Here is a 57671-nt window from a genome sequence, read left to right on the forward strand (position 1 = left end):
TCGACGAGCCGGCGCAAGCGATCCTGCGGCGCTATGTCGAGCTGCGCTACCGGCTGCTGCCCTACATCTACGCGACGTCGTGGAGAGTGACCGACCAGGGCTACACGATGATGCGGCCGCTGGAGATGGACTTCGCCGCCGATCCGTTGGCCCATGGCCTCGCCGACCAATACATGTTCGGGCCCAACCTGCTGATCAGCCCGGTGACCCACCCCAAGGCCGAGACCCGCACGGTCTATCTGCCGGGCAAGGCGCCCTGGTACGACTTCTGGACCGGCCATCGCCTCGCCGGCGGCTCGACAGTGACGGCGGCCGCGCCGCTCGATCGCCTGCCGATCCACGTGCGGGCCGGCGCGATCCTACCGCTGGGGCCAGTCGTTCCGCACGCCGAGGCCGGCGCCAACGCGCCGCTGGAGATCCGCGTCTATCGCGGGGCGGACGGCGCCTTCACCCTCTATGACGACGAGGGCGACGGCCAAGGCTACCGTCAAGGGCGGCGGGCGACCATCGACCTGCGGTGGGACGAGGGTCGGCGGACCCTGACGATCGGCGCACGGAACGGGACCTATCCCGGCATGCCGCGCGAGCGGACCTTCAACATCGTGTGGGTCGGCGACCAGAACGGCGCCGGCGTTGCCGCCGGAGCGCCCGCGAGCGCGGTCCGGTACCTTGGCCAGGAAACGGTGGTGGTCGCGCCCTAGTCGATCTGAGCGACTAGCGGGCGCATCGCTGGCGGTGAAAGCCGCCAGCGATGCTGTCTTCCGGGTGAATCAGAACTTGCGGCTCAGGCTGAGCCCCCATTCGCGGGGACGCCCGAAGCTGGCCTCCTTCAGCCCGAAGCCGCTGGAGGCGTTGCCGGACACCATGTAGCGCTCGTCCGACAGGTTGGAGCCGAACAACGCCGCCTGCCACATCCGGTCGGGCGAGGCATAGGCCAGCCGCGCGCCGAACAGGTCGTAGGCCGACTGGGTCAGGTCCGGATCGTTGGCCACGTCGTTGTAGACGGTGCTGTAGTGCGTCCAGTCGACCCGGGCGGTCAGGCGACCGCCGCCCGCCAGCTCGCGGCCGTACTCGACCCCGCCGTTCAGCGTCCATTTGGGCGCCTTGACGAAGTGTGTGGCCAGGGTGATCGGCAGCACCTGACCCGCCGCCAGGCCGGAGCCGACCTCGGTATATTTGGCGTCCATGTAGCCGCCGCCGAAGTTGAAGCTCCAGTTGGCGGTCGGCTTGGCTTGCAGCTCGACCTCGACGCCCTTGACCTCGCCCGCCGCGGCGTTGGCCACGAAGTTGCGCGGCGTCTGGTTCACCGTGACCTGGATGTCCTGATAGTCGCTGAAATAGCCGGCGACGTTGAGGATCAGGCGCCGGTCCAGCCAGGCGGTCTTGGCGCCCGCCTCATAGGTGAGCAGGGTTTCGGGCTGGTACTCGGTGACCTCGCTGGCGTCGTTGAGCGGCCGGGCGTTGTAGCCGCCGCTCTTGAAGCCCTTTCCGATCGATCCATAGAGCAGGATGTCGGGCGTGGCCTTGAACTCCAGCCCGACCTTGGGCGTGAAGGAGTTCCACGACCCGCTCGGGGCCACCTGGGCGATCACGACGCCGTCGCGGATGCGGCGATGGTCGAGCACATAGTCCTTTTCGTCGCGGTTATAGCGGGCCCCGACCGTGGCGCTCAGCCGGTCGGTCAGGGTCAGGCTGCCTTGGGCGAACAGGGCGTAGGTGGTGCTGGTCACCTTGGTATAGACCGCCGCCGAGGGGCTATAGGGCGGCGGCGAGGCCCCGGGCGCCAGGCCGAGCGCCAGCTTGGCGTAGCCGGAATCGGTGCCCCGCTCGCGGAAGACATAGGCGCCGGTCACCCAAGTCAGGCGATCGCCGAACGACTGGCCGCTCAGCTGGAACTCCTGGCTGTATTGCGCCTGGACGTCGTGGTTGAAGGTCTCGCGGAAGGTGAAGGGCGTGTTGTCGCCGTCGCGGGCGAAGGTCGCCTTCAGGCCGCGCACGGCGCTGATGCTCTTGAAGCTGACCGCGCCCAGGTCCCAGTCCACGGTGGCCGAGCCGCCCCACAGGTCCAGGTCGTTGATGTTGGGGCCCGTGCCATAGGTCGTGAACGGGCTGTCGGTCAGGAACGAGGTGTTTAGCGACTTGGCCCCGTTCGGCGCGGTGATCCCCAGGCCGGGCGCGATATAGGTGTTGAAGTTGCCCATGAACGGCCCGACCGCGAACCCCGGGACCGCGCCGATCACCAGCAGCTTCTGCGGTGCCGAGTGTTCCCGCGCCCGCGTGTAGTCGGCCGACAGGTTGACGGTGACCGCGTCGGAGGCCTCCCAGCGCAGCTGGGCGCGGGCGGCGGTGGCGTTGCGATCGCCCAGGTCGTCTCCGGCCAGCAGGCGCTTGCCGTAGCCGTCGCGGGTAAGCCTGGCGGCCGACAGTCGGGCCGAGACCTTTTCGCTGAGCGGAATGTCGACATGAGCCTTGACGTCCAGCCGGTCGTAGCTGCCGGTCACGCCCTCGATCTTGCCGCCGAATTCGTCCTTCGGCTGGTCGGTGGTGATGATCACCGCGCCGCCGATGGTGTTCTTGCCGAACAGCGTGCCTTGCGGCCCGCGCAGCACCTCGATGCGGCTGACGTCGAAGGCGTCCAGCGTGCCGCCTATCGAGCGCGCGTAGTAGACGCCGTCGACATAGACGCCCACGCCAGGGTCACTGAAGATGGCGAAGTCGTTCTGGCCAACACCACGAATGAAGACGGTGGCGTTGTAGTTGCCGCCGCTCAGCGCCGCCGCGCCATCGAAGCGGATGCTGGGCGCGAACTTGGCGATCTGGTCGACGCTGTCGACGCCCCGGCTTTCCAAGGCTTCACCGGCCAGGGCGGTGACGGCGACGGGGGTGTCCTGCAGTCGCTCCTCGCGGCGGCGAGCCGTGACGACCACTTCCTCGATCTGGACGGTGGGCGCCTCGGATTGTCCGGAGGCGAAGGCGGGGGATGCGATCGTCTGGGCGCCGGCGGCGGCGCAGATCAGCAGGCCTCCGGCGCGCAGCCGGCCGGAGATATTCCCATTCCTGGGCATCTGTTTCCTCCTCGTACGATGTTTTTCTCGACGAACCCCCGAGAGGCTGTCGGCAACACGCATTTTGTTATGAGTACTAATTATTTCAGAGCATGAATGTATGCGAGATTCAATCGGCGATGCGCGGGTTGAGGGCGTTCGGAGAACCTTGTTGCGCGGGGGTCACTAAAACCCGGCTCGTTCGGCTCGACGCGAAACCGCGCGGCGTGGCGCCGGGGCAGGAACAACGCTAGAGAAGCGGGATGATCGACGCGGCCGAACGTAAGGAACCGATGGATGAGGGCGTCTCGCTGGGCGGCCTGGAAACCACGGTCGGATTTGTGCTGCGCCTGGCCCAGGTGGCGGTGTTCAAGGATCTGCTGTCGGCCCTGAAACCGTTCGACCTGCGCGTCACCGACTTGTCGGTGCTGCTCGTCATCGAGGCGACGCCCGGCCTGCAGCAACGCGCGATCGGCGACGTGCTGCGCATCCAGCGTCCCAACCTGGTGACGATTATCGATCAGCTGGAGGCCCGCGGGCTGGTGCGGCGCGGTCCGGTTCCGGCGGACCGCCGAGCCTATGCCCTGTCCCTGACCGTCGAAGGCGAAGCGTTGCTACAGCAGGCGAAGCGCGCGCACGCCCAGCACGACCGCAAGGTCCTGGACGCCCTGGGCGACCTCGACAAGGAGCGGATGTTGGCCGCCCTTGAACGGATCGCCGCGCTCTGATCTGGAACGCCCGGCGCGACCGACGAGGGCGTCGGCCGCGCGCGGAACGTCAGTCTTCCGAAGTGGGGCGCGCCGCCAGCCAGAGGCAGATCAGGCCGCCGACGACGATCACCGGCAACAGGGCCAGAAGCACTTGGTTGGACGAGCGTCCCGCGCCGATCAAGGCGGCGGCCAGCAGCGGGCCCGCGGCGGAACCGAGTCGTCCCATGACCACGGCGGCGCCGACGCCCGTGCCGCGCAGTCGGGCGGGATAGAAGCCCGGGGCCAGGCCGTAGACGGCGGACTGTACGCCCGAGACGGTGGCCCCCAGCGCCGCGCCGACCGCGAGATAGACCAGCAGCGACGCCGGCGCGCCGGCTGCGGCAGCCACCGAGGCCGCCGAAGCGCCGAACACGCCCAGGATGGTCAGCGTCCGTCGGCGACGGTTGTCCATCAGCCAGCCCGTGGCGACGCTGCCCGCCGCCCCGGCAAGGTTGAAGGCGATCTGGACCAGGCCGGCGTCGGGCCGGCTCAGGCCTCGGCCGATCAGCAGCGACGGCAGCCAGCTGAGCAGCAAGTACATGATCAGCAGAGCCAGGAAGAAGGCGGTCCACAGCAACAGGGTGGTCAAGGCCCGCCCTTGGCCGGCGGCCGCTTCAAGGAAGCCTGATTTCTGGCCCTCGGTCAGTGTGGTCGAGGCTTTCGGCCAGTTTGGCAGCAGCGGGATGGCGAGCAGCAGAGCCAGCAGCGGCCCTACGCCGCCGACGTAGAAGATCATCCGCCAGTCCGATGGTTCAGCCCCCGCCAAGCTGACCAGGCTGGCGAACGCGCCGCCGCAGGGCAGACCGGCATAGAGGAAGCCGACAGCGCGACCACGCAGTTTGGGCGTGACGCTCTCGGCCACGATGGCGATCAGGTTCGGCAGCGCCCCGCCCAGTCCGACGCCGGTGAGGAAGCGCGCCAGCAGTAGGCTGTTGAGATCCGTAGCCAGGCCCGTGGCGATCGACAGCAGCCCGAACGCCGTCACGGAAACCAGCAGGGTGACCTTGCGGCCAAAGCGGTCGGAAAGCCGTCCGCCCATCGCCGCGCCGGCCATCAGGCCAAAGGTGCTGACGCTGAAGAACCAGCCCAGGTCCTCGGGCTTCAGGCCCAGATTCGGCGCCAGGCGCGGCGCGGCGACGCCTGCGGCCTGCAGATCGAAGCCCTCGAACAGGGCGAGAAGGCAGCAGATGGCGACGGCGATCAGGCCGCCGCGCTGGGGTATTGCGGTGTCGTCGCCGTCGCGCATGATGTCTCCTGGGATTTCCTCGACGTCGAACGTTCTCGTTCGATCTTGTTGATTGGGGTCAGCCGAGCTCGGACATGACCTCCGCGGCCTCGGCGAAAGCGGTGTTGGCCGCCGGAACCCCGGCATAGATGGCGATCTGCATCAGCACCTCCTTGAGCTCGTCCTGAGTGAAGCCGCCCTGTTCGAGGCCGGCGCGGACGTGAAGGCGGAACTCCTCCCAGCGGGCCAAGCTGGCGCAGATGGCCAGCACCAACAGGCGCCGGGTGCGGTGATCCAGCCCCGGGCGACCCCAGATCTCGTTCCAGGCGTAGCGGGTGATCATCGCCTGGTAGTCGGCGGTGAACGGCGTGCGGCCCGCCAGCGACTTGTCGACCCAGGCGTCGCCCAGGACCTTTCGGCGTGTGACGAGGCCGGCTTCGAACAGCGCGTCCTTGGCGTCCTGGATGGCGGTTCCGTGCAGCACCTCGGCCAAGAAACCGCGCACGGCGCCGGCGAAGGCGGCGGGGGCCTCGAGGCTGGGCAGATGGGCGCCCTCGACCACGGCGTGGCGAGCGCCGGCGATAGCGGCGACGATCCGGTCGCCATGACCCTCGAACGGCGTGGCGATGTCCTTGGCGCCGGTGAGCACCAGGGTCGGGGCGGTGATGGCCGGCAAGCGGTCGAGCAGGGCCATGTCGCGGATCGCGGCGCCGCAGCCGCAATAGCCGTCGGGGCTTTGGGCCAGGATGCCGGCGCGGACGGTGTCGATCACGTCGGGACGCCGCGCGCGGAAGTCGTCGGAGAAGAACCGGCCCAACACCGCTTCGACGATCGCGCCCAAACCCTCGGCGCGGATCACCGCCAGACGCTGGTCCCAGGTCGATGGATCCATCGCCGGGGAGGTGCAGGCCAGGATCAGGGCCTCGACACGTTCCGGCGCCCTCGGCGCGAGCGCCATGGCGATCATGGCCCCCAGCGAGGTGCCGCAGATCGAAGCTTTGGCGACGCCCGCCGCGTCCATGACCGCCAGCACGTCGTCGGCCAGCAGATCCAGGCTGTAGTCACCGGCTGGCGCGTCCGAGGCGCCGTGGCCACGGGTGTCCAGGCGCAAGACGCGGAAGTCGGGCGTCAGGTGCGGGACGGCCAGATCGTAGAGGGAAAGGTCCAGGCCGATCGAGTTCAGCAGCACCAGGACCGGCTTGTCGGCCGCGCCGTCGAGTCGCCAGTATATGCGAGCCCTGTGGGAAGTGGCGAAGGGCATCAGCGGTCCTCATTCCGATGTTCAGTCAGGGCGCGGGCGACCAGAGCCTCGGACTCGCCGAGGTCGATCCCCACCCCGGCGGCGACGAGGTTGGCGGCCATGCGGGCGGGGTCGACCTCCAGCCCTTCGACGACCAGCGCCATGGCGCTGAGGGCGCCGTGGGTCAGCTGAAAGAGTTCGGCCAGCACAGGCGCCTCGACCTGCCAACCGCCCAGGCCGCGTTCGTGGTGCTGGAAGGCGAGGGCGGAAAGGACGGTCGCCGCCAGGTGAGGCGCACGTACGGCCGCCGACAGGGCGACCTGGCAGCCGGTGGGATTGCGCTTGTGCGCCATGGCCGAGGAGCCGCCCCGGCCTTCGACGCGCGGCTCGAAGGCTTCGGCCACTTCAGCCTGGGCCAACAGCGCGATGTCGCCGGCGATCTTGCCGACCGCGCCGACCAGGATGGCCAGGCTGGACGCCAGGCCCGCGAGGCCATCGCGCCGCGCGTGCCAGGGCGTGGCGCTCGCGGGCAGGTTCAGCAGCACCGCCATGCGCTCGGCGACGACCTGGCCCTGACCATCCAGCCCCGCCAGTGTTCCGGCCGCTCCGCCTAGTTGCAGCCGGATGGCGGCGGCCTGCTCGGTCTCGAAGCGGGCGAGGGCGGCGTCGACGCCTTGCAGCCAGCCGGCGACCTTCAGGCCGAAGGTGATCGGCAGGGCGGGTTGCAACAGGGTGCGGCCCAGCATCGGCGTGGCCGCGTGACGTTCGGCGAGGATCGCCAGAGCGTCGGCGAGGCGGACGCCTTCAACCCGGATGAGCGCGGCGCCGGCCTTGGCCTGCAGCATCAGCGCGGTGTCCGCCAAGTCCTGGCTGGTCGCGCCCTTGTGCAGCAGCGGCGCGATGTCGGGCGGCAGCCGATCGCGCAGGGCGCTGACCAGCGGAATGGCCAAGGTCCCGGCGTGGGCGGCCTCACGGGCGAGCGTTTCGATGTCCAGCGGTTGCGCGCAGGCGTCCGCGATCGCGTCGGCAGCTGCCGTCTCGATCAGGCCCGCCTCGGCCTGGGCGCGGGCCAGGGCGACTTCAAAGTCCAACGCGGCGCGCAGCAACGCCTCGTCACCGAAGGCCGCCAGCATGGCGGGGGTCGAGGCGGGAAGATCGCGCAGCAGGGACAAACGGAAACCTTTCGATCAGACGTCGAAGAAGACGGTTTCCCGCTCGCCTTGCAAGACGATGTCGAACCGCCAGACGCCGTCGATCTCGCGGGCGACCAAGGTGTCGCGGCGCTCGGCCGGGACCAGGGCCAGGATCGGGTCGCTGGCGTTCTCGGCCGCGTCCTCGAAATAGATCCGCGTGACGAGGCGCTTGATGACGCCCCGGCCAAAGACGCTGACGGCGATGTGCGGCGCCTGCGCGCTGTCGCCGGGTCCTGGGACCGGGCCGGGCCGTACCGTCTTGAAGCGGTAGAGGCCGCTTTCGTTCGTGGCCGCGCGACCGAAGCCGATGAACCCTTCGTCCAGCGGAAGGTTCGAGCGGTCGTCATCGGGGCTGGCGTAGCGGCCCGCCGCGTTGGCCTGCCAGATCTCGATCATGGCGTCCGGCACGGGCTTGCCATCGGCGTCATAGACGACACCCTCAAGCGTGATCGTCTCGCCGGCGACGGCCCCACGCGGCGGCGACAAGTTGAGGACGTAATGCTCTTCCGGAAACAGCTCCGGCCGAGCGCCCATGTCGGACTGTCCCACCAAGTCGGCGCCGCCCTTCCAGGGCAGACCATAGTGGAAGAACGGGCCGACGGTCTGGGATGGCGTCTGGCCGAACAGGGCCGGATCCTGATTGTCCTGGCGCGGGGCCGGGTTGACCAACTCAGTCGTCATGATCGTCCTCGAAAGGCGTGGCCTCGCGGCCGCGCAGCACCACGTCGAACAGATAGCCCAGCGCCCAGTTGGCCTGGCTCGTGCCGATGTCGAAGCGCGAGACCATGCGCTGGCGGAACGGCATGGGCACGGCGTTGGCGATCGGGTCGATCTCGATCAGCGGGTCGTCGGGGAAGTACATCTGGGTGATCAGGCGCGTGGCGAAGGCCGGGCCTAGCAGGGACAGATGGATGTGCGACGGCCGCCAGGCGTTGTGATGGTTGCCCCACGGATAGGCGCCGGGGCGGACGGTCACATAGCGATAGCGGCCCTCGGCGTCGGTGACCACGCGGCCGGCGCCGGTGAAGTTGGGGTCCAGAGGAGCGTCCCACTGGTCCTTCTTGTGGATGTAGCGGCCGGCGGCGTTGGCCTGCCAGATCTCCATGACGGCGTTGGGCACCGGACGGCCTTGCTCGTCCAGAACCCGGCCGGAGACGATGATCCTCTGGCCCTGCGGCATTCCCGCGTGCTGCGCCGTCAGGTCGGCCAGGGCGCCGCCCATCAGGTTCTCCCAACAGCCGGCCGGACCGGTGGTCTCGGTCAGGGTGTGCGGGATCCTGACCAGCGGCTGGCGCGGCGAGCGGGCCACGGTCGAGGCGTAGCCGGGATGCAACGACGGCGGCTGGCTGGCGTCTTCGCGGGCATAGGGCAGGATCAGCGACATGACGATCTCCTAGACGCGCTCGAAGGCAAGGGCCGCGCCTTGGCCGACGCCGATGCAGAGGGTGGCCAGGCCGCGCTTGCCGCCCGTGGCCTCCAGCTGGCGTAGCGCCGTCAGCACCAGCCGCGCGCCTGACGCGCCCAGCGGGTGGCCCAAGGCGATGGCCCCGCCATTCGGATTCACGTGAGCGCCGTCGTCGGGCAGGCCCAGCTGACGCAGCACCGCCAGGCCCTGGGCGGCAAAGGCCTCGTTCAGCTCGACCGTGTCGAAATCGCCGATCGAGAGGCCGGTCTTGGTCAGAAGCTTGCGAACCGCCGGGACGGGGCCGATCCCCATCACGCGCGGCGGCACGCCAGCGGTTGCGTAGCCCGTGATCCGGGCGCGCGGGGTCAGGCCGTGGCGTTTGACGGCCTCTTCCGAGGCGACGATCAGGGCCACCGCGCCGTCGTTGACGCCCGAGGCGTTGCCGGCTGTCACCGTGCCGCCCTCGCGGACGACGGGCTTCAGCTTGGCCAGCGCTTCGAGGGTCGTCTCGCGCGGGTGCTCGTCGCGCTCGACGAGAGTAGGGCCGGCCTTGCCGGGGATCTCGACGGGCGTGATCTCGCCGGCCAGGAAGCCCGAGGCTTGGGCCGCGGCGGCCCGCTGCTGGCTGCGCAGGGCGAAGGCGTCCTGGTCCTCGCGGCTGATCCCGTGATCGGCGGCGACGTTCTCGGCGGTCTCGGGCATCGAGTCGACGCCGTGGGCCCTGCGCATGGCCGGATTGACGAAGCGCCAGCCGATGGTGGTGTCGAAGATCTCGGCGTTGCGCGAGAAGGCGCTGTCGGCCTTGCCCATCACGAACGGCGCGCGGCTCATGCTTTCGACGCCGCCGGCGACCAGGAGGTCGTTCTGGCCCGACAGGACGGCGCGGGCGGCGTAGCCGATCGCCTCCAAACCCGAGGCGCACAGGCGGTTGACGGTGACACCAGGCACCTCGACCGGCCAGCCGGCCAGCAGCAGGGCCATGCGGGCGACGTTGCGGTTGTCCTCGCCGGCCTGGTTGGCGCAGCCCAGGACAACCTCGTCGATCGCCGCCAGGTCCAGACCGGGATTGCGGGCGGCCAAGGCCCTAAGCGGGATCGCCGCCAGGTCATCGGCCCGCACCTTGGCCAGCGCCCCGCCGTAACGGCCGATAGGCGTGCGGATGCCGTCGCAGATATAGGCCGTGGTCATTGGAAGGCTCCCGGATCGAAGGCGGCGCGGGTCTTCGCGCGCACCTCATCCAAACGAACGTTTGGCGCCAGTTCAATGAGTTTCAGGCTCTTGTCCCCCGAGGGGCTCCGTCGCTCCAGGTCGAAGACGCACAGGTCGGTGATCACCAGGTCGACGCAGCCGGCGCCGGTCAGGGGCAGGGCGCAGCGTTCGAGGATCTTGCTTTCGCCGGCTTTGTTGGCGTGGTCCATGACCACGATCACCCGCTTGACGCCAGCGACCAGGTCCATGGCCCCGCCCATGCCCTTCACCATCTTGCCAGGGATGGTCCAGTTGGCGATGTCGCCGTTCTGGGCCACCTCCATCGCCCCCAGCACCGTCAGGTCGATGTGCCCACCGCGGATCATGGCGAAGCTCTGGGCGCTGTCGAAGAAGCTGGAGGTCGGCAGCTTGGTGATGGTTTGCTTGCCGGCGTTGATCAGATCCGGATCGGCCTCGTCCTCATAGGGGAAGGGGCCCATGCCCAGCATGCCGTTCTCGCTCTGCAAGGTGACGTGCACGCCCTCGGGAATGTGGTTGGCCACCAGGGTCGGGATGCCGATTCCCAGGTTGACGTAGAAGCCGTCCTGCAGCTCGCGGGCGGCGCGGGCCGCCATCTCGTCGCGGGTCCAGGCCATCAGACGATCTCCCCTTGGGCTTCACGTGGGCGGGTCGTCAGCTTCTCGATCCGCTTCTCGTTGATCGTCGACTTGATGATGCGGTCGACATAGATGCCCGGCGTATGGATGGCGTTGGCGTCAAGTTTGCCCGCCTCGACGATTTCCTCGACCTCGACGATGGTGACCTTGCCGGCCGTGGCCATCACCGGGTTGAAGTTCCGCGCCGTCATCCGGAACATCAGGTTGCCTTCCGGATCGGCCTTCCAGGCCTTGATGATCGCCAGGTCGGCGCGCAGCCAGGTCTCGCGGACATAGGTTTCACCCTCGAAGGTCTCGACCGGCTTGCCCTCGGCCACCACCGTGCCGACGCCGGTCTTGGTATAGAAGGCAGGGATGCCCGCGCCGCCGGCCCGGATGCGCTCGGCCAGGGTGCCCTGCGGGTTCAGCTCCAGCTCCAGCTCGCCCGACAAGTAGAGCTGTTCGAACAGCTTGTTCTCGCCGACGTACGAACTGATCATCTTCCGGATTTGGCCGTTGTCGAGCAGCATCCACAGGCCGAAGCCGTCGGCCCCGCAGTTGTTGCTGATCACGGTCAGGTTCCTGACGCCGGTGTCCTTCAGGGCCGGGATCAAGGTTTCGGGATTACCCGACAGGCCAAAGCCGCCCGACATCAGGGTCATGCCGTCGAAGGTGACGCCCTCCAGGGCGGCCGCGGCGCTGTCGTAGATCTTGCTTTTCATGATGTCTCCTGGACGCGGCTAGACCAGCGGAAGGCCGACATAGTTCTCGGCCAGCGTCACCTGGGCGGCGCGCGAGTCCTTGATGTAGGCCAGCTCGGCGACCTGCATCTTGCGGTCGAAGCCGTCGCGGTCGGGGAAGCGATGGGTCAGGCTGGTGAACCACCAGGAAAACCGCTCGGCCTTCCAAACCCGAGCCAGGGCGCGGGCGGAGTAGCCGTCGATGCCGGCCGCCGAACCCTCCTGGAAGTATTCGGCGAGGGCCTCGGAGAGCATGATCACGTCGGAGACCGCCAGGTTCATGCCCTTGGCGCCGGTCGGCGGGACGATGTGGGCGGCGTCGCCCGCCAGGAACAGCCGGCCGTGTCGCATCGGCTCGGTGACGAAGCTGCGCAGCGGCGCGATCGACTTCTCGAACGAGGGCGCGCGAACGATGCGCGAAGCGGCGTCGGGGCCCAGGCGGATCGACACCTCATCCCAGAACCGTTCGTCGGGCCAGTCCTCGAGACGATCGTCCAGCGCGCATTGCACATAGTAACGGCTGCGGGTGGGCGAGCGCATCGACGCCAAGGCGAAGCCTCGCTCGTGGTTGGAGTAGATCAGCTCGTGATCGCAGGGCGGGGCATCGGTCAGGATGCCGAGCCAGCCGAACGGATAGATACGCTCGAAGGTCTTGAGCACACCCTCCGGAATCGCGGCGCGGCTGACTCCGTGATAGCCGTCGCAGCCGGCGATGAAGTCGCAGTCGAGCCGATGCTCGACCCCGTCATCGCGCCAGGTGACATAGGGGCGGTCGCTATCGATGTCGTGAGGCTGGACCTCCTCGGCGTCGAAGATGATCTGGACCCCGCGCTGCTCGGCCGCGTCGAACAGGTCCTTCATCACCTCCTGCTGGCCGTAGACCATGACGGTCGAGCCGCCGGTCAGTTCGGCCATGTCGATACGGAAGATTTCGCCGTCGCTGGCCAGATTGGTGCCGCCGTGGACGAGGCCTTCGCGCCGCATTCGTTCGGCGAGGCCGAGGCGCTCCATCAGATCGACGGTAATCCGCTCCAGCACGCCGGCGCGCACGCGGCCCTCGACATAGGCGCGGTCCTTGCGCTCCAGGATGACGGCGTCGACGCCGGCCTGTCTCAGCAAGTGGCCGAGGAACAGTCCGGCCGGGCCCGCGCCGATGATGGCGACTTGGGTTCGCACGATGGAGCTCTCCGCCCTGATGTCGCCTCCCGCGACTTGCGTCAAACCTGATCCTGACGATCAGCAATTAGGATGGACAGAGCATCACAAAAGTTGGACTTTTCGACCCATAGCGCTAGCTCCCGAACCTCGGCGCGGAGGCCCAGAACTTGTCGAAAAACCCCGCAGTTCCGAGCTTCTTTCTATTCGGAGAGCCCTTGAGAACCGTTGAGGGCAAGTTCATCCACCTCGAAGAATTGGACGATCGGACTCGGCCCAATGATTGGAACATCCGCGCCCACGCGCACGCGGACCTCAATCACGTCTTCCACATCACCGCCGGCGGCGGCGTGATGCATGTGGACGGCGAGACGATCGCCTTTGCCGCACCGTGCCTGTTGCTGGTCCCGTCCGGCCGGGTCCACGGCTTCGCCTATGAGGTCGAGACGGCCGGTTCGGTGCTGACGGTCGCCGATAGCTATCTTCGCGACCTGACCATGCGTGAGCCGGCGTTCGCGGACCTGTTCCAGGCGCCGCGCCAGCTGCCGCTGGATCCACAGTCCCGGATCGCGGCCTCGCTGGAGGCCTTGTCACGCGAGCTCGTCTGGACCGCCCCGGCCGGCGGCGCGGCGGTCGAAGCCCATCTGTTGACGGTCCTGGTGGAGGCGCTGCGGCGGCTGGTTCGAGGCGAGGCCGCCAGTCCGGCCGCTCAGGGCGGGCACGTCACCCTGGTCGCCCGGTTCCGCGAGCTGGTCGAGGCGCACTATCGCCAGGGCCTGCCGATGGAGGCCTATGCCCGGCGGCTTGGCGTCACGGTCGCCCGTCTGCGCGCCGCGTGTCTGAGGGCCGCCGGCGCCTCGCCGCTGCGCCTGGTGCAGGACCGGTTGCTGTTGGAGGCCAAGCGCGCCCTTCTGTACTCGAACATGACGATCGCGGAGGTCGCTTATCATTTGGGCTTCGAGGATCCGGCCTACTTCTCACGCTTCTTCGCCAAGGCCGAAGGGGTTTCGCCCAAACGCTATCGCGCCGAGCGGGCGGACCGTTCGCCCACGATAGCGGCGTAACTTGGCGCGCAACCCAAACGTCGGCTTGCGCATATTGTTTGCTTGGCGTACAAAATGTCGAGCGTACAAATAATCAGCGCCACGATGCGCTTCCGCGCCAAGGGAAGGCGCGCCAAGGGAAGGAACGACCATGAGCTCGACCCAGGCCGTCTTCGAGCGTCTCGACCCCGTCACCGGCGCGATCGCCACCACCTCCGCCGCCATGACCCCGGACCAGGCCCGCGCCGCCGTTGACGCGGCGCAAGCCGCTCTGCCTGCCTGGAGCGCGCTGGGGCCGAATGCCCGCCGCGCCTTGCTGTCGAAGGCCGCCGAGGCGCTGGAGGCGCGCGCCGACGCCTTCGTCGCGGCGATGATGGGCGAGATCGGCGCGACCGAGGGCTGGGCGCGTTTCAACCTGATGCTGGCCGCTTCGATGGTCCGCGAGGCCGCGGCCCTGACCACCCAGATCAACGGCGAGGTGATCCCGTCCGACAAGCCCGGCTGCCTGGCCATGGCGGTGCGCGAGCCGGTCGGCGTGATCCTGGGCATCGCGCCCTGGAATGCGCCGATCATCCTGGGCGTCCGCGCGGTGGCCACGCCGCTGGCCTGTGGCAACACCGTGGTGCTGAAGGCCTCCGAGAGCTGCCCGCGCACCCACGAGCTGATCGCCGAGGCCTTCGCCGCGGCGGGCCTGCCGAAGGGCGCGCTGTCGATCGTCACCAATGCTCCGAAGGATGCGGCCGAGGTGGTCGGCGCCCTGATCGACCATCCGGCCGTGCGGCGGATCAATTTCACCGGCTCGACCGCCGTGGGCAAGATCATCGCCAAGCGGGCGGCCGAGCATCTCAAGCCGGTGCTGCTGGAACTGGGTGGCAAGGCGCCGTTGGTCGTACTGGAGGACGCCGACCTCGACGAGGCCGTCAAGGCCGCCGCCTTCGGCGCCTTCATGAACCAGGGCCAGATCTGCATGTCGACCGAGCGCATCATCGTCGTCGACGCCGTGGCCGACGCCTTCGTCGAGAAGTTCGCCGCCAAGGCCTCGAGCCTGACGGTCGGCGATCCGCGCGAAGGCAAGACGCCGCTCGGCGCCGTGGTCGACCTGAAGACGGTCACCCACGTCCAGGGCCTGGTGGCCGACGCCGTCGCCGCCGGGGCCGTGCAGGTCAGCGGCGGCCCGGCCCGGGGCGTGCTGATGCCCGCCACCGTGGTCGACAAGGTCACGCCGGCCATGCGCCTGTTCCGCGAGGAGAGCTTCGGCCCGGTCGTGGGCGTGATCCGCGCGCGCGACGAAGAGCACGCCATCGCCCTGGCCAACGACACCGAATACGGTCTCTCGGCCTCGATCTTCACCCGTGACATCGCGCGGGGCCTGAAGGTCGCGCGGCGGATCCAGTCCGGCATCTGCCACGTCAACGGACCGACCGTGCACGACGAGGCCCAGATGCCGTTCGGCGGCGTCAAGGCCTCGGGCTACGGCCGCTTCGGCGGCAAGGCCGGGATCGACGCCTTCACCGAGCTACGCTGGATCACGGTCGAGACCCAAGCCGGCCACTTCCCGATCTGACATCCCCCGATCTGACATCCCGTGGGGCGCCTCGCGTCGCCCTCTATGATTTCCAAGGACCGAGCATGACCGACGCCAACGACACCGCGACCTTTCGTGTCGAGAACCGCATCGCCTGGGTGAAGTTCAATCGCCCCGACAAGCGTAATTGCATGAGCCCCACCCTGAACCGGCGCATGATGGAGGTGCTGGACGAGCTGGAGTTCCGCGACGACGTCGGCGTCCTGGTCCTGACCGGCGAAGGCTCGGCCTGGTCGGCGGGCATGGACCTGAAAGAATACTTCCGTGAAACGGAAGCGAAGGGCCTGGGCGCGACCCGCCAGGCTCAGCGCGAGTCCTACGGCTGGTGGCGGCGCCTGCGCTGGTACCAGAAGCCGACCATCGCCATGGTCAACGGCTGGTGCTTCGGCGGCGGCTATGGCCCGCTCTATTCCTGCGACCTGGCGATCGCGGCCGACGAGGCCCAGTTCGCCCTGTCGGAGATCAACTGGGGCATCCTGCCGGGCGGCGGCGCCACCAAGGTGGTGGTCGACCTGATGCCGCTGCGCGACGCGATGTACCACGCCATGACCGGCGAGCTGATCGACGGCCAGAAGGCCGCCGCCTGGCGTCTGGTCAACGAGAGCGTGCCGCTGGAGCGCCTGGAGGCGCGGGTGCGTGAGCTCGCCGAGGTGCTGCTGCAGAAGAACCCGGTGGCCCTGAAGGCGACCAAGGACGCTGTCCGGCGGGTCAAGGAAATGACCTACGACAGCGCCGAGGACTATCTGGTCCGGGCTCAGGAGGCGGCCAACTCGTTCGACAACGAGGGGCGTAAGGAGGGCATCAAGCAGTTCATCGACGACAAGACCTATAAGCCGGGACTGGGCGCCTACGATCTCGCCAAGCAGAGCTGAGACGGGCAGGGGAGGAAACGACGGCGGGAGGGACGATCAGATGACTCCGATGGACCATGTCGCCGTCCAGGCGCGTCTCCAGCCGGACCGGGTGGCGGCCGTCGACCTGGCCAGCGGCCGGCGCTGGACCTACGCCGAGCTCGACCTGGCGATCGGGCGGGCGGCGGGCGTGCTGCGGCGGCGCGGGGTCGGCGAGGGCGAGCGTCTGGCGGTGCTGGCCCGCAATCGGGTCCTGCTGGCGGCCCTGCATCTGGCCTGCGCCCGGCTTGGCGCGATGTTCGTGCCTTTGAACTGGCGGCTCAGCGCCGGCGAGATCGCTGCGCTCGTCGAGGACGCCGCGCCAACCCTGATCGTCGGCGACGCCCTTCTGGGCGCGGCCGGGCTGGAAGGTCTCGATCTGGACGTCCTTCAGGCCGAAATCGACGCCGCCGAGCCCGAGCCTTCCACCCGGGGCGACCGCGAACGGCCGTCGCTGATCCTCTACACCTCGGGCACTTCGGGTCGTCCGAAGGGCGCCTTGCTGTCCGAGCGCAACCTGGATCAGACCGCGATCAACTTCGGTCGCCTGGGCAAGGTCACCCACCAGAGCACCTTCCTGGTCGACGCGCCGATGTTCCATATCATCGGCCTGATCACCTCGATCCGCCCGGCCCTGATGCATGGCGGGACGGTGCTGGTGTCCGACGGGTTCGAGCCGAGCCGGACCTTGCGCCGCCTCGGCGATCCGGCGCTGGGCGTCACCCACTATTTCTGTGTGCCGCAGATGGCCGCGATGCTGCGGGGCTTGCCGGATTTCGACGGCGCGGCGCTGGCTCGGCTGACGGCCGTGTTCACCGGCGGCGCGCCGCATCCGGCCGCCGATATCCGCGCCTGGCTGGAGCAGGGCGTGCCCGTGGTCGACGGCTACGGCATGAGCGAGGCCGGCACCGTGTTCGGTATGCCGGCCAACATCGGGTTGATCGACGCGCGAGCCGGCTCGGCGGGCCTGGCCATGCCGGCCGTGGCGACCCGGATCGTCGACGAGCAGGACAACGACTGCCCGCCCGGCGCCGCCGGCGAGTTGCTGCTGAAGGGCGACAACATCTTCCAGGGCTATTGGCGGCGTCCCGAAGAGACGGAACGCGCCTTCACCGCCGATGGCTGGTTTCGGACCGGCGACATCGCCCGCGCCGACGCCGAGGGCTATCACTGGTTGGTCGACCGCAAGAAGGACATGTTCATCTCGGGCGGCGAGAACGTCTATCCGGCCGAGATCGAGGCGGCCCTGGCCGATCATCCGGCCATCGCCGAATGCGCCGTGGTCGGCATGCCCGACCCGCGCTGGGGCGAGATTGGCCATCTGGTCGCGACCTGCCGGGACGGCGCCGTCCTGGATTTGGCTATCATTCTGAATCATCTCGAAAATCGGCTGGCGCGCTATAAGCTGCCCAAGGCTCTCACCCTGGTCGCGGCCCTGCCGCGCACGGGCTCGGGCAAGATCCAGAAGACGATCCTTCGCGAACAGTTGCTCGCCGGGGATCCAAGAACCTGAACGCCAGCGGTCTCTCGGGGAGCGACTGGCGAACCAAAGGGAGGGATGAGATGGCGCCCAGTCTCGATCTACAAGGCGGTGTGGCCCGGACCCGGGTCGGGCTCGACGCCTGGAACGCCGTGGTCGCGTCGACCTTTGATAATCTCGTCGTCGACGCCGATCGCGAACGGTTCGAAGGCAGCATCGATGTCTGCAATCTGGGTGGCATGGACCTGTCGCGGGTCGCCTCCAGCGCGGCCGTGGTCCGGCGCGGTCGCTCGGCCCTAGCGCAACGCCCCTATTTCAAGCTGCACGTCCAGGACGTCGGCCGCAGCCTGAACCTGCAGGATGGCCGCGAAGCCGTGCTGGACGAGGGCGACCTGATGCTCTGCGATCCGGCGCGTCCCTACACCATCCGGTTCGACGATCCGAACCGGATGCTGGTGCTGCGGATCCCCTCCGAGCGCCTGGCCGACCGGATCGGCGATCCCGAAGCGATGTGCGGCCGGCGACTGGCCGGGACCGGTCTGGCGGGCGCCTTGCTGACGTCCTTCATCCGCACCCTCTGGACCAATGCCGGCCGCGGCTGCGCGCCCGTCGGCGAGGCGGTGCAAGAGGCGGCCCTGTCCCTGCTGACCGCTGTGGCGCGGGAAAGCGATGGGGAAGGGCGGAACAGCCGTGATCTCGACCCGGGGCAGAGCGCGGGCGGCCGCATCAAGCGCTTCATCGACGAGAACCTGTGCGATCCGGACCTGAGCGTCGGCCGCGTGGCCGGCGCGCTCGGCGTGTCGCCGCGCTACGTCCAGATGGTGTTCGCCGGCATGGCCACCACGCCGCTGGCCTATATCCGGCGCCGGCGACTGGAGCGCGCGGCTCGAACCCTGCGCGAGGACGGCGCGACCTGCAACATCACCGAACTGTCCTTCGGCCTCGGCTTCAACGACCTTTCGCATTTCAGCCGTGCTTTCAAGGCCTTCTACGGCGTGGGGCCGCGAGAGTTCCGAGCCAGCTGAGCCTCGATCCGTTCTGGCGCCCCGAAAACGACGTCGGGCTTCGCACTCGTGAAAGTCGCCTTCGCGCCTAGCCAAGTTTGACCGCGCCGCCCGTGCTCCACTGTCGACAACGACATAATAGGGAGGTTCGGGCCATGGGGCGTAAGCTCTGGTTACATCACGTGTTCGGGGCGGCGTCGGTGCTGGCTCTGGCGACCGCGGGGGTCGCGCACGGCCAAATGCTCGAAGAGGTCGTCGTCACCGCCCAGAAGCGGGCGGAAAACGTCCAGGACGTTCCGATCGCCATCTCGGCCTTCACGGCCAACGCCCTGCAGGAACGGGCGGTCGGCAATGTCGCCCAACTGTCCAACCTGGCCCCCAACGTCACCCTGGACGGCGGCACGCCGTTCTCGGGCTCGCCGTCGGTGCTGTCGGCCTATGTCCGCGGCATCGGCTCGGACGACTTCGCGTTCAACATCGATCCGGGTGTCGGCATCTATGTCGACGGCGTCTATCTGGCCCGCACCGTCGGCGCCAACCAGGACCTGCTGGATGTCGAACGCATCGAGATCCTCAAAGGCCCGCAAGGCACGCTGTTCGGTCGCAACACCATCGGCGGGGCCATCTCGATCGTCACCCGCGAGCCGGGCGATGCGTTCAAGTTCAAGGGCGACGTCACCGTCGGCAGCTTCAAGTTGATGCAGGCGCGCGGCAGCGCCGACCTGCCGCTGGCCGAGGGGCTGTCCTCGTCGATCACCTTCGGGATCAAGAGCCGCGAAGGCTATGTCGAGCGCATACCGTTCCCCGACGCCCGCGCCCGCAACACCACCTCGTACACCGCCTTCCCCTCGTCCGACTATCGCACGGCCTCGCGCGAGGGCGGCGAGAACAGCTGGAACCTGCGGGGCAAGCTGAAGTGGAAGGGCGAGGCGACCAAGGTCGTGCTGGCGGCGGACTACACTCACGAGGACGGCGGCGGCCTGGCCAACACCCTGGTCGGCACGACCGAGACGGTCCCCGGCAACTTCGCGGGCACGACCAACCTGCCGGGCACCGCCTTTGACCCGACCGGGACCACCGGCTTCCTGTTCGGCGGGCTCTACAACTTCTGCATCGGCGCGAGTCCGACCCAGATCGCCGCCCGCGGCGCCCAGGCGCTGTGCGGCGTGCGCGGCACCCAATACAGCCCCGGCCTGCACGTCGCCTCGCTGGCCGGCGTCAATGTCGACGCCGATCCGAACAACAACCGGCTGCCCTATGACGGCCGCTTCATCAGCAAGGACATCGACAAGAGCTACGCCACCGGCAACAGCTTCTCGAACCTGGTCAACTGGGGCGTCGGCGCGACTGTCGAGCACAGCCTCACCGACGATGTGACGCTCAAGTCGATCACCGCCTATCGCAAGCTGCTGTGGAAGAGCGGCACCGACGCCGACGGCTCGCCGCTGAACATCGGCCAGCTCAGTTTCGACATGAAGCAGTGGCAGTTCAGCCAAGAACTTCAGCTGCTTGGCTCTGCCTTCGACAAGAAGCTGAACTATGTGCTGGGCGGCTACTACTTCAAGGAAAAGGGCTCGCTGCACGACTACGTCACCTTCGACGAAGGCCTGCTGCAGGTCGACGGTCCCAACCAGCTGGAAACCAAGAACTACGCCGCGTTCGGCCAGATCGACTGGCGGCCGATCGACCTGATCGGCGTCACCATCGGCGGCCGCTACACCAAGGAAAAGAAGCTGTTCGAGGGCGGCCAGCAGGATCTGAACGGCTTTAATTACAAGCTCTTCGGCTGCTCGGACGCCAACGGCAACATCACGCCGAACGGCGCCTTCCCGCTGGCCCCGATCTCGTGCCAGACGGGCCTCAACTACCCTGACCCCAGCAATCCGGTGCGGGTCTATGCGCCGGGCGTCAACGAGCAGGAGTTCAGCAACTTCTCGCCCAAGGTCGGCGTGCAGCTGCACCCGGCTGACGATCTGATGGCCTATGTCAGCTGGTCCAAGGGCTACAAGACGGGCGGTTGGACGACGCGCCTGACCAATCCCCAGCTGCTGGCCCAGCCATTCGGCGAGGAAGAGGCGACCACCTGGGAGGTCGGCTTCAAGTCCAAACTGCTGGATCGCCGCCTGCAGCTGAACGGTTCAGTGTTCAAGACGCAATACGACGGTATCCAGCTGAACTTCCAGCAGGGCACCTCGCCGACCATTCGCAACGCCGGCGACGCCGAGATCAAGGGTGTCGAGTTCGAGGCGGTCGCCGCGCCGATCGAGGGCCTGACGCTCAACGCCTCGGTGGGCTACCTGCATGCCCGCTACACCGACGTGCTGGCCGGCGTGCTGGCGGTCAGTGGCCCCAATCCCTTCCAGGCGGGCACCTTCGTCGGCGCGCCGCTGCCCAAGACGCCCACCTGGAAGATCAACTTCAGCCCGCGCTACGAGTTCAAGCTGGCCAACGGCGGCTCGATCACGGCCATCGGCGACTGGACCTATACCTCCAGCATCTGGAACAACGCCCAGCGCACCTATCTGCTCAAGCGCCCGGCCGTCCAGGTGGTCAACGCCAGCCTCGCCTACGCTGATCCGGGCGGCGCCTGGAGCGTCAGCGTCGGCGGCACGAACCTGACCGACAAGCGCTACCTGACGACCGGCAACGAGAACATCGCCGCCGGCGCGATCTTCGGCACCTACAGCCGGCCACGCGAAGCCTATGTCCGGTTGGGCGTGACCTTCTGACGAAGAGCGGGGCGAAGGCGCATGCCGCTCGCCCCTTTTCGCCCCTTGGGGCGCAGTAGATTTAGGAGCGCGAGATCGCCATGAACGACATGAGCCCGCGACCCGGCGCGTTGATCGATGCGCCGTTGCTGTTGGCCAGCCAATGGAGCGAGCGCCTGTTCTCCAACGGCTGGCGCACGCCCCAGGGCGGGGTGATCGACGTCCTGGAGCCCGCCACCGAAACCGTGCTGACCCGGGTCGGGCGGGCCGACCGGTTCGACGTGGCGCTCGCCGCCGCCGCCGCCAAGGCCGCTCAGCCCGCTTGGGCCGCGCTGACCGCCGATGCGCGGCAGGAAATCCTGTTCCGCGCCGCCGACCTGCTGGACCAGCACGCCGCCGACCTGGCGCCCTGGATCATGCGCGAGAGCGGTTCGGTCGGGGGCAAGGCCGCCGTCGAACTGGAGCACGCCGCCGGCTTCGTGCGCCAAGCGGGCGCGATGGCGACCGAGGCCGCCGGGCTGGTCTTGCCCGCCTCCCCAGGCAAGACCAGCATCGCCCGCCGTATCCCTCTGGGCGTGGTGGCGGTGATCTCGCCGTTCAACTTTCCGCTGGTCCTGTCGATCCGCGCGGTCGCTCCGGCCCTGGCCGCCGGCAATGCGGTCGTGCTCAAGCCCGATCCGCGTACGCCGATCAGCGGCGGCTTCCTGATCGCCCGGCTGTTCGAGGCGGCGGGTCTGCCCGAGGGCCTGCTGCACGTGCTGCCCGGCGACGCCGAGGCTGGCGACGCCCTGTGCCGCGATCCCAACATCGCCATGGTCGCCTTTACCGGCTCCACGGGCGCTGGCCGCAAGGTCGGTGAGGTGGCCGGCGGGCACCTGAAGAAGGTCGCGCTGGAACTGGGCGGCAAGAACCCGCTGATCATTCTCGATGACGCCGATCCAGACGTCGCGGCTTCGAACGCCGCCTGGGCCGCGTGGCTGCACCAGGGACAGATCTGCATGACCGCCGGCCGCTTGTTGGTACAGCGCGGGATCCACGACGCCGTGGTCGAGCGCCTGGCGGCCAAGGCGGCGCAGCTGCCGGTCGGCGACCCGATGCGCGGCGACGTGGCGCTGGGTCCGCTGATCAGCCGTAGCCAGCTCGACCGCGTCCACGCCATCGTCTCCGACACGGTGGCGGCCGGCGCGCGCCTCGTCGCTGGCGGAACGCATGAGGGCCTCTTCTATGCGCCGACCGTGCTGACCGGGGTTACGCCGGGCATGCGGGCGTTCGAGGAGGAGATCTTCGGTCCCGTGGCGGCGGTCACCGTGTTCGATGACCTGGACGAAGCCGCGCGCCTGGCCAACCATGGCCCCTACGGCCTCGCGGCGGGGATCATCACCGGTTCGGTGGGACGCGGCATGAGCCTGGGCGGCGCGCTGGAGGTGGGGCACCTGCACATCAACGACCAGACAGTCGACGCCGGGCCGCACTCGCCGTTCGGGGGCATGAAGGCGTCCGGCAATGGCAGCCGCATCAGCGGGCCGGCGAACCTGGACGAGTTCACCACCTGGCGGTGGGAGACGGTCAAGGCCGTCGCCACGGCTTATCCCTTCTAGCGTCGCGGCCTTCGAGGAGCCTTCCGCATGCAGATCACCGCCGCCGTCACGCGTCGTCCAGCCGGGCCCTTCAGCCTCGAGACGCTCGACATCGAGGCGCCGCGGGCCGGCGAGGTCCTGGTCCGGGTCGTCGCCACCGGCGTCTGCCATACCGACATGGTAATGCGCGATCAGCACCTGCCCACACCCCAGCCCGTTGTCCTGGGTCACGAGGGCGCGGGGATCGTCGAGCGGGTCGGACCCGGCGTGACCAAGGTCGGGCCCGGCGACCACGTGGTCATGACGTTCAACTCCTGCGGCCGGTGCCCCTCGTGCGCGGACCACGCGCCGACCTATTGCCACGAGTTCTTCCCGCGCAACTTCATGGGCGCGCGCGAGGACGGCTCGTCGGGCCTGTCGCGGGGCGGGGAGACCATCCACGCCAACATCTTCGGCCAGTCGTCGTTCGCCACCCACGCTCTGTGTCACGAGCGGAACGCGGTGAAGGTCGACAAGGCCGCGCCGCTGGAGATCCTGGGGCCGCTCGGCTGCGGGGTGATGACCGGGGCAGGGGCGGTGATGAACGCCCTGAAGGTTCCCGCCGGCCGCTCGCTGGCGGTGTTCGGCGCCGGCGCGGTCGGCCTGTCGGCTGTGCTGGCGGCCAAGGCGATCGGCGCCGGCCCGATCATCGCGGTGGACATCAATCCCGAGCGCCTAGCCCTGGCGCTGGAGCTCGGCGCGGACCACGCCCTGAACGGCGCGGAGGGTGGGGTGGTCGAAAAGATCCAGGCGATCACCGGGACCGGCGCGCACTTTGCGATCGACACGACCGCCAACCTCAAGGTGATGCGCCAGGCCGTCGATTGCCTGGGCGCGCGCGGCGTCTGCGGTCTGGTCGGCGCGTCCAAGATGGGCGACGAGCTGCCGCTGGACGCGGTGTCGGTGATGAGCGGCGGCAAGGTGGTGCGTGGCGTGGTCGAGGGCGACGCTGATCCCGACGTCTTCATTCCCGAGCTGATCGCGCTTTACCAGGCAGGGCTGTTCCCGTTCGACCGCCTGATCCGCTTTTACCCGCTGGCCGAGATCAACCAGGCCGTGGCCGACGGCGAGGCGGGCAGGGTGATCAAACCGATCGTGCGGATGACCTGAATCCTCGGTGGTCTCCGCTTCCTTGGCCCGACGCGGATCTCGCGCCGGGCTCTTTTTTGTTCCTAGAGATCAAGCATCAGGCGCGGCGTGCGCGCCCGCGAGCAGCAGGGCGTGAACTGGTCGCCCGCCAGTTTCTCGGCATCGGTCTGAAAGGCGTCACGATGGTCGGGCTCGCCCTCGATCACGCGGGTCAAGCAGGTGCCGCAGACGCCCTGTTCGCACGAGACGGGCACGAAGACGCCGGCTTCCTCCAGGGCCTGCGCGGCGGTCTGGCCGACGGCGACTGGCACGACCTGGCCGGTGCTGGCGATCACCAGCTCGAACGGCCGATCCTCCCCCTCGGGCGCGGGCGCGGCTGCGAAGTGCTCCTTGCGGATCTGGTCGGGCGCCCAGCCGCGCGCCAGGGCGCCGTCGATGACGTGAGCCATGAACCCGCCGGGGCCGCAGACATAAAGGCGGCGTCCCGGCGCCGGAGCGGCGAGCGCTGCGTCGAGGTCCAGTCGCGTGGCGGGCTCGGCGTCGAAGGACAAACGCACCGCGTCGGCGAACGGCGCCGCCGCCAGCTCGTCCAGGAACGCGGCCCGCGATCGGTCGCGGGCGCAATAGTGGAAGATGAAGGGGCTGCCCAAGGCGTGCAGCCGGCGGGCCATGGCCAGGATGGGCGTCACGCCGACGCCGCCAGCGAACAGCAGGTGCTCCTTGGCCGTCTCGTCCAGCGCGAACAGGTTGCGAGGCGCGCTGATGTCCAGCGTCGCGCCTTCGGTCAGGGTCTCGTGCACATAGGCCGAACCCCCTCGTGAGGCCGGGTCGCGCAGGACGGCGATCCGATAGCGGCCGCGCTCGGCCGGGTCATTACAAAGCGAGTACTGGCGCGTCAGGCCGTTGCCCAGGAAAAGGTCGACATGCGCGCCGGCGCTGAACGGGGGCAGGTCGCGCCCCTCGGGGCAGACGAGATCGAGCCGCACGATGTCCTCGGCGGCCTGGGCGCGGGACGCCACCCGAACCTTGATCATCAGGCCCGCGCCGCCTGCGGAACCGTTTCGGCGGCGATCGCCTTGTCGATCGCCATGCGCGAGCGCACGCCGCCGGCGTCGATGTTCAACTTCAGGAGCTTGCGGTCCGGGTGGGCCAACAGATTGGCCTGCTGCCGCTCCAGCATCTCCAGGTCCTCGGAGAAGATCTTGCCCTGGCCTTCGCGGATGGTGTCGGTCAGGTCCGCGTCGGTGACCGCGAAGCTGCGGGCCATGCCCCAGAAGTACCAGTGCGAGGTCTCGGTCTCGGGCGTGATGAAGTCGACCACGACGCTGGAGACCTTCTTGTCGGCCGGAGCGTGATAGCCGCCGTGTCCGGCCAGAGCGACGCCGACCTCGATCATCACGTGGCTGGGCAGAGAGAAGCGGCAGATCTGCCAGCGATCAACGAGCGCATCCTCGGGCTGGCCGGCGCCGCGCAGCGCCATGCGCCAGAACGGCGGCGCGTGGATGCCTTCCATGAAGCGGCTCGTCACCACCTCGTCGCCGTCGAGGCGGGTGGTCACCGGCGCCTCGTCGATCTCCTTCTGCCCGATGCTGGTGGCGTGGACATAGGTCTCGTGGGTCAGGTCCATCAGGTTGTCGACCATCAGCCGGTAGTCGCAGGCGATGTGGTAGAGGCCGCCGCCATAGGCCCAATCGGAGCTGTCGGCCCAGAACAGCGGGTGCAGTTTGGCCGGATCAGCCTCGGCGGGATCGCCGGGCCAGACCCAAATGAAACCGTGGCGCTCCAGCACCGGAAAGGCGCGGATCGGAGGGAAGGCGGCGACGCGCTGGCCCGGCATCGACGCGGCGCGGCCTTCGCACCCCATGGTCAGGCCGTGATAGCCACAGACCAGCTCACCGTCGCGCACGAAGCCCAGCGACAGTGGCGCGCCACGGTGGGGGCAGAAGTCCTCGAGGGCGACCGGTCGGCCGTCCTTGCCGCGGTGAAACACCATCGCCTCGCCGCAGATCCGCCGTCCCAGGGGCTTTTCCGCGATCTCTTGGGGCGTACAGGCCACATACCAGGCGTTGCGCGGCCAAACGGCCGCGTTCGGGGAGGGCATGGTGTTTCCTCGTGGTTCTGGTCGTTATTGGATCCAATAACGAACTGACATTTGCATTTCGTCAAGCATTGGATCCAATAACTTGGATTCAGGTTGTGGCCGCAGAGGCGGCTCGGATAAGGTCGCGGCATGGAGACTAAACCCATCAAGCCGGGCCAGCGGGTGATCGTGGCGCTTCGCAAGATGATCGCCTCGGGCGAGATCAAGAGCGGCGAGCGCATTGGCGAGATCTCGACCGCCGCCGCGCTGGGCGTCTCGCGCATGCCGGTGCGAACGGCTTTGCGCACGCTGGAGCAGGAAGGCCTGGTTGAACGCTTGGGCGCGCGCGGCTACGCGGCGCGAAGCATTTCCAGCGCCGGGATCCGTGACGCCATCGAGGTGCGCGGCGTGCTGGAGGGGTTCGCGGCCCGCCGCCTGGCCGAGCGCGGCATGACGCCGGCGACGCGAGAGCGGCTGGCCGGGCTGATCTCCGAGGGCGAAGCGCTCTTCACCGCCGGACGGCTCAGCGCCGAGGACATGGACCGCTACGCCGCCTATAATCTTGCCTTCCACGACGCCCTGGTGGCCGGCGCGGGCAATGGCGCGATCGAGACGGCCCTGGCGCGCAACAATTTCCAACCGTTCGCGGGCGCGGGCGCCCTGGCTCTGGATCTAATGGACCTGGAAGCCGAATATGATCACCTGTTGGCGGCCCACCGTCAGCATCAGTCTGTGTTCGACGCGATCGAGCGCGGCGACGTCATGACGGCCGAGCGGATCATGCGCGATCACGCCTTGGCGGCGATCCGCAACACCAAGGTTTTCGAGGCGGCGGCCAGCGCGGGCCTACCGCTGGGCGCGGTCGGGACGGTTCGCGCCGACTGACCGGTCAGCGCATGCTAAGGGCCTGGAGATCGCCGTGAAAGCGCTTTACAAGCGACTGGAATACAGTTTCCTCGACGTACGAATTGGGCTTGCCGACCATGGAAGAGATCGCCGCCTTTGGCGTGCTGGGCGAAAGACTGGGGCTGCAGCTCCACTACGCCGACGTGCGCGCCATGGCGGGCCTGGCCGCGAGACTGTCGCCCTTGAAGGTCACGCCGGCGCGGGCGACGGCGATCGTCTATATCGCTCTGCACGCCGGCTGCGATCAGACGACCCTGGGGCGGGCCTTGGGCGTCAATCGGGCCAGTACGATGAAGGCCGTCGACGAGCTGGAGGTTCTGGGCGCCATCGAACGCCGCCCCGGCCGTGACCGGCGGACCAACGCCCTTCATCTCACCGCCGCCGGCGAGACCCTGCGCGCGCGAATTGAGCAGGAAACCCTGGCGCATGACCAAGCCGCGTTTGGCGCGCTGACCGTAGCCGAGCAGGCGGAACTCAGCCGGCTGTTGTCGAAGGTCCGGTCGGACAGCGCGTCGGCGTAATTGCCGGGTCCAAGCAGGCCAACGGGCTAGCGATACCGGCTGTACGGCCGCGGCTCGGCCGCGGCGGCGGCATGCCTTTGCGCGCGCCAACAACACGTTCCCATTGGCCGACTTGAAGCTCCAGATGTTTCGGGTCCCGTCTCGAGGCGGCATCGCTCAAAGTCCGCCTGACATAATTGGTATTCGAAATTGGTATAGGTTTGTAGCGATCCGACTTCTTATTTTTGGCTATGACTTCCGGTATGAGTCGAGTATGCCTTCCTGAGGTCGGTTGGGGCGCGAATGCCTCGCTCGCGGCCGGAATGCCGGAGCGGTCTCTAGAACCGCCCGGGACCAGGGAGTGGATCCGATGGCGTATGGGCGAGGCGGGCTGCTGGCGGCGGCGTTGATCGCGGCGGTCGCGACGGGCGGGGTCGCGGACGCGGCCGGGGCCGCCGAGGCGCGTCCAACCTCCGACGCCGTGGCGACCGAGGCCCTGGCCCAGGGCGCGCGCTATCCGATGTTCGCCAGCGAACTGAAGCGGGTCCGCAAGGAGGTCGACGCGGCCATCAAGGCCGGGATTGACGTCCCTGTCCCCAAGGATCCGGGCGGCGGCCGCACCCACGAGCAGCACAAGCGCAACTACACCGCTCTCTATGGCGCCGGACTGCTGTATCGGGCCACCGGCGACAAGGCCTATGCTGACTACGCCGGCAAGATGCTGCTGGCCTACGCCAAGCTTTATCCAGGCTTGGGGCCGCACCCGGCCGCGTCGAACGAGGCCGCCGGCCGGCTGTTCTGGCAGAGCCTGAACGACGCGGTCTGGCTGGTCTACGCGATCCAAGGCTACGACGCCGTCCGCGACGCCCTGCCGGCCCAGGACCGCGAGACGATCGAGCGGAACGTCTTCCGACCGATGGCCAAGTTCCTGTCGGAGGAGCAGCCGCAGGTCTTCGACATCATCCACAACCACGCCACCTGGGCCTGCGCGGCGGTCGGCATGACCGGCTACGTGCTGCATGACCAGGCCCTGGTCGACAAGGCGTTGAAGGGACTCGACGGAAGCGGCAAGGCCGGCTTCCTGCGTCAGATCGATCAGCTGTTCTCGCCCGACGGCTACTACACCGAAGGGCCGTACTATCAGCGCTACGCCCTGCAGCCGTTCGTGCTGTTCGCCCACGCGATCGACGCCAATGCGCCGGAGCGCAAGATCTTCGCCTATCGCGACGGCGTGCTGCTGAAGGCGATCAAGGCCAGCGTCCAGCTGACCTATGACGGCTATTTCTTCCCGTTCAACGACGCGATGCCGGACAAGAGTCTGCGGACCGACGAGCTCTACCAGGCCGTGGCCATCGGCTATGGCGTGACCCACGATCCCAGCCTGTTGTCGATCGCCCAGTGGCAGGGCCGCACGACCCTGACGCCGGAAGGCCTGGAGGTCGCGCGCGACGTGGCGGCCGGCAAGGCTCAGCCGTTCCCATACGCCTCGATGCTGCTGCGCGACGGGCCCGAGGGCGAGCAAGGCGGGCTGGCGATCATGCGCTCGGATCCCAGCGACCAGGGCGAGGTGCTGGTGGCCAAGAACACCGCCCAGGGCATGGGCCATGGCCACTACGACAAGCTGAACTGGATCCTCTACGACAACGGCCACCCGATCGTGACGGACTATGGCGCGGCCCGGTTCCTGAACATCGAAGCCAAGGACGGCGGTCGCTACCTGGCGGAGAACACCAGCTGGGCCAAACAGACGGTGGCCCACAACACCCTGGTGGTGAACGAAACCAGCCATTTCGGCGGCAAGGTCAAGGCGGCCAGCGCCTTGGCGCCCAAGCAGATCTTCTTCGCCGACGCCGGCGCGACCAAGGTCAGTACGGCCGAGATGGTCGGCGCCTATCCGGGCGTCGCCTTCCGCCGCACGCTGGTGCAACTCGCCGTCGAGGGGCTGACCGCGCCGCTGGTCGTGGACCTGCTGAGCGTCAAGGGCGGCAAGCCCGCGCAGTATGACCTGCCGCTACACTTCGCCGGTCAGATCATCGACGCCGGCTTTCCGCTGCGGTCGAACGTCGGAGCGCGCCCGATCCTAGGGACCGACGCCGGCTACCAGCACCTGTGGGTCGACGCGACCGGGACGCCCGACGCGTCCAATGCCCGCCTGACCTGGATCAACGACAACCGTTTTTACACCTGGCGCATGCTGCCGCCGACCGGGGCCTCGGTGATCCTGGCCGAGAGCGGGGCCAATGATCCCCGGTTCAACCTGCGCCGCGAGCCGGTGCTGATCCAGCGGGTCAAGGACGCGACGGACACGACCTTCGTCGGGGTGCTCGAGCCGCACGGGGCCTATGACCCCTCGGCCGAGACGACCAAGGGCAGCACCAGTCGGATCAAGGCTCTGAGCCATGTCCGCTCGGCGGACGCCGACCTCGTCTCGATCGATCTCGTCGATGGACGCACGGTGACCCTGGCGGTCGCCGATGGCGCCGAGGCCGGTCGCGAGCACAAGGCGGTCGTCGACGGCAAGGCCGTGACCTGGAAGGGCCATTTCGCCCGCTTCGACGGCGCGGGAGCTCAGCGATGAAGCGCGGCGGCTTGCGCTGGCTGATCGTCGGGCTGATCGGCCTGGCGACGGTGATCAACTATATCGACCGCAACGCCCTGGCGGTGATGTGGCCGGCGGTGTCGCGCGACATCGGCGCCGACAAGGCCGACTACGCCTTGCTGGTGACCGTGTTCATGGTCGCCTACGCGGTGGGTCAGTCGCTGTTCGGCAAAGTCCTGGACGTGATCGGGGCCCGCATGGGCTTCGCGGTCGCGATCCTGGTTTGGTCGGTGTCGATCGCCGCCCACAGCCTGGTGCGCTCGCTGGGTGTGCTGAGTCTGCTGCGCGTGACCCTGGGGATCAGCGAGGCGGGCAACTGGCCCGGCGCCGTCAAGGCCAACGCCCTGTGGTTCCCGCCACGCGAGCGGGCCCTGGCCCAAGGCGTGTTCAACTCCGGCGCGGCGATCGGCGCGATCATCTCCGCGCCGCTGGTGGCCATGCTGTACGAAGCGATCGGCTGGCGCGCGACGTTCCTGGTTGTTGGTGTGCTGGGCTTTCTATGGCTGCTGCCCTGGCTGTTCGTCTATCGCGCCGATCCTGACGCTCATCCGTGGCTGAGCGCGGCCGAGCGGGCCCATATCGCCGATCGCGACGGCGCGCCCGGCGCGGCGACGGCGGACTATTCGCCCAGCGTCCGCCAGCTGCTGCGCCATCGTCAGAGCTGGGCGATCATCGTCTCGCGGTTCTTCCTCGATCCGGTCTGGTGGCTGTTCGTCTCATGGCTGCCGATCTACCTGTCGGAGACCTTCGGCTTCGACGTGCGCCAGATCGGCCTGTTCGCCTGGGTGCCGTTCGTCGGGGCCATGCTGGGCAGCCTCGGCGGCGGCTGGCTGTCGGGCGCCCTGATCCGACAAGGCTGGGCGACCCTGGCCGCGCGGCGGCTGGCCGTCACCCTGGGCGGCGCGATCATGCTGCCGGCCCTGGTCCTGACCTCGAGGGCGGCCGATCCACTGAGCGCTGTTCTGCTGATCGCCGTGATCCTGTTCGGCTTCCAGGTGGCCATTAACAACATCCAGACCCTGCCCAGCGACTATTTCGGCGGCGGCGCGGTCGGCTCGATCGCCGGGATCGGCGGCAGCGCCGCCGTGGCCGGGACCCTGGTCACCACCTGGCTGGTGCCGGTCATGACCACCCGGGGCTACGGCCCGATCTTCGTGCTCGCCGCGGCCATTGTCCCGGTCGGCGTGGCGTCTCTCTGGCTGCTGGGCGGGCGCGTGACGCCCGTGCCGCCGCCGCTTTCGGACATCAGTGAAAAGGGGCCTTCGGTATGAGGTTCAAGGATAAGGTCGCGGTCGTCACCGGCGGAGGTCGCGACATCGGGCGCTGCGTCTCGATGCGCCTGGCCGCCGAGGGCGCCAAGGTCGTCGTCAACTATCGCGGCGACGAGGCGTCGGCGACGGAAACCGTCCGCCAGATCGAAGCCGCCGGCGGCGCAGCCCTGCTGCACCGGGCCGACGTGACCTCGCCGGCCGAGGTCGCGGGCCTGGTCGATGCGGCGGTCGCCGCGTTCGGCGGCAAGATCGACATCCTGGTCAACCTGGCCGGCGGCATGGTCGCCCGCAAGACGCTGGCCGAGACGGACGAGGCGTTCTTCGACACGGTCATGGACCTGAACCTGAAGTCGGCCTTCCTGGTGACCAAGGCGGCCCTGCCGCACATTCCATCCGGGGGGGCGATCATCAACATCGCCTCGCTGGCCGGCCGCGACGGCGGCGGTCCGGGGGCCAGCCTCTACGCCGCGTCCAAGGGCGCCTTGATGACGCTGACCCGGGGCTGGGCCAAGGAACTGGGCCCGCAGGGCATCCGGGTCAACGCCCTGTGCCCAGGCCTGATCGGCACCAGCTTCCACGACATCTTCTCCAAGCCCGAAGGCCGCAAGGCCGTGGCCGGAAACACGCCGCTGCGCCGCGAGGGCCGGCCCGAGGAGGTGGCCGCCGCGGTCGCCTTCCTGGCCTCGGACGACGCCGCGTTCCTGGCCGGCGTGAACCTCGACATCAACGGCGGCCTGGCCTTCTCGTAGGAGGACTACATGAACCACAAACGCGCCACGCTGGCGGTCCTGGCCCTGCTGGCGGCGGCCCCCGCCGTCGCCGCGGCCCAGGCCCCCGGGCCGGCGCGGGAGCGCGAGCCCCGCACCGACGCCGCGCCGATCAAGGCCTACAAGATCATCCTGGTCGGCGATTCCACCATGGCGCCGGGCAGCGGCTGGGCGTCGAACTTCTGCGACCTGCACGTCAAGTCGTCGGTGGCCTGCTTGAACCTGGGCCGGGGAGGGCGCTCGACCCGCAGCTACCGCGCCGAAGGCTCTTGGGACATCGCCCTGAACGAGGCGCGGGTGAAGGGCTATGGCGCCACCTACGTCCTGATCCAGTTCGCCCACAACGACCAATCGACCAAGGGCGAGCGCTGGACCGACCTGGAGACCGAGTTTCCCGCCAATCTGAAGCGCTATGTCGAGGAGGTCCGCGCGGCGGGCGCCGAGCCGGTGCTGCTGACCCCGCTGACCCGGCGCGAGTTCAGGGCTGGCAAGCTCTACAACACGCTCGACGTCTGGTCCGACCAGGTGCGCAAGGTGGCGGCCGAGACCCAGACGCCGCTGGTCGACCTCAATCGCGACAGCGCCGCCCACGTCGAGGCGCTGGGGCCGGTCGCGGCCATGGCGCTGGCGATGGCGCCGCCCAACGACGCCGAGGTCGCCGCCGCCAAGGCCGGGACCACCCTGCCGCCGCGGCCGGCGGAGGAGGCGCGTCTGCCCGACGTCCCGATCACGGCGACCGGCCCGCGCGGCCAGATCGGCCTGAAGTTCGACTACACCCACGTGGGGCCCGACGGGGCGCGGGTGTTCTCCAGGATCGTCGCCGAGGGCCTGGCGACCGCCGTGCCGGCGCTGCGCAGCCAGCTCCTTCCTTAGCCTGAGCGTCGGCCCAGACCAGTTCTCATATTGGTATATATATACGTCTGAGAATTTGGTCCTAATAAACTGCTAAAGAGGTATGCGATCTATCTTGACTCCGGTTGGGGCGCGGCGCACCGTTTTGGCATAAGAACAAAAGGGAGGGCGGCACATGCGCGCCAATCAAGGCCAGGGCCACCGGTCCATGGGCAGGATCTCGCACGCCGCGCTGGGCTGGAGCGTCGCCGTCTCGGCCGCGGCGTTCGTCGGTCAGGCCGCCGCCCAGGCCACGCCTCCGGTGCAAACCGATCAGGTCGACGAAGTCGTGGTCAGCGCCATCCGTCAGACGATGCAGACCTCGATCGCCGTCAAGCGCGACTCCGTCGCCATCGTCGACGCCTTGTCGTCCAAGGAGATCGGCGACCTGCCCGGCCAGTCGATCGGCGAGGCCATCGAGACCATCACCGGCGCCACCGCCGACCGCGGCAACTATGGCCCGACCGAGGTGTCGCTGCGCGGCCTGGGCTCGTTCCTCAGCGCCACCACCTTCAACGGCCGCGAGGCCTCGAACGGCAGCGGCGACCGCGCCGTCAATTTCGGCCAGTTCCCGTCCGAGCTGTTCAACGGCATCAAGATCTACAAGTCGCAGCAGGCCGACCTGATCGAGGGCGGGGTGGCCGGCTCGATCGAGCTGGAGACCAAGAAGCCGCTCGACTACGGCAAGCGGCTGGTCTCGGGCGAGATCAAGGGCAACTACAATTCATACCAGGACCGCATCCGGGGCGGCAGCCCGTGGGGCTGGCGCGGCACGGCCAGCTATGTCGACCAGTTCCACGCCGGCAAGTTGGGCGACATCGGCGTGTCGCTGGGCGTGCAGCGCAACGCCGTCGACGATCCCAACGAGGCCTATGTCGCCTCCAACACCTGGGTGGCCTGCAACCCCCGCATCGTCTCGACCGCCAACTGCACCGAGATTAGCCGGGCCCAGGCCCTGACCGGGACGCCGTTCTACCTGGTCCCCAACTCGATGACCTATCGCCAGCTCAGCGCCCACGAGCGGCGCGACGCGGTGTTCGGGTCCCTGCAGTGGAAGCCGAACGACCGGATCGACGTCAATCTGGATCTGGAATACTCCAAGCGGACCTACGCCGAAGACCGCCACGATTTCGGCGTCGCCGAGACGCGCTACAACCTGCGCAGCGTCCAGTACGGGCCGGACGGCAAGCTGCTGTACGCCGAGGGCTCGAGCACGCTGCAGTCGGTCTCGACCCTGTTCCAGCGCCAGGAGCGCTATCTCGGCGGCGGGGCCGGCGTCGCGTTCGAGGCCAGCGCCCGCCTGACGCTGAGCGGCGACGTTTCCTATTCCCGGACCGTGCGGGACGACCTGACCCGGTCCGTGCGCCTGCGCACCGATCCGCTGGACATCAACGGCGTCAAGACCGTCTTCAACAACCAGCGCATCCCTTACGTCTATGACGCGCGCAACGGCTTCGCGCCGACGATCACGCTGGATCCGCGCTTCAACGCCGACGACTACACGCTGTACAGCGACGACACCCGGCTGACCCGCGAGGGCGAGCAGAAGAAGGACGAGATCTTCGCCGCCCGGTTCGACGCGCGCTACGATCTGGACGGCTTCGTCAGCCGCATCGCCGCCGGCGGCCGCTTCTCGCGCCGCCAGTACACGCGCTACGACGACACGGTGACGATCGACCTGGCCAGCCTGGCGGACGACAAGCGGGTCAACCTGGCCTGCCGCACCCCGTTCCCGCAGTCCGACTACCTGTCCGATGCGCCGGGCAAGCAGATCCGCAGCTGGGCCACGTTCGACACCCTGTGCCAATTCCAGAACTATCTGAACACCGAAGATCCCGGCGACAGCGGCGATCTGCGCTCGGTCGACAACGCCGACGTCACCGAGACCGTGTGGTCGGGCTATCTGATGGGGTCCTACAAGGGCGAGATCGGCGCGACGCCGGTGCGCGGCAATTTCGGCGTCCGACTGGTCGACACCAAGGTCGCGTCCAAGGGGCTGCGCGCCGGCCTGAACGTGATCACCAACCCCGACGGCTCGATCCGCCTGCAGGAGAACGGCCAGTTCGAGGGCGTGACGATCAAGGCCAGCAGCTTCCGCGTACTGCCCAGCGTCAACGCCAATTTCGACCTCGATCCCAAGACCGTGCTGCGCGTGGCCGGCTATCGCGCCATGTCGCGGCCCGCGCCCAGCAGTCTGACGGCCGGCCGCGCGATCCGGCTGGAAGACGGGACCGACTTCACCTCGGTGCAGGACGCTATCGCCGATATCGTAGCCAGCGGCAGTCCGCGCCTGAAGCCGATCATGTCGTGGAACGGCGACCTGGCGATCGAGCGCTATCCCAACCGCGACACCCTGCTGGCCGCCACCGTCTACTACAAGCAGTTCACCGGCGGCTTCATCCCGGTCACCACCGACGAGCCGTTCGTGATCGGCGGCCAGACGGTGATCGTGCCGGTGACCCAGACCCAGAACAGCGCCGAGAAGAGCCACGTCTATGGCGTGGAGCTGACGCTGGCCAACCGGTTCTCGTGGCTGCCCAAGCCATTCGACGGTTTCGGGGGCAAGATCAGCTACAACTACGCCGTCTCGAACTTCAAGAACCACGACATCCGGCTGGGCGACGTGATCGACCCCGAGACCCAAGCCGTCACGCCGGGCATGATTCCGGCCGCCAACCTGAACGGCTATTCCAAGCACGTGCTGTCGGCCCAGCTCTATTATGACGCCGGCCCATTCAACATCCAGGGCATCTACCGTATGCGTTCGAAGTTCTATCAGGACTTCGTTGGCGGCAACGCTCAGCTGCGGTACATCGCGGGCAGCGACACCTTCGACCTTTCGGCCAGCTACAAGGTCAATCGTCACATCGACGTGCGCTTCCAGGCGCTCAATCTGTTCAACGAGGTCAAGGTCGACTCGATGCCGGTCTATGGCAGCACGCGGAACTACCAGTATTTCGGGCCGCAGTTCTTCATTGGCGTGCGCGCCCGACTGTAAGAGATGCGGTGCGGCTCGGGCCTAGCCCAATTGCCTATTCCAATTTCCGGGCGGTTCGGGCAAGGCTGGTGACGTAGCTAGGACATAGAGAGCGCCATGGCCGATCGCCGCCTTTTCGAGGATATCGCCGAGAAGATCGCCGACTTGATCCAGGCGGGAGAGTTTTCGCCTGGCTCACGGCTGCCCGGCGAGCGGGAATTGTCGGAGCGCCTGGGCGCCAGCCGGGTGACCATCCGCGAGGCCGAGATCGCCTTGCAGGCCCGTGGCCTGTTGAAGATCCGGGCGGGCTCGGGGGTCTATGTCTGCGGTCCCAAGGCCGCCAGCAGCGACGTCTTGCCTACGGTCAGCGCCTTCGAGCTGACCGAGGCGCGATCGCTGTTCGAATCCGAGGCCGCCGCCCTGGCCGCGCCGATTATCTCAGAGACGGACCTGGCCAAGCTGGACGAGCTGCTCGCGGTCATGGCCGAGGATAATGGCGACGACGAGCGCTCGACGGCCGCCGACCGTGAATTCCACATGACGATCGCCGCGGCCTCGGGCAATCGGGTCATCATCCACACGGTCGAGACGCTGTGGAAGTTCCGCATGGAGGTTCCGCAGGTGCGGGTGACGCACGAAAGCGTCTGCCATCACGACGGCGCCGCGCGGCAGAACGAGCACGCCGCCATCGTCGAGGCTCTTCGGCGACGCGATGCCAAGGCCGCGCGGCTGGCCATGCGGCAGCATTTCTCGAGACTGCTCGAAGCGATGCTGGACGCCACGGAAAAGCAGGAGCGGCTCGAGCTCGAGCAAAAGGCCGCGCAAAGCCGCAGTCGGTTCCTGATGAGCGCCCAACTGGCCTAGGGGCCGGCGGTCCATCCTCCGCCTAGCGCCTGGTACAGCGCGATCGCATTCTGCAGGCGCGCCTCGCGGATCTGCGACAGCGCCAGGTCGGTGGCCAGAAGGCCCCGCTGCGCGTCCAGCTCTTCCAGATAGGCGACATAGCCAGCCTGATATCGCTTGCGGGCGTGGTCCAGGGCCGACGCGGCGGCCGCGCGCTGGCGATTGGCGGCGGCCTCTTGTTCGGCGAGACGGCCGGTTCCTTCCAGCGCGCTCTCGACCTCGCCGAAGGCGGTGAGGGCGGCCTTACGATAGGCGAAGGCGGCCTGGTCGCGGCGCGCGGCGGCCGCATCGGATTGGGCGCGCAGGCGGCCGCCGTCAAAGATCGGCGCCAGGACGCTGGCTCCGACGCTCCATACCGTCACCGGGTCCAGATGCTGGACGAACAGGCCGCCACCGGCCGCCGACAGCCGGACCTGGGGCAGGAAGGCCGCGCGCGCGGAGTCGAGACTGGCGTCGGCGGCGACGAGGCCGGCTTCGGCCTGGGCGATGTCCGGACGCCGGGCCAGCAGCGCCGAGGGCAGCGGCGCGGCCGGTCGCGGTATGGTCAGCGTGGCAAGGCTCCCACGCGCCACCGGGCCGGGGGTCTCGCCGACCAGCAGGGTTAGGGCGTTCTCCTGCCGCCGAACGGCCAGTTCCAAGGCCGGCACGCGCTGGGCGGCGGCCTCCAGCTCGCCCTCGGCCTGGCGCAGTTCGAGGTCGGAGGTCACCCCTTCGCGGGCCCGGCGGCGGGCGCGGGTGGTCGCCTCTTGGCGTGAGGCCAGGGTGGCTTGGGCCGTGGTCAGCTGGGCGTCGAGCGAGACGAGCGTGACATAGGCGCGGGCCACGGCGGCGGCGACCGACAGTCGAGCGGCGTCGCGAGCGTAGCGGTTGGCCTGCAGGCTGGCCCGGGCGGCGGCGGAAGCCTCACGCAACCGACCCCACAGATCCAGTTCGTAGGCGACCTGTAGCTGAGGCTGGATGGCCAGCGTGTCGCTCGGCGCGCCGAAGGCGTTCAGCTCGCGGGTCTTCTGCGCACCGACCGAGCCGTTTACCGAGGGCGCCAGCGCCGCGCGGGCCAGGCGGCTCTGCGCCTCGGCCTCGCGCATCCGGGCCTCGGCCGCGCCGAGATCGGCGTTGCGGGCGAGGGCCGCGGCGACCAAGTCGGAGAGGCGCGGGTCGCCGAAGGCCGTCCACCACGCGGCAATGGCGGCGTCCTGGCCGACGTCGGCCGGCGCGCGCCAAGCGGCGGGCGCGGTGACGCTGGATTCGGGTGGCGGCGACGTCCTGGGGCCCGGCGTCGCGCAGGCCGCCAGGAGTCCGACGCCCGAGAGGACCGCGAACGCGCGGCGCATCAGCGGCGGCCCTTCGCGGCGGTGTCCACCTCGACCTCGACCGACAGGCCGGGGCGCAGGCGGGCGAGGTCCGGCTGGCCAGGATCGAGCACGATGCGCACCGGCAGGCGCTGGGCGATCTTGGTGAAATTGCCGGTCGCGTTCTGAGGCGGCAGGATACTGAACTCCGAGCCGGTGGCTGGCGAGACCTGCTCGACGCGGCCGGTGAACCGCTGGTCGCCGAGGGCGTCGACCGTGACGGTCGCCTTCTGGCCCGGACGCATGCGGCCCGACTGGCGCTCCTTGAAGTTGGCGATCACCCACAGCCGCGGCGGCACCAGGGCGACCAGCTGGCTGCCGGCCGTGACGTACTGGCCGCGGCGCACGCCAACCTGGCCCAGTTGGCCGTCGGTGGGCGCCAAGACGATGGTATTGGCCATGTCGATCTCGGCCAGGCGCTGGGCGGCCTTGGCGGCGGCGACCGCGGCTTCCAGGCCCTGGCGCGAAACGCTGACCGAGCGAACGTCCTGGCGGGCGATCTCCTGGCCGGCGCGGGCCGAGGTCAGGGTCGCCTCGGCGGCGCGCAGGGCGGCGCGGGCCTGGTCGCGCTCGCGCAGCGACACCGAGCCGTCGGTCGCCAGCTCGGCGACGCGGGCCATGTCGGCGCGGGCTCGCTCGACCTGGGCCTGGGCCGAGCCGATGTCGGCCTGGCGGCTGCGAACGGTCGCCTCGCGCGAAGCGCGGGCCTGGACCGAGTTGGCCAGATCCGCCTCCCGCGCGGCCACCGTGGCGCGGGCCTGGTCGAGGCGCTGGGCGTAGATGCGCTGGTCGATCTCGAACAGCGGCTGGCCGGCGCGCACGGTCTGGAAGTCCTGGACCATGACCTGGGTGACATAGCCGCTGAGCTGCGGCGCGATCACCGTCACCTGGCCGCGGACATAGGCGTTGTCGGTGCGCTGCACCGAACCGGCGAACGGCGGCAGCTTCCACAGGAACAGGATCAGCACCACCAGCGCCAGGGCGCCCAGGACGGTGAACACGATGGCTCGTATGGTCGGCGGCTTCGGCCGCGCGGGGGGAGCAGCGGCCGCGGCGGCGCGGTCCTCCGGCTGCGGCGGGGCGGGCGGCGAGGGCGCGTCGGTCATGCGGTCTCTCGGGCGGTGGCGGCGGCGGCCGTGCGGCGGGCCAGGCGGAAGAACAGGAAGCCGGCATAGAAGAACTGCAGCAGGGCGACGACGCCAACCACCAGGAAGACGTCGTTGAAGGCCAGTACATTGGCCTGCTGGGTCAATTGCTGGCTCAGCAGCGCGCTGGCGTCGGCGGCCCGCAAGACCGGATCGGCCTGGGTCGGGGCATAGACGCCGGCATAGGCCTGCAGCGTCGCCGCGACGCTGGGGTCGGTCCCGGTCAGGCGTTCGGCCAGGCCGACGGCGTGCTGCTGGGCGCGGACCGTCTGCAACGTGCCCAGCATCGCCGCGCCGAACAGGCCGCCCAGGTTCTGGGCCACCCCGAACATCACCGAGAAGGTGATGATCGAGCCCAGGCCCCGCGTCAGCAACTGGCCGACGCCGAACATGAACGACGGACCCAGGAACATGGCCGCGGCGAAGGCCAGCAGCGCCTGGCTGAGGAACAGGTTGGCCGGACCGATCTGGGGCGTGGCCCGCGCGTCGAGGAAGGATCCGACGGCGATCAACAGGATCGACAGCAGGAACTGCGGCGCCAGGGTCTTCTGGTTCAGGGTCAGGGCGCTGAGCACGACGCCGGCCGCGGTGGCCGCCAGGACCACGGCGTAGAGCAGGCGCTGCTGCTCCTGGGCCAGGCCCAAGGCCTGCATCAGGCCCGCCGCGCCCACGCTCTGTTCGGCCAGCACCACCCGCACCAGGGCGACGTTGAAGCTGAAGCGCAGAAAGGTCCCGGTGGCCACCCAGCGCGTGTCGATCAGCGGGTGGGCGCGGCCGTGCTCGACCAGGGCGCCGGCCGCCAGCAGCGCCACGGCGACCGCCAGGCACCAACCTAGCCACGGGGCCTCGAACCACCAGACCACGCGCCCCAGGCCCAGGACGGCGACGATCAGGCCGAGACCTCCGCCCAGCAGGCCGAAGGTCAGGATGTCCGTGCGCTCGAAAACATGGATCCGCACACCCCGCGGCAGGCGAAACAACAGGACGGCTGCCAGGCTGGCCGCGGCCAGACACGCTTCCAGGGCATAGAGGCCGTGCCAGTAGGCCGCGTCGAGCAGGTCGGTGGAGATTACCCGCGCCAGGGGGCCGCCCAGCTGCGACACGCCCACGCCCAGCACCAGGGCGCCCATTCGGAACGACGCCGGAAAGGCCTGCAGCATGTAGAACATGGCCAGGGCGCTGAGCGCCGCCGCGCCCACGCCGCTGATCGCCCGCAGCAGCAGGGCCGCGGGGAAGTTGTCCAGCATCAGATGGGCGAAGGCGGCCAGCGTATAGAGGCTCAGGAACACCAGGGTGAACCGGCGGATGCCGAACTGTTGGCGGTATTTCACCAGCAACAGGTTCATCGAGATGTTGGTCATGATGTAGATGGTGGTCAGCCAGGCCCCCTGTGTCGGAGTCAGGCCCAAGGCTCCCTGGATGGCCGGCAGGTTGACCTGGACCAGAGCCGCGCCCAGCGATCCGGTCACCCCGATCAGCAAGGCGATCAGGCCGTGGACGATCCGGAAGCGGAGCGGGAAATAGGGTGTCGCCGGTGAGCCTGGCAGCAGCGGCCGTTCGTGCGGGAGCCAATCCGGCGCCGACCCGATCTGCTGGCCGTGCTGGGGCATGTCAGGGGCGGGCGGCCAGGAGGACGCCAGGGCCTGCGGCCCGAGCCGGAATGGCGATGCGCGGTGGCGCTATGGGTAAGTCGTTCATGGCCACCTTCCGCAACCGATGCCGTGCATTCGAATTGTGATGCAAAGCCGTCCGGGGCCAATCCGTTCCAGCGCCGCTTCGACGGCACTCTGGGTCGTGAATTTCGGAAGGTCGACCCCTTTAAAGGTGGGGCGGAGGGTTCGGTATTGCTGAAGCAGGCTTGCGTTCTAAGCGGCGGCGGCGAGCGCGGCGGCGAGCAGTTCGCGTTCGCGGCCACGCCGGATGATCGGCACGTCCAGCAGGGCGTCGCTCAGCAGATGGCCCGCGCCGTCGTCGAGCGCGTCGGCCACCACCACCATCGGCGTCTCCGGGGCGAGCGCGTGCAGCGTCGTCAGGTGGCGCAGGTCAGCCTCGGCGGTCGCGCGCCGCACGCCGCCGACAATCAGGTCGACGGGTTCAAGATCGCGCAGCGCGGACAGCGGCGCGTGGTCCTCGTCGACGACAAGGTAACCCAGGCTGGCCAACAGTTCGCCGACCCGACCGTCGGCGTGCTCCATCAGCGCCCGGCGGGTCATTCGGCCGCCCGCATGCGCGCAGTCGACCACAGGTGCGCCCGATAGGTCTCGAAGCAGCGACGGCCGGCCTCGAGCCGCATCAGCGCGCCCTCGGCGATGAAGCGGGCGCAGGACGGGTCCGCCTCGACCAGGGGCCGCAGCACTTCGGCATTCCAAGCCTCCGAGTGAGCGATGTCGAGCGTGGCGTGCAGGGCGAAGTACTTGCGGCTCTTGCCGACGCCCAGGCGCTTGAGGCCCTTGGCCACGAGATCAGCTCGCCACGGCGCGGTCAGCTCCACCGCTCCGAGGGCGCCGACGGCGTGATAGGCGTAGCGACGGGTCGTGGCGAAGGCCACGAGCGTATTACCCAGGGCGAGCGAAGCCGCGCAGGTGCCTTCGATGGTCGGGTCCAGTTCGAGCGCACTGGCCAGTTGGGCCAGCATCGGTCCGTGCATGCCCGCCTCGGCGCCACGGCCCATCTCGTCCCAGTAGTTGCGGGCCAGTTCGAGCTTGGCCTGGGTCGGCATCTTGACCTGGGTCAGGGCGACCAGGTCGTCGAAACCGGCCTCGCCGGCCACCTCCTGCAGCAGGAACCAGCGCATGTCCTCGAACGGAGCGTCCTCGGCCAGCCAGGGGAACAGCGGGTCATTCTGGCCGGGGCCGGTCTCCTTCAAGGCCTCGAACCAGGCGACGAAGCCGTCGGCGTCGTCGGGTATGGCCGCGACCCCGGGCGCGATCCTGGCGCGCTCGGCTTCGATGAACGCGCCCTCAAGAAGGCGCATCTCATGCTCCTGGGCGAGCTCGGCGCGCCAGGCGTCGTGCGGTTGGGCGGGGGTGAGCCGGTCGTGGTTCCAGCGCGACAGCCGCTGCTGGAACGCATCCGAGAGATAATCGATATCGAGGGGCGCGGCGTTGGCGATCGCAACAGGCTGCGGCGTGCTCATCATGACCTCGTAAGAGTACTATGAGCGTCTACAGCGCGCGCCGCCTACCTCAGGTTCCAATGTCGAGAACGTCACATAAGATATTGAATAGAATGATTTAATCTTCCCATCAAAAAGCAGTGGCGCGGGAACCGGCGAGCTCGCGGCTCCGTTTTTGTCGCCGCTGTGAAATCGTGGGGAAGACATGTCGACCACATCTTCGGGCGTCCGTTTCTCGATCCGTCCAGCGGGCCGCGCCTGGTTCTGGAGCGCTGTCCGCGACGGGGCCGTCCTCGGCGAAGGGCTGGCCGGATCGCGCGCCATCGCCGCCGCCTTCGTCATTCGCCAGATCTGTCGCGCCTGCGACGAGGAGACCGCCGGCGAGATCGCGCCCGTGGCGAACGCCGCATGATCCGCGTCCTCGAAACCGCGACCTATCGCGGACCTCACTACTATTCCGCCACGCCGATGATCCGCCTGCGGCTGGACCTCCAGCAACTGGAGTTCTGGCCTAGCCATCGCTTGCCGGGGTTCATCGACCGCTTGCTACTGGCCCTGCCGGGACTCGAGGAGCACGGCTGTTCGTACCAAGCGCCCGGCGGCTTCGTCCGTAGGCTGAGGGAGGGCACGTGGCTGGGCCACGTGATCGAACATCTGGCGCTCGAGCTCCAGGCCCGCGCGGGGATCGGCGTCACGCGCGGCAAGACTCGTTCAGTCAGGGGGCGGCCGGGCGTCTATGACGTGCTCTATGCCTACGAGGAGGAGGCGCCGGCGCGTGCGGCGGGCCGGCTGGCCTTGCTGCTGGTCGACAGCCTGCTGCCGGCCGAGCTCCGCGGGATTGACGGCCTGGATCGAGTGTCCGAGCCGTTGGGAGAGGGAGTCGAGACGCCGTTCGACCTGAACGCCGCGCTGGCCCGCCTGCGTCGCATCGCGACCCGGGAAATGCTGGGCCCGACCACGCGCTCGCTGGTCGCCGAGGCCCGCCGTCGCGGCATCCCGGTCCAGCGCCTGGACGAGCATAGCCTGGTGCAGTTCGGCTATGGCGTCTGCCATAGGGTGACGCGGGCCAGCATCACCGGCGAGACCTCGCAGATCGCGGTGCAGACCGCCGGCGACAAGGATCTCACCAAGCGGCTACTGAGCCGGGTCGGCCTCCCGGCTCCGACGGGCGCTGTGGTCCGAACCGTTGACCAGGCGCTCGAGGAGGCGGCGCGGCTAAGGCCGCCCCTGGTGATCAAGCCGCTCGACGGCAATCACGGCCGCGGCGTCAATCTGGACCTGCGGAGCGAGGCGGAGATCCGCTGGGGCTTCGAGCAGGCGGCCAAGCACGGCCGTTGGGTCGTCGTCGAGGAACAGTTCCAGGGCAAGGACTACCGGATCCTGGTGGTGGGCGGGAAGGTGACGGCCGTGGCCGAGCGCGTCCCGGCCCAGGTAGTCGGCGATGGCCGCTCGACGATCGCGCAGCTGATCGAGACCGTGAACGCCGATCCCCGGCGCGGCGTGGGCCACGAGCAGGTGATGACCCGCATCGTCGTCGACGATCATGTACGCGAGATGCTGTCGCGTGTGGGGCTGGCCCTGGATTCGGTCCCCGACGCCGACCGCGTCGTCGTCCTGCGAGCCACGGCCAACCTCTCGACGGGCGGCACGGCGATCGACCGCACGGACGAGATCCATCCCGAAAACGCCAGAATCGCCCGCCGCGCGGCCCTGACGGTCGGTCTGGACGTCGCCGGCATCGACTTCGTGGCCCCCGACATCCGCCGTTCGGTGCGGGAAACCGGCGGCGGCATCGTCGAGGTCAACGCCGCGCCGGGCTTCCGCATGCACCTGGAACCGTCCGAGGGTCAGCCGCGCGACGTCGCCCGCGCAGTGCTCGCGCATCTCTATCCGCCCGGCGCGCGCAGCCGCATCCCGATCGTCGCCGTCACCGGCACCAACGGCAAATCGACGGTCGGCCGAATGGTCGCGCGGATCTTCCGCGAGCGCGGCCTCACCGTCGGCCTGACCAACACCAGCGGCGTCTATATCGACGACGAGCGGCTGCTGGCCGCCGACGCCAGCGGACCGAGAAGCGCCCGCATGGTGCTGAGTGACCCGACCGTCGAGGTTGCGGTGCTGGAGACCGCGCGCGGCGGACTTCTGCGCGAAGGCCTGGCCTTCGACCATTGCGACGTCGGCATGGTGCTGAACGTCACCCCCGACCATCTCGGCCTCAAGGGGATCGACACGCTAGAGGACCTGGCCAAGGTCAAGTCGATCGTGACGGAGTCGGTCTCGCGGCGCGGGGTCAGCGTGCTCAATGGCGACGATCCGATGACCCTGCGGTTGGCGCGACACGCCGGCGGGCGCGTGGCCTTCTTCACGCTGGAGGGGGGACCGGAGATGAGCTCTTTCCTTCAGAAACACGTTGCGGAAGGCGGGCTGCTGGCGGCGCGGGAGCGCACCGTGCGCGGCGGCGACCTGGTGATCCACGACGGCGGCCGGCGAATTCCCGTGGTCAGCGCCGACGAGATCCCCGCGACCCTGTCGGGCCTGGCGGAGTTCAATGTCGCCAACGCCCTGGCCGCGCTGTTGGCGGGACACGCGCAAGGCGTTCCGGTGGAGACCATGGCGCGGGCCCTGCGCGGCTTCGCCTCGTCGCACCAGGACAATCCGGGCCGGTTCAACATTCACGACGGTCACGGCTTTCGGGTCATCGTCGACTACGCCCACAATCCAGCGGCCTTGCGCGCGATCGGCGCCGTGGTCGAGAAGCTGCGGCCTTCCGCCGGGCGGGTGATCGGCGTGGTCAGCATTCCGGGCGACCGGCGCGACGAGGACATCCGCGAGATGGGCGAGATCTCCGCCGAGCTGTTCGACGAGCTGATCTTCCGCGAACGTCCGGACGGCCGTGGACGGGCCTCTGGCGCCGTGGTGGCGATGCTGAGCGAAGGGGCGCTGGCCAAGGGCTTTCCCGAAGACAACCTGCACCGGGTGCTCGGCGAGGAACAGGCGGTCGACCTGGCGCTGCGAAGCGCGGCGCCGGGCGATCTCGTGATGATCTTCCCGACCTCGGTCGAGCGGATCTGGCGGCAGGTGGAGGCGTTCCGCCCCGCCGCCAACGCGCTGTCGCCGCCGTCGGAGGACATGATGGGAGGCGCGGTTGCCTGACGCGGGAGGGCGCTGGGCGCTGATCGTCCACGGCGGCGCCAAGGCGATCGCGCCAGCGGCGTGGGCGCGGCATCGGCAGGGCTGCCTGGCCGCCGCCGAGGCCGGCGCGGCGATCCTGGCGGCCGGCGGCGACGCCTTATCGGCGGTGGAAGTTGCGGTGCGGGCGCTAGAGGACGATCCCACCTTTAACGCCGGGCGAGGCTCGGTGCGCAACGCGGCCGGGGAGGTCGAGTGCGACGCGGCGATCATGGATGGCGCCAGCCTGGCCGTCGGCGGCGTGGCCGCCGTCCGCACGCTGCGCCATCCCATCTCCGTGGCGCGGGCGATGTTGCCCGAGCGACCGGTCCTGCTGGTCGGCGAGGGGGCAGAGGCCTTCGCCCGCGCCCACGGCCAGGAGCTTTGTGCGCCGGCAGACCTACTGGTCGACCAAGCCGACGGGAAGGGGTGCGACACCGTCGGCTGCGTGGCGTTGGACCTGGCTGGAAATCTGGCGGCTGGAACGTCGACGGGAGGTCTGACCGGTTGCGCGGTTGGCCGGGTCGGGGACTCGCCCTTGCCGGGATGCGGCCTCTACGCCGACAACGCGGTCGGCGCCGTGTCCCTATCGGGCGAGGGCGAGAGCCTGATCCGCACCACTCTGGCGGCCCGGCTGATCCAGGCGCTGGAAGAGCAGGCGCCGGATGCAGCGATCGAGACCGCGATGGCCTCGCTGGCGCGGGTCGGCGGCGAGGCCGGCCTGATCGTCATCGACCGCCATGGCCGGATCGGTTGGGGCCACAACAACGCCCAGTTCGCGGTGGCTCACGCCGCCAGCGACCGGCCCGCCCGGGCTTTCGTGGCGCGTGACGAAGACGATGGAGAATGAGGTGACGGAGCGTTCGGGCGACGAAGGGACGCTGATCATCATTGGCGGCGGCGAGGACAAGGAGGGCGACAAGGTGATCCTGCGCGCCGTCGCCGAACGCCTGCGCGGCGGCAAGCTGGTGCTGGCGACGATCGCCTCCAGGTCGCCCGACGGCTATTTCGAGGCCTATCGCAAGGCCTTCGCCGACCTGGGCGCTTCGGAACTGGTCGAGCTCTATGTCGAGGACCGCGCCGAGACCCACGATCCGGAAAAGCTGGCGCTGCTGGACGGGGCCGGCGGCGTGTTCTTCTCCGGCGGCGACCAACTGCGCATTTCCAGCCAGATCGGCGATACGCCGATCGAACGGCGGGTTCGCGAGATCTGGCGGGCCGGCGGCGTGCTGGCCGGGACCTCGGCCGGAGCGTCGGTGATGAGCGACACCATGATGGTTCGCGGCGCCAGCGCCGAGACGCACCGGATCGGCGGGCTGCAGATGGCGCCGGGGCTGGGTCTGGTGCGCGACGTGATCATCGACCAGCACTTCGCCGAGCGCGGCCGGATCGGGCGCCTGCTGGGCGCCGTCGCCCAGAGCCCTCGCGTGCTAGGCCTCGGGATCGACGAGGACACGGCCCTGATCGTGAAGGGCGACACCTTCACCGTCATCGGCAGCGGCGGCGTCTATGTCGTTGACGCCGAGGGCGTGACGGCCTCGAACATCGCCGAGGCCAAGACCGACGGCGCGCTCTCGATTCTGGACGTGCGCCTACACGTGCTGGCCGACGGCGACAGCTTCGACCTCCGCAGCCGACGGCCGCAAGGACAGCCGGCGCCGATCAGGGTGGCTTGAGCGAAGGAGCCGCCGCCGCTCATGGCGCTACGCCGACAGCGCCGGTACGGAAGGAGGAACGTCCAGGGCTTCGCGCAGGGCGGGTTGACGGGAGCGGCTGACGGGCAGGGGCGAGCCCTCGCTAAGGTGCAGCCGCCAACGATCACCATCGCGCTCCAGGCGCTGCACCTGGGCCAGGTTCGCGATCACCGACCGGTGGACGCGCAGGAAATTCGCCGGCAACTGGGTCGCCAGACCGTCGAGCCGAGCGGCGTGCAGCAGGCTGCGGCCGCCGACCAGCCGCAGCTCGACATAGTCGTCTGCTCCCACCACGGCCATGATCTCGGCGATCGGCACCAGCTCGACGCCACGCGCCGAGGCCACAGTCAGACGATCGGGGCGGCTGGCGGCGCGGGTCAGGGCGGCCTCGCGGCCGCGGTCGTCGCGGCTCAGCCGCACCACCTCGACCATCAGCAGTGGAAGGACCAGGCCGGCGGCGAGCAGGAAATAGGATAGATCGGCCAGCCAGTCGGGGAACCCCAAGGCCAGCGCCAGGAACAGCGCCAGGTAGACCAGGGTCAACCGTGCGCCGGGGATGCGCCGATACACGCCCGCCGCGGCCGGTGGGACGGCGAGCGCCACGCCGATGATCAGCGCCCACACCGTCTTCTGGTCGAAGCCAGGCAATAGGGCGGTGACCCCGACGGCGACCAAGGCCGCGCCGACCATCGGGCTCCGCGCCTTGGGCAGAAACCGGGCGGCCGCATAGGTCACCAGCAGGATCGCAAAGGTGGCGGCCAACACCCAGATGGCGCTCATCCGCCAAGCGTGCAGCGGATAGGCATAGTTGGACAGCGTCCGCAGGCTCTCGACGACGGCCTGCAGGGCCGCGACCGCGGCCATGGCGGCCAAGATCAGGCTGGAATCTGTGCGGCGCATGACGTGGATGACGGCGAAGCCGAACGCGGCGGCCAACAGCGCGCCAGCCGCCACGAAGGTGACGGCCAGCAGCGCTTGGCGTTGAGGAAAGGGATAGGGCCAGACGCCCATGGCGTTCATCGGGCGAGCGAAACGCAGGCCGCCATGGAAGGACGAAAGGTGCAGCACCAGGCTGTTCTCGCCGGGTCGCCAGGCGGTGTCGCGGATAGGGAAGACCGCCTGGTAGCGTCCGGGGATTTCTTCCCGCCGTGCCGCGCCGGGACGGCCGTTGGCGCCCAGGCGTTGGCCGTTGAGCCAAGCCTCGGACGAAGCGACGCCCCCCAGATAGAGCGCGTGCGGTCGAGCGTCGCCCGGCGCCTCGATCGTGGAGCGGATCCAGAGCTCCCGCCCTTGTGGATCGACGAAACCCTGGACCGGGCGGCAGTCGCTCAACACGGGGCCGCCTGGCCCGGCGACTCCATGACAAGCCTGCCACGACAGATCCTGGGCTTGAGCCAGGGGCGCGAAGCCAGTCAGGAGCAGGCCGAGAAACAAGGTTCGCCACATAGCCTCTCTATAAGGCGCCGCTCACCGAGACGCGCCGCCATTCGCCGATGGCCGGACGCCGTTGACCGAAGCGGCGTGGCGGATCGCGTCGCGGACGGCTCAGCTGTCGGCATGACCCACACCTCGCTTCATCGCCGCACCCTGCTCGCCGCCGCCAGCCTGGTCTTCCCGAGCCTGGCGTTCGCCCAGGCTGTCGCTCCGACCCAAGCCCCTGGTCCGACGACGTCTCCATCGCAGGCCGGCCCCTTCCGCTTCAAGGGCTTGCAGGGCGTCGAGACCGACGCCGAGCGGGGTTTCTTCGAGGTCCCCGAAGATCGTCGCGATCCCGGCTCGCGGAAGATCCGGCTGAGCTATGTCCGGTTCGCTTCGACGGCGGCCAAGCCGGGGCCGCCGATCGTCTACCTGGCGGGTGGCCCCGGCGGCACGGCGACGCGGGCGGCGGGCGGACCGCGCTTTCCGATCTTCATGGCCCTGCGCGAGGTGGCGGATGTCATCGCCTTCGACCAGCGGGGTACCGGCCTGTCCAACGCCATTCCGGAGCGACCGCTCTGGACCCGCCCGCCGCCGGTGTTCACGGAGGCCGGGCTGACCTCCCATTTCCGCACGGAATTCCAGAGCGCATGGGCCGACTGGACCAAGGCAGGCGTGGCCATGACCGGCTACAACACCGAACAGAACGCCGACGACATCGACGACCTGCGACGTCATCTCGGCGCGGAAAAGGTCGACCTCTGGGGCATCAGCTACGGCACGCACCTGGCGCTCAGCATGCTCAAGCGGCACGGTGACAGGGTGAACCGCGTGGCCCTGGCCAGTCTGGAGGGCCAGGACCAGACGGTGAAGCGGCCGGCGGCGATTGACGACCTTCTGCGCCAGGTGGACGCTTTACTGGCCGCCGATCCCGCCGTTCGCGCGGCCGTGCCGGACCTGCCGGCTTTGATGCGCCGCGTGCACGCCAGGCTGGAGACGCAACCGGCTCCGACGAAGGTCAAGCTGAACGGCGCGGCGGCTGAGATCCGGATGGGCGGCTTCGGCGTCCAGTTGCTGGCGGGGGGGCTGATCGCCAACCCCAACACCCTGGCCATGCTGCCGAGCCTGTATCTCGCCCTCGATGCGGGGCGGACCGACGTGTTGGCGCCGTTCCTGGGCGATGTGGCCGACCTGCTGAGCATAACCGGCATGCCCGAGGCCACGGATCTGGCGTCCGGGATTTCGCCGCGCCGGCTGGCCCTGGTGCGGCGTGAGGCGCGGACCGCCGTGCTCGGCGCGGCGCTGAACTTCCCGATGCCACAGCTGCTGGGCGTGGTTCCGGGCGTCGATCTCGGCGAAGGCTTCCGGGCGCCGCTCCGCATCGACCATCCCGCCCTGTTGGTCGCCGGTTCGCTGGACGGCCGCACGCCGTTGGCCGAGCAGGACGAAGTCGCGGCTCAGTTCCGGCGCAAGTCGCGCGTGCTTGTCGAGAACGCCGGCCATAACGTCTTCGAGGCCCACCCCGGCGTGCGGGATTTGCTGGTGCGGTTCTTCCGTGGCGAGTCCTTTAGCGACACCCGGCTGAGCCTGCCGCCGCCGAAGTTCCAGTTGGCTTGACCCGGCTTGGCTCCCTGAAATCTTTTCGAGGGTGGCGCGAGATCCACGGCGGCGCCGCGCGACGAGCCCGCGATTACTCACGAGAGCCAGTGGTCGTGGCCAAAACCATTTGCAAAATGCCCGAACCTCTCGAACTATAAGTCCAGCATGATACCGGTGTCATAAGAACGCCGGGCCAGGGAGGTAATCGGATGTTGCAGTCAGATCGGTCCAGGTTGCGCGCGCGCCTTGTCGCGGGATGCGGCGCTGTCGCCTTGTTGCTCGCCGCCGGCGCGGCGGTCGCCCAAACCAGCGGGGCAGGAGCGCCCGCACCTTCGGACGACACCGTCGAGGCGGTCGTCGTTACCGGCTTCCGGAACAGCCTGGCCCAGGCATTGAACGTCAAGCGCTCGTCGGCCGCGGCCGTGGACGCGATCTATGCCGAGGACATGGCCAAGTTCCCGGACCTGAACCTGTCGGAATCCATCCAGCGTATTCCAGGCGTCGCCATCTCGCGCGACGCCGGCGAGGGCCGGCAGATCTCGGTGCGGGGCCTGGGCGCCCAGTTCACGCGCGTGCGCATCAACGGCATGGAGGCCCTGACCACCTCGGGCGGCACCGACGCCTCGGGCGGCACCAACCGCAGCCGCTCGTTCGACTTCAACGTCTTCGCCTCGGACCTCTTCAACCGCATCACGGTGCAGAAGACCGCCTCGGCAGAGACCGAAGAAGGCTCGCTGGGCGCCACGGTGGACCTGAACACCGCCCATCCGTTCGACAAGCGGGGCTTCAACTTCGCGGTCTCGGGCAAGTACGGCTACAACGACCAGGCCAAGAAGGCCTCGCCGCGCGTGGCGGCGCTGATCTCCAACACCTGGCGCGACGACACGATCGGGGCGCTGTTCTCGATCGCCTATTCCCAGCGCGACTTGCTGGACGAAGGCACGAGCACCGTCCGCTGGCAGACCGGCACGGCCACCTCGCCGGGCTTCCGCAGCGTGCGCGGCGTGACCTGCGCCACCAACGCGGCCGCCTGCGCCGAGGCCAACGGCGCCGTCCACCCGCGCATCCCGCGCTTCGACTGGTACCACACGACGCAGGACCGCCTGGGCATGACCGGCTCGCTGCAATGGGCGCCAGACGACAAGACCCAGGTGTCGTTCGACGTGCTGTACGCCGACTTCAAGGGCAAGCGGAACGAGGACTTCCTCGAGACCTTCACGCCCCAGACCGCCGGCGCCTGCACCGCCACCTCGGCGGCCTCGTGCGGCATCAACCAGGTCGACGTGCTGGACTATACGATCAGCACGCCACGCTCGAACTTCCCGGTCATGACCAAGGGGACGTTCAACAATATCGACCTGAAGACCGAGCAGCGCCACGACGAGCTGGAGACGGAGTTCCGCCAATTCACCCTGGCCGGCGAGCACCAGTTCACCGACAAGCTGAAGGTCAAGGGCGTCCTGGGCTTCTCGAAGTCGACCTTCGCCAACCCGGTGCAGAACACGGTCCAATGGGACCAGTACAACGTCCAGGGCTACAGCTGGGACTACAGCGGCGGCGACACCTATCCGGTAATCAAGTACGGCACGGGTGACACGACGAACGCCGACGCCTGGACCCTGGCCGAGATCCGCATGGTCCAAGGCTATGTCGACAACAGCTACAAGACCGCCCAGTTCGATCTCGCCTATGACTGGAGCGACAACTTCAAGCTCAAGGGCGGCCTGTCGTACAAGGCCTACAACACCGACAGCACGGCCTTCTCGCGCACCAATGGCACGTCGGCCAACATCAACCCGATCACCTCGACCGACCTCCGGAGCGTGCCGCGCTCGACCTATGCCGAGACCATCGACTTCTCCAGCCTGAACCTGCCGGCGGGCAACGTCTCGTCATGGATCACGCCGGACCTGCGAAAGGCTATCTCGGCCTTGCACATGGACGACCCGACCTACGGCAAGGCCGTCACGACGACGCCGGGCACGGTGTGGGTCAGCCCGTTCGGCAACGAGTGCTTCACCGCCGGCTGCGGCCTCTACCACCTGGGCCGGGAGGCCAGCCTGGGCAGCAACTACGCGATCGATGAGTGGGACACGATCGGCTACGTCCAGGGCGACTTCAAGTTCGACCTGTGGAACGTGCCGGTGCGCGGCGACGTCGGCGTACGCTACGTCCAGACCCGCCAGAAGGCGCTGGGCTACGGCGTCGTTCCGTCGACGGTCAGCGGCGTCAACTACCAGACCATCTCGGCCACGACCGCGACGCGCAGCTACAACGACGTGTTGCCGGCTCTGAACCTGGTGGTCGAACCGCGCGAGGACCTGCTGCTGCGCTTCGGCGCGGCCAAGGTGATGTCGCGCCCGAACCTCGGCTCGCTGACGCCGGGCGTGAACATCAGCACCGGCAGCAACAAGACGGTGACCTCGGGAAACCCGTTCCTGGATCCGTTCCGCGCCAAGACCGTGGACGCGGCGGTCGAGTGGTACTTCCAGCCCGGGGCCCTGTTGTCGGCGGCGTTCTTCTACAAGGACATCTCGACGTTCGTGCAGAGCTATACCTCGCCGCTGTCGACCTTCGACCAGAACCCGTTCGGCCTGCCCGACAGCGCGGCCGTCGCGGCCTGCGGCACCACGCCGGGCTGCTCGCCCAGCCTCCCGGTCTGGCAATTCAGCACCTCGGTCAACACGCCGGGCGGCCCGCTGAAGGGCTTCGAGCTGAACTACCAGCAGCCGTTCACCTTCCTGCCGGCCCCGTTCGACAAGTTCGGCTTCCTGGGCAACTACACTCACGTGACCTCGGAGGTGACCTATCTGTCCTCGACGGGCGCGGTGACGGCGGTCGGCCCGCTGACCAACCTGTCGAAGAACAGCTACAACGCCACGCTCTATTTCGAGAACAAGAAGGTCAGCAGCCGGGTCTCGGCCGCCTATCGCAGCAAATACCTGACCCAGATCCCGGGCCGCAACGGCTCGGACGTCGAGGGCACCAAGGGTACGCTGAACATCGATGCTTCGCTGACCTACACCTGGAACAAGCACCTGGCCTTCACGCTCGAAGGGGTCAACCTGACCAACGAGGTGCAGGACCAGTACTACGACTCCAGCCAGCTGGTGTCGTTCTATCATGAGACCGGCCGCGAGTTCTTCGCCGGCTTCCGCTACACCTTCTAATCCACGATACGGCGCGGTTCCTCGGGAGCCGCGCCGTATCGCTTTCGATGGCCCTCCCGCTTTCGCTAGTCGGGGCGATGGCCGCCTATTGGGCCTCTCGCTTCGTCGTGACCTTGCCGAACACCGGCGCCGCCACGGTCGTCAAGCGATCGGTGGCGTCGCCCGTCAGATCGAAGAACACGATCCGATTGGCGCCGCGCTTCATCCAGGGAGCGGGCGCGTACAGCGTATGCACGGGTCCGATCGACCAGAACCGGCCAAGATTGTGCGCTCCGAGCCAAAGCTGGCCTTTGTGGAGACCGCGCATGTCCAGATAGGTGTCCGCGGGGCGGTCCACCGTCATCTCGGCTTCGTAGAAGCAAGGCCCCGCGCAAGGTTGAGGCGACATGCGCAGCTTGGACAGGTCGTCCATCGGCAGCCGGAACATGCTCCAATCGTCCAGCGGCGCGCCTTCCAGGGTGACGGCGCCGGTCAGTCCGGTCTGCTCGGTCCGGATCGCGTGCGAATAATTCACGCGCCCGGTGTTCTCGACCAAGATATCCAGCGTGGCGGGGCCGGTCCGCCGAGGCAGCTCCACGGTTTCCTGGCCGAGGCGCCGATCGAGCGTTCCGACAAGCTTCTGGTCGACATAGACCTGGGCGTAGCTGTGCATGCCCTTGAGGACCAGGGCGCCGGCCTGTCCCTTGGCGAGCGAGACCCGATAGAGGACGTACCCGTAGTTCTGACCGAGCTCCTCGAACGTTAGCGGATGCTTGGCGCGAACAGGCTCGGGAAGGTTGCGCCATAGCGACGCGCTGCGTCGGATCGACGAGACCGGGAAGGTGGCGGCGACGCTGGCCGCGGGAGTCGGCGCGGCCGGTTTGCCCGTGACCTCCGCGATGACGGAGGCCAGCAATCCGTATTTGTAACGAGGGTTTCCCGCTTCATCGAGCGGCGCATTGTAGTCATAGCTCGTGGTGTCCGGGTGGTAGTCGGCGCCGGTATGCGAATCCGCGCCGTTCATCCATCCGAACGTCGTGCCGCCGTGGAACATGTACAGCGAGACCGAATAGCCGCGCTGCATCATGAAGCGCAGCTCTTCGGCCTCCTTGCGGCCGTCGGTCTCGTGATGGTCCTCGCCCCACTTGTCGAACCACCCCGCCCAGTATTCGCCGACCATCCGCACCCCGTTGGGCCGGAACGCCTCCAGCTTGGCGACGGCGTTCTCCGCGCCGCCTGAGCCGAAGTTCACCACCGACGGCAGATTGGGCAGAGAGCCCTTGGCGAGGTCGGATGCCTGGTTGGACGTGAACAGCACGCCATCGGCCAGGCCGGCCCGGCGGTAGGTCGCTTCCAGTCCTTCGAGATAGGCCTGGTCGCTGCCGAACGCGCCATATTCGTTCTCCAGCTGCACCGCGATGATCGGGCCTCCATTGCGCAGGAGAAGCGGTTTTACCTCTTGGCCTAGCCGCACCATCCACCGCTCGACCGCGGCGGTGTATTTCGGATCCGTCGAGCGCAGGACCAGGCTGCGGTCTTTCAGCAGCCAGGACGGATAGCCGCCGAGTTCCCATTCGGCGCAGACGTACGGGCCCGGTCGCAGGATCACGTCCAACCCTTCCGCCTGCGCGGCGCGGATGAACGCGGCGAGATCGTTCTGGCCGGAGAAGTCGTAGACCCCGGGGCGCGGCTCGTGCGCGTTCCAGAATGCGTAGGTGGTGATGGTGTTCAGGCCCATCGCCTTGGCCTTGCGCAGGCGATCGCGCCAATAGGCGCGCGGGATGCGGACATAGTGCATCTCGGCCGAGATGACCTGGTAGGGCTTGCCGTCCTTCAGAAACCCGGCGCCGCTGACCGTGAAGCTGTGCGGCGGCGCGCGCGACTGCGCCTCGGCCGGCAACGAGAACAGCGCCGGCACCGAAAGGGCCGCGCATAGCATCGATCGAACAGCCCGTTTCACATGTCTCTCCCGCGCAAAAGCCCTGGTCGCCCAGAATCGGATTTATCGTACAAGTGGCTTTACCTTAGCGATGGCAGGCACGGCTAGGATACAGCGTCCAACGCGTCCTCATCAGACGCTGGCAAATCCGCCGATGAGCGGTGGACGCCTTTGAGGCCTTGTGGTTCGCCCTGAAGCAAGTTTCGCGGGCGTCGAGCGGCTTTTACGAGCGGCCGCGGCCTAACATGCATGCGGCTGGGACATTTTCAGTGAAATGTCACATGTCGCGCCTCGCTGCTGAGCGCGACGGGCGGATGATCAATTTCGAGGTGTCGACCTGGGGATAACCGCCGCAGGCGGTGGGCGCGACGACCTCGAACGAGGACCGCATGTCGACCTATCGGCTACTGATGGCGGGTTGTTCCGCCCTTGTCCTGCTGGCGCAAGCCCAGGCTGCCTTCGCTGACGAAAACACCACGCCGTCCGACGCCGTCGACGAGATCGTGGTCAAGGCGCGCGACAAGGCGGGTCTGCTCGAGAAGCAGCCCAACAATACCGTGTTCGGCATCGACAAGCCCCTGCTGGAGACGCCTCGCTCAGCCAGCTTCGTCAGCGACGTGACGTTGCAGCGCTACGGCATCGAGACCATCGACGGCCTGACCGCCGTCTCGCCGGGGTCCTACACCGCCAGCTTCTACGGCGTGCCCGGCGCGCTGAACATTCGCGGCACCCTCGCCGAGAACTACTTCCGCGGCTTCAAGCGCATCGAGAACAGGGGGACCTATTCGACCCCGATCGGCGCGGCCGACCAGATCCAGATCGTGCGGGGCCCGCCGACCCCGATCTACGGCTCGGGCAAGGTGGGCGGCATGCTCAACTTCATCCCGAAGTCGGGCAAGAACGAGGGCGGCTACCTGACCGAGCCGACCGGCGAGGTCACCCTGACCTACGGCTCATACAACAAGAAGAACGCCACGGCCCAGCTGGGCCTGCCGGCCAACTTCGGATCGGTCACCGGCGGCGTCTATCTCTATGGCGAGGCCGAGGATTCCCACAGCTACTACAAGGGTCTCTATCCGCGCCGGCAGACCGGCGAGATCTCCGCCGATTTCGATCTGGGCGGCGGCTGGACCACGGCCTTCGGCGGCATGCTCTACCACTCGAACGGCGACGTGCAGACCCCGGGCTGGAACCGCCTGACCCAGGACCTGATCGACCATCAGACCTACGTCACCGGCCGCGACACCACGCTGAAGGACACCGACGGCAACGGCCGTTTGACGCCGAACGAGATCGGTTTCTATCCGTACGGCAGCGCGACCTACCTGGCCTATTATGGCTTCCCGAGCAGCGATGCGCTGCACACCTTGGACGTCGGGGTCGGTACGACCAAGCTGGATCCGCGCACGGTCTATATCAGCGGGGCCGACTTCTCGAAGACCCGCACCAACACTTTCTACTACGACCTGGCCAAGGCGCTGACGCCCGACAGCGCGATCAAGCTGCAGCTGTTCTACGACGACCAGGAGAACAAGCGCTTCGTCTCGTACGGCTATCCGGCCTGGTTCGACAGCAAGGTGTGGGAGGCGCGGCTCACCTACAACTTCGCCTACGACGTCGGGATCGTCACCTCCAAGTCGTTCGTCGGCGCGTCGTACCGCAGCTTCGAGGGCCGCCGCCGCGAAAGCTACAACAGCGGCATGATCGCTCTGGATCGCCGCGACATCAGCTTCGGCGCGACGCCGACGGACGTCATCGACAGCCCGTTCTCGACCGAAACCGGGGCCGGCGTGCAGGGCCTGCAGTGGGAAAACAACAACAAGAGCGAATGGACCCAGGCCGGCGTCTTCGCGATGACCGACATCATGATCGGCGAGCGCCTGAACCTGATGCTGGGCGGGCGCTACGACGACTATGACGTCAAGTCGAACGACACGGGCTTTCTCAGCTACCAGATCGCCGGCCAGCAGAAGGCCAGCAAGGGCAAGGCCACCTACAGCGCCAGCCTGACCTACAAGGCTCCGGCCGGGATCATGCCCTACATCACCTACGCCAAGGCCTCGGCCCTGGAGATGAGCCAAGCCGGCGACATCGCGCCGGGCTTGGTGGCCGACCCCAGCGACGCCTGGCTGTCGAACAGCGACCTGGCCGAGGCCGGATTCAAGTTCCAGTGGCTGAAGGGAACCCTGGTCG

General features: G+C 68.5%; 44 protein-coding genes (2 of these 44 only partly in view). 25 read left to right on the plus strand and 19 right to left on the minus strand.

Going from position 1 to position 57671, the window contains the following annotated elements; genetic code table 11:
• Positions 1 to 701 carry the 3' end of a TIM-barrel domain-containing protein gene (locus ASC70_RS15040; protein ID WP_235519403.1) on the plus strand. 1615 nt of this gene lie to the left of the window's left edge, so 701 of the gene's 2316 nt are visible here — the last part of the coding sequence; its start codon lies beyond the left edge, outside the window; it ends in the stop codon at positions 699 to 701.
• A 69-nt stretch (positions 702 to 770) separates the two neighbouring features.
• On the opposite strand, the gene ASC70_RS15045 is transcribed toward ASC70_RS15040, so the two are convergent.
• The gene (locus tag ASC70_RS15045; RefSeq protein WP_056051394.1) at positions 771 to 3065 is read right to left on the minus strand and encodes a TonB-dependent receptor; all 2295 of its coding nucleotides are present in this window, start codon (positions 3063 to 3065) and stop codon (positions 771 to 773) included.
• Positions 3066 to 3307: 242 nt separating this feature from the next.
• Here ASC70_RS15045 and ASC70_RS15050 point away from each other — a divergent pair, with 242 nt between their 5' ends.
• Positions 3308 to 3772, plus strand: a complete 465-nt coding sequence (locus ASC70_RS15050) for a MarR family winged helix-turn-helix transcriptional regulator (protein ID WP_056051396.1) — start codon at positions 3308 to 3310, stop codon at positions 3770 to 3772.
• Between the two features lie 49 nt (positions 3773 to 3821).
• On the opposite strand, the gene mhpT is transcribed toward ASC70_RS15050, so the two are convergent.
• Genes mhpT through pobA form a run of 9 tightly spaced genes read right to left on the minus strand, consistent with a single transcriptional unit; the run spans position 3822 to position 12616 of the window.
• A complete protein-coding gene (gene mhpT / locus ASC70_RS15055) occupies positions 3822 to 5039 on the minus strand; it encodes a 3-(3-hydroxy-phenyl)propionate transporter MhpT (RefSeq protein ID WP_056051398.1) in 1218 nt (405 codons plus the stop codon).
• A 58-nt stretch (positions 5040 to 5097) separates the two neighbouring features.
• Entirely contained in the window at positions 5098 to 6279 is a 1182-nt protein-coding gene (gene pcaD / locus ASC70_RS15060; RefSeq protein ID WP_056051399.1) for a 3-oxoadipate enol-lactonase, read from the minus strand.
• Positions 6279 to 7430 carry a 3-carboxy-cis,cis-muconate cycloisomerase gene (gene pcaB, locus ASC70_RS15065; RefSeq protein WP_235519405.1) on the minus strand — a complete coding sequence of 384 codons (1152 nt, stop codon included), beginning with the start codon at positions 7428 to 7430 and terminating at the stop codon, positions 6279 to 6281. The genes pcaD and pcaB overlap by 1 nt, the downstream gene beginning before the upstream one ends.
• A 15-nt stretch (positions 7431 to 7445) precedes the next feature.
• Positions 7446 to 8132 carry a protocatechuate 3,4-dioxygenase subunit alpha gene (gene pcaG / locus ASC70_RS15070; protein WP_056051401.1) on the minus strand — a complete coding sequence of 229 codons (687 nt, stop codon included), beginning with the start codon at positions 8130 to 8132 and terminating at the stop codon, positions 7446 to 7448.
• Positions 8122 to 8835, minus strand: a complete 714-nt coding sequence (pcaH, locus tag ASC70_RS15075; protein ID WP_056051405.1) for a protocatechuate 3,4-dioxygenase subunit beta — start codon at positions 8833 to 8835, stop codon at positions 8122 to 8124. The genes pcaG and pcaH overlap by 11 nt, the downstream gene beginning before the upstream one ends.
• Positions 8836 to 8844: 9 nt before the next feature.
• Entirely contained in the window at positions 8845 to 10044 is a 1200-nt protein-coding gene (pcaF, locus tag ASC70_RS15080; RefSeq protein ID WP_056051408.1) for a 3-oxoadipyl-CoA thiolase, read from the minus strand.
• Positions 10041 to 10700 (minus strand): CoA transferase subunit B, encoded by a 660-nt coding sequence (locus ASC70_RS15085; protein WP_056051409.1) that lies wholly within the window; start codon positions 10698 to 10700, stop codon positions 10041 to 10043. The genes pcaF and ASC70_RS15085 overlap by 4 nt, the downstream gene beginning before the upstream one ends.
• Positions 10700 to 11422 carry a CoA transferase subunit A gene (locus tag ASC70_RS15090; RefSeq protein ID WP_056051412.1) on the minus strand — a complete coding sequence of 241 codons (723 nt, stop codon included), beginning with the start codon at positions 11420 to 11422 and terminating at the stop codon, positions 10700 to 10702. Before ASC70_RS15090 ends, ASC70_RS15085 begins: the two co-directional genes overlap by 1 nt.
• Before the next feature lie 18 nt (positions 11423 to 11440).
• Positions 11441 to 12616, minus strand: coding sequence for a 4-hydroxybenzoate 3-monooxygenase (gene pobA / locus ASC70_RS15095; RefSeq protein ID WP_056051414.1), 1176 nt, complete (start codon positions 12614 to 12616; stop codon positions 11441 to 11443).
• Positions 12617 to 12765: 149 nt separating this feature from the next.
• Between pobA and ASC70_RS15100 the strand changes: the two genes are divergently transcribed.
• The 8 genes from ASC70_RS15100 (at position 12766) to ASC70_RS15135 (ending at position 24031) form a co-directional block, all read left to right on the plus strand.
• On the plus strand, positions 12766 to 13659 hold the full coding sequence (locus ASC70_RS15100) for a helix-turn-helix domain-containing protein (protein ID WP_162247228.1): 894 nt from the start codon (positions 12766 to 12768) through the stop codon (positions 13657 to 13659).
• A gap of 130 nt (positions 13660 to 13789) precedes the next feature.
• Positions 13790 to 15202: an aldehyde dehydrogenase gene (locus tag ASC70_RS15105; protein WP_056051418.1), complete on the plus strand. Its 1413-nt coding sequence runs from the start codon at positions 13790 to 13792 to the stop codon at positions 15200 to 15202.
• Positions 15203 to 15267: 65 nt separating this feature from the next.
• The gene (locus tag ASC70_RS15110) at positions 15268 to 16095 is read left to right on the plus strand and encodes a p-hydroxycinnamoyl CoA hydratase/lyase (RefSeq protein ID WP_047405602.1); all 828 of its coding nucleotides are present in this window, start codon (positions 15268 to 15270) and stop codon (positions 16093 to 16095) included.
• A gap of 40 nt (positions 16096 to 16135) precedes the next feature.
• On the plus strand, positions 16136 to 17626 hold the full coding sequence (locus tag ASC70_RS15115) for an AMP-binding protein (RefSeq protein WP_056051421.1): 1491 nt from the start codon (positions 16136 to 16138) through the stop codon (positions 17624 to 17626).
• 50 nt (positions 17627 to 17676) lie between these two features.
• Positions 17677 to 18618: a helix-turn-helix domain-containing protein gene (locus ASC70_RS15120; protein WP_056051423.1), complete on the plus strand. Its 942-nt coding sequence runs from the start codon at positions 17677 to 17679 to the stop codon at positions 18616 to 18618.
• Positions 18619 to 18752: 134 nt separating this feature from the next.
• On the plus strand, positions 18753 to 21326 hold the full coding sequence (locus ASC70_RS15125; RefSeq protein WP_056051425.1) for a TonB-dependent receptor: 2574 nt from the start codon (positions 18753 to 18755) through the stop codon (positions 21324 to 21326).
• A 113-nt stretch (positions 21327 to 21439) separates the two neighbouring features.
• Positions 21440 to 22903, plus strand: a complete 1464-nt coding sequence (locus ASC70_RS15130) for a benzaldehyde dehydrogenase (RefSeq protein WP_156396256.1) — start codon at positions 21440 to 21442, stop codon at positions 22901 to 22903.
• Between the two features lie 27 nt (positions 22904 to 22930).
• On the plus strand, positions 22931 to 24031 hold the full coding sequence (locus tag ASC70_RS15135; protein ID WP_056051427.1) for an NAD(P)-dependent alcohol dehydrogenase: 1101 nt from the start codon (positions 22931 to 22933) through the stop codon (positions 24029 to 24031).
• A gap of 62 nt (positions 24032 to 24093) precedes the next feature.
• On the opposite strand, the gene ASC70_RS15140 is transcribed toward ASC70_RS15135, so the two are convergent.
• Positions 24094 to 25044: a PDR/VanB family oxidoreductase gene (locus ASC70_RS15140; RefSeq protein WP_056051429.1), complete on the minus strand. Its 951-nt coding sequence runs from the start codon at positions 25042 to 25044 to the stop codon at positions 24094 to 24096.
• Entirely contained in the window at positions 25044 to 26111 is a 1068-nt protein-coding gene (locus ASC70_RS15145; RefSeq protein ID WP_056051431.1) for an aromatic ring-hydroxylating dioxygenase subunit alpha, read from the minus strand. Before ASC70_RS15145 ends, ASC70_RS15140 begins: the two co-directional genes overlap by 1 nt.
• A 129-nt stretch (positions 26112 to 26240) precedes the next feature.
• Here ASC70_RS15145 and ASC70_RS15150 point away from each other — a divergent pair, with 129 nt between their 5' ends.
• The 8 genes from ASC70_RS15150 (at position 26241) to ASC70_RS15185 (ending at position 36865) form a co-directional block, all read left to right on the plus strand.
• Positions 26241 to 26975 (plus strand): GntR family transcriptional regulator, encoded by a 735-nt coding sequence (locus ASC70_RS15150; protein ID WP_056051436.1) that lies wholly within the window; start codon positions 26241 to 26243, stop codon positions 26973 to 26975.
• A gap of 89 nt (positions 26976 to 27064) precedes the next feature.
• Positions 27065 to 27517, plus strand: coding sequence for a MarR family winged helix-turn-helix transcriptional regulator (locus tag ASC70_RS15155; RefSeq protein WP_056052788.1), 453 nt, complete (start codon positions 27065 to 27067; stop codon positions 27515 to 27517).
• 349 nt (positions 27518 to 27866) lie between these two features.
• Positions 27867 to 30074 (plus strand): alginate lyase family protein, encoded by a 2208-nt coding sequence (locus tag ASC70_RS15160; protein ID WP_056051438.1) that lies wholly within the window; start codon positions 27867 to 27869, stop codon positions 30072 to 30074.
• A complete protein-coding gene (locus ASC70_RS15165; RefSeq protein WP_056051440.1) occupies positions 30071 to 31366 on the plus strand; it encodes an MFS transporter in 1296 nt (431 codons plus the stop codon). The genes ASC70_RS15160 and ASC70_RS15165 overlap by 4 nt, the downstream gene beginning before the upstream one ends.
• Positions 31363 to 32115 (plus strand): SDR family NAD(P)-dependent oxidoreductase, encoded by a 753-nt coding sequence (locus tag ASC70_RS15170; RefSeq protein ID WP_056051443.1) that lies wholly within the window; start codon positions 31363 to 31365, stop codon positions 32113 to 32115. The genes ASC70_RS15165 and ASC70_RS15170 overlap by 4 nt, the downstream gene beginning before the upstream one ends.
• Before the next feature lie 9 nt (positions 32116 to 32124).
• Positions 32125 to 33006, plus strand: a complete 882-nt coding sequence (locus tag ASC70_RS15175) for a rhamnogalacturonan acetylesterase (protein ID WP_056051445.1) — start codon at positions 32125 to 32127, stop codon at positions 33004 to 33006.
• A gap of 154 nt (positions 33007 to 33160) precedes the next feature.
• A complete protein-coding gene (locus tag ASC70_RS15180; protein ID WP_082539724.1) occupies positions 33161 to 36022 on the plus strand; it encodes a TonB-dependent receptor in 2862 nt (953 codons plus the stop codon).
• Positions 36023 to 36118: 96 nt separating this feature from the next.
• Positions 36119 to 36865: a FadR/GntR family transcriptional regulator gene (locus tag ASC70_RS15185; RefSeq protein WP_056051446.1), complete on the plus strand. Its 747-nt coding sequence runs from the start codon at positions 36119 to 36121 to the stop codon at positions 36863 to 36865.
• Here the strand turns inward: ASC70_RS15185 and ASC70_RS15190 are convergent.
• From ASC70_RS15190 to ASC70_RS15210, 5 genes are all read right to left on the minus strand, one after another.
• The gene (locus ASC70_RS15190; RefSeq protein ID WP_056051448.1) at positions 36862 to 38235 is read right to left on the minus strand and encodes an efflux transporter outer membrane subunit; all 1374 of its coding nucleotides are present in this window, start codon (positions 38233 to 38235) and stop codon (positions 36862 to 36864) included. The two genes, ASC70_RS15185 and ASC70_RS15190, sit on opposite strands and share 4 nt — an antisense overlap.
• Positions 38235 to 39359, minus strand: a complete 1125-nt coding sequence (locus tag ASC70_RS15195; RefSeq protein WP_056051450.1) for an HlyD family secretion protein — start codon at positions 39357 to 39359, stop codon at positions 38235 to 38237. Before ASC70_RS15195 ends, ASC70_RS15190 begins: the two co-directional genes overlap by 1 nt.
• Positions 39356 to 41008, minus strand: a complete 1653-nt coding sequence (locus ASC70_RS15200) for an MFS transporter (protein WP_056051451.1) — start codon at positions 41006 to 41008, stop codon at positions 39356 to 39358. Before ASC70_RS15200 ends, ASC70_RS15195 begins: the two co-directional genes overlap by 4 nt.
• A gap of 255 nt (positions 41009 to 41263) precedes the next feature.
• A complete protein-coding gene (locus tag ASC70_RS15205; protein ID WP_056051453.1) occupies positions 41264 to 41611 on the minus strand; it encodes a hypothetical protein in 348 nt (115 codons plus the stop codon).
• A complete protein-coding gene (locus tag ASC70_RS15210; RefSeq protein WP_056051456.1) occupies positions 41608 to 42534 on the minus strand; it encodes an iron-containing redox enzyme family protein in 927 nt (308 codons plus the stop codon). The genes ASC70_RS15205 and ASC70_RS15210 overlap by 4 nt, the downstream gene beginning before the upstream one ends.
• 184 nt (positions 42535 to 42718) lie before the next feature.
• Here ASC70_RS15210 and ASC70_RS15215 point away from each other — a divergent pair, with 184 nt between their 5' ends.
• From ASC70_RS15215 to ASC70_RS15230, 4 genes are read left to right on the plus strand one after another with little or no spacing between them, the layout of a single operon-like run.
• Positions 42719 to 42925, plus strand: coding sequence for a hypothetical protein (locus ASC70_RS15215; RefSeq protein WP_056051457.1), 207 nt, complete (start codon positions 42719 to 42721; stop codon positions 42923 to 42925).
• On the plus strand, positions 42922 to 45666 hold the full coding sequence (gene cphA, locus ASC70_RS15220; RefSeq protein ID WP_056051459.1) for a cyanophycin synthetase: 2745 nt from the start codon (positions 42922 to 42924) through the stop codon (positions 45664 to 45666). Before ASC70_RS15215 ends, cphA begins: the two co-directional genes overlap by 4 nt.
• A complete protein-coding gene (locus ASC70_RS15225) occupies positions 45659 to 46531 on the plus strand; it encodes an isoaspartyl peptidase/L-asparaginase family protein (RefSeq protein WP_056051461.1) in 873 nt (290 codons plus the stop codon). Before cphA ends, ASC70_RS15225 begins: the two co-directional genes overlap by 8 nt.
• Position 46532: 1 nt before the next feature.
• Positions 46533 to 47357 carry a cyanophycinase gene (locus ASC70_RS15230; RefSeq protein ID WP_235519408.1) on the plus strand — a complete coding sequence of 275 codons (825 nt, stop codon included), beginning with the start codon at positions 46533 to 46535 and terminating at the stop codon, positions 47355 to 47357.
• Positions 47358 to 47384: 27 nt separating this feature from the next.
• On the opposite strand, the gene ASC70_RS15235 is transcribed toward ASC70_RS15230, so the two are convergent.
• Entirely contained in the window at positions 47385 to 48710 is a 1326-nt protein-coding gene (locus tag ASC70_RS15235; protein WP_082539725.1) for a LytTR family DNA-binding domain-containing protein, read from the minus strand.
• A 222-nt stretch (positions 48711 to 48932) separates the two neighbouring features.
• Here ASC70_RS15235 and ASC70_RS15240 point away from each other — a divergent pair, with 222 nt between their 5' ends.
• Both ASC70_RS15240 and ASC70_RS15245 read left to right on the plus strand, forming a co-directional pair.
• Positions 48933 to 50408 (plus strand): alpha/beta hydrolase, encoded by a 1476-nt coding sequence (locus ASC70_RS15240; RefSeq protein WP_056052794.1) that lies wholly within the window; start codon positions 48933 to 48935, stop codon positions 50406 to 50408.
• Positions 50409 to 50662: 254 nt separating this feature from the next.
• Positions 50663 to 53560, plus strand: a complete 2898-nt coding sequence (locus ASC70_RS15245; RefSeq protein ID WP_056051467.1) for a TonB-dependent receptor — start codon at positions 50663 to 50665, stop codon at positions 53558 to 53560.
• An 85-nt stretch (positions 53561 to 53645) separates the two neighbouring features.
• Here ASC70_RS15245 and ASC70_RS15250 read toward each other — a convergent pair whose 3' ends face one another.
• Complete coding sequence (locus ASC70_RS15250) at positions 53646 to 55499, minus strand: beta-galactosidase family protein (RefSeq protein WP_082539727.1); 1854 nt, start codon at positions 55497 to 55499, stop codon at positions 53646 to 53648.
• A gap of 368 nt (positions 55500 to 55867) precedes the next feature.
• Between ASC70_RS15250 and ASC70_RS15255 the strand changes: the two genes are divergently transcribed.
• Positions 55868 to 57671, plus strand: the 5' portion of a protein-coding gene (locus ASC70_RS15255) for a TonB-dependent siderophore receptor (protein WP_056052797.1). The gene runs 611 nt beyond the window's last position; only the first 1804 of its 2415 coding nucleotides appear in the window; it begins with the start codon at positions 55868 to 55870; its stop codon lies off the right edge, out of view.

The sequence above is a fragment of the Caulobacter sp. Root343 genome, from assembly GCF_001425745.1.
Lineage (GTDB): Bacteria > Pseudomonadota > Alphaproteobacteria > Caulobacterales > Caulobacteraceae > Caulobacter.

Excerpts from the sequence above, each read along its gene's own strand:
- ASC70_RS15215 (WP_056051457.1), top strand. The coding sequence starts at position 42,719 with ATGTCGACCACATCTTCGGGCGTCCGTTTCTCGATCCGTCCAGCGGGC.
- ASC70_RS15135 (WP_056051427.1), top strand. The coding sequence starts at position 22,931 with ATGCAGATCACCGCCGCCGTCACGCGTCGTCCAGCCGGGCCCTTCAGC.
- ASC70_RS15145 (WP_056051431.1), bottom strand. The coding sequence starts at position 26,111 with ATGCCCTCCCCGAACGCGGCCGTTTGGCCGCGCAACGCCTGGTATGTG.
- ASC70_RS15210 (WP_056051456.1), bottom strand. The coding sequence starts at position 42,534 with ATGAGCACGCCGCAGCCTGTTGCGATCGCCAACGCCGCGCCCCTCGAT.
- ASC70_RS15205 (WP_056051453.1), bottom strand. The coding sequence starts at position 41,611 with ATGACCCGCCGGGCGCTGATGGAGCACGCCGACGGTCGGGTCGGCGAA.
- pcaG (WP_056051401.1), bottom strand. The coding sequence starts at position 8,132 with ATGACGACTGAGTTGGTCAACCCGGCCCCGCGCCAGGACAATCAGGAT.
- ASC70_RS15160 (WP_056051438.1), top strand. The coding sequence starts at position 27,867 with ATGGCGTATGGGCGAGGCGGGCTGCTGGCGGCGGCGTTGATCGCGGCG.
- ASC70_RS15175 (WP_056051445.1), top strand. The coding sequence starts at position 32,125 with ATGAACCACAAACGCGCCACGCTGGCGGTCCTGGCCCTGCTGGCGGCG.
- mhpT (WP_056051398.1), bottom strand. The coding sequence starts at position 5,039 with ATGCGCGACGGCGACGACACCGCAATACCCCAGCGCGGCGGCCTGATC.
- cphA (WP_056051459.1), top strand. The coding sequence starts at position 42,922 with ATGATCCGCGTCCTCGAAACCGCGACCTATCGCGGACCTCACTACTAT.
- ASC70_RS15045 (WP_056051394.1), bottom strand. The coding sequence starts at position 3,065 with ATGCCCAGGAATGGGAATATCTCCGGCCGGCTGCGCGCCGGAGGCCTG.
- ASC70_RS15150 (WP_056051436.1), top strand. The coding sequence starts at position 26,241 with ATGGAGACTAAACCCATCAAGCCGGGCCAGCGGGTGATCGTGGCGCTT.
- ASC70_RS15200 (WP_056051451.1), bottom strand. The coding sequence starts at position 41,008 with ATGCCCCAGCACGGCCAGCAGATCGGGTCGGCGCCGGATTGGCTCCCG.
- ASC70_RS15105 (WP_056051418.1), top strand. The coding sequence starts at position 13,790 with ATGAGCTCGACCCAGGCCGTCTTCGAGCGTCTCGACCCCGTCACCGGC.
- ASC70_RS15085 (WP_056051409.1), bottom strand. The coding sequence starts at position 10,700 with ATGGCCTGGACCCGCGACGAGATGGCGGCCCGCGCCGCCCGCGAGCTG.
- ASC70_RS15240 (WP_056052794.1), top strand. The coding sequence starts at position 48,933 with ATGACCCACACCTCGCTTCATCGCCGCACCCTGCTCGCCGCCGCCAGC.
- ASC70_RS15185 (WP_056051446.1), top strand. The coding sequence starts at position 36,119 with ATGGCCGATCGCCGCCTTTTCGAGGATATCGCCGAGAAGATCGCCGAC.
- ASC70_RS15050 (WP_056051396.1), top strand. The coding sequence starts at position 3,308 with ATGATCGACGCGGCCGAACGTAAGGAACCGATGGATGAGGGCGTCTCG.
- ASC70_RS15125 (WP_056051425.1), top strand. The coding sequence starts at position 18,753 with ATGGGGCGTAAGCTCTGGTTACATCACGTGTTCGGGGCGGCGTCGGTG.
- ASC70_RS15140 (WP_056051429.1), bottom strand. The coding sequence starts at position 25,044 with ATGATCAAGGTTCGGGTGGCGTCCCGCGCCCAGGCCGCCGAGGACATC.
- ASC70_RS15170 (WP_056051443.1), top strand. The coding sequence starts at position 31,363 with ATGAGGTTCAAGGATAAGGTCGCGGTCGTCACCGGCGGAGGTCGCGAC.
- ASC70_RS15115 (WP_056051421.1), top strand. The coding sequence starts at position 16,136 with ATGACTCCGATGGACCATGTCGCCGTCCAGGCGCGTCTCCAGCCGGAC.
- ASC70_RS15090 (WP_056051412.1), bottom strand. The coding sequence starts at position 11,422 with ATGAAAAGCAAGATCTACGACAGCGCCGCGGCCGCCCTGGAGGGCGTC.
- pcaF (WP_056051408.1), bottom strand. The coding sequence starts at position 10,044 with ATGACCACGGCCTATATCTGCGACGGCATCCGCACGCCTATCGGCCGT.
- pcaH (WP_056051405.1), bottom strand. The coding sequence starts at position 8,835 with ATGTCGCTGATCCTGCCCTATGCCCGCGAAGACGCCAGCCAGCCGCCG.
- ASC70_RS15120 (WP_056051423.1), top strand. The coding sequence starts at position 17,677 with ATGGCGCCCAGTCTCGATCTACAAGGCGGTGTGGCCCGGACCCGGGTC.
- ASC70_RS15190 (WP_056051448.1), bottom strand. The coding sequence starts at position 38,235 with ATGCGCCGCGCGTTCGCGGTCCTCTCGGGCGTCGGACTCCTGGCGGCC.
- ASC70_RS15180 (WP_082539724.1), top strand. The coding sequence starts at position 33,161 with ATGCGCGCCAATCAAGGCCAGGGCCACCGGTCCATGGGCAGGATCTCG.
- ASC70_RS15110 (WP_047405602.1), top strand. The coding sequence starts at position 15,268 with ATGACCGACGCCAACGACACCGCGACCTTTCGTGTCGAGAACCGCATC.
- ASC70_RS15165 (WP_056051440.1), top strand. The coding sequence starts at position 30,071 with ATGAAGCGCGGCGGCTTGCGCTGGCTGATCGTCGGGCTGATCGGCCTG.
- pcaD (WP_056051399.1), bottom strand. The coding sequence starts at position 6,279 with ATGCCCTTCGCCACTTCCCACAGGGCTCGCATATACTGGCGACTCGAC.
- ASC70_RS15195 (WP_056051450.1), bottom strand. The coding sequence starts at position 39,359 with ATGACCGACGCGCCCTCGCCGCCCGCCCCGCCGCAGCCGGAGGACCGC.